This is a genomic window from Chitinophaga sp. CCNWYY40 (genome assembly GCF_037483205.1).
In the GTDB taxonomy this organism is placed as follows: domain Bacteria; phylum Bacteroidota; class Bacteroidia; order Chitinophagales; family Chitinophagaceae; genus Chitinophaga; species Chitinophaga ginsengisegetis.
The window spans coordinates 1-57,671 of the sequence record NZ_JBBHLF010000011.1 but is presented as its reverse complement, the minus strand read 5'-3'; the positions used below and the strand labels follow the sequence as shown (position 1 = coordinate 57,671).

Genomic DNA, 57,671 nt, shown 5'->3' with positions numbered 1-57,671 from the left:
GGGATTGTAGGTGAGCATGGTGTTTTTGGGTACCTCGAAACTCTCTGGTGCATAGGTGCAGCCGTAAATGGACTCGCTGTTGCCTTTCATCCAGTCGCCGATATTGCCGAGGGCACTTTGCGCGCGGTAGTCGAACAGGCCGCGGGCGGTGGGACCTACGTTCAGGATGAGGTTACCGCCTTTGCTTACGGAGCCGATGAGAAGTTCCAGCAGCTGGTGCGTGCTTTTCCAGGAGTTTTCATCGCGGTAGTAGCCCCATGATCCGGAGAAGGTCTGACAGGTTTCCCATGTTTTGCCGCGGTATTGCGCCAGCTCTTCCACTTTCACCTGTTCGGGGGTGAGGAAGTCGGCGCCATCTTCGTATTCCTCGAGGTTGAGGCGGTTGTCCACGATGATGCCGGGCTGCAGTTTGCGGATCATTTTCAGGAGGTTCACGGCATCCCAGTCGTCTTTACCTTTTCCGTTTTTGCCGGGGTAGGAGAAGTCGAGCCAGAGGATGTCAATTTTACCGTATTGGGTAAGCAGCTCCGAGATCTGGTTGCGGAGATACTGCCGGTATTTGTTCATGTCCCTGCCTTTGTTGAGCCGTGCGTAGGTGCTGTCGGCGCCGTTCTCTACCCGTTGCGGGTGCATGCCATCGATGGTGAAATCCGGATGGTGCCAGTCGATCAGCGAGTAGTAGAACCCTACTTTGATGCCTTCTGCGCGGAAGGCGTTTACAAATTCCCGTACCAGGTCGCGGTGGGCTTTGGTGTTGGTGGCTTTGTAATCGGTGTACCTGGAGTCAAACAAGCAAAAGCCTTCATGATGTTTGGTGGTGAGTACGGCGTACTTCATTCCCGCGGCCTTTGCCTGTTTTGCCCAGGACTTCGGATCAAACTGGTTGGGGTTAAATAAGTCGAAATAAGTTTGGTATTGTTCATTGGTGAGCCGTTCGTTATGTTTCACCCATTCGTGGCGTGCGGGCAGTGCATACAGGCCCCAGTGGATGAACATGCCGAAGCGGTCGTGTGTCCACCAGGCCATGCGTTTTTCTTTCTGGGCCGGTGTTTCCTGTCCGATCATTTTTTTCTCCTGCGCCTGCAGCGCGATGAGCGGGCTGCATAACAGCAGGATGATCCCTAATTTCCTAAGTGGTTTGTTCATGATGCAATTGCTATTTATCTCTGATCAGTAATACTTTGCTTATACGGATGGTTTGTTCCGAGGGATTGGTAAAGGTGCCGGTGAATCCCACGGTAACGGTAGCCGGCGCTGCGAGCGTAAATGCGGCAGAGGCGTATTTATTATTATTGTTTACAAACCTTGCGGCGCCCAATGCGGTATTTACCTGGTCTACATCCGGTAATGCGTTGCCTGCGGCCACCAGCAGCCAGGTATTTTCCAGGGTGTTATCAATATTGGAGGCTTCTGCTTCAAAGCGGTATTCACCTGCGGGCAGGGCAACCGTCTGGTAGATCTTTCCGTTGGTGATAGGGCCGTTGCCCCAGATCCACATGGTGAGCCGGCCGGTGCCATCAATATTATCATAGGTGCCGTTTTTGGATGCTTCGGTGTTGTATTGCCAGTCTTTCACCTGTCCGAAGCGGCCACTAAAAGGTTTGGTATCATCGAGTATAAAAGGATTCCCCGGGTTACGTATATATGTTTGCGTGATATCTTCCTTTACGCCTTTTGTTTCGTAAGGGGTGTGAAAGGTATCTACTGCAAGTTTATCCGGTATGTACAGGGTGCGGTAGCGGAAGCTGCTCATAGAAAGATAATTATTAAGCACGGTTACCTGGCCTTCTGCTTCTGCGGCGATAATGGTGTCGTGTGCCACGTTGTCGCTGGTGGTGTATTGCAGCTGCATACCAATGATACCACCGGTGGTATCGATGTTGGTCCAGGTTATTTCCGCATTACCGTCTTTCATTTCTGCGTTGCTGAAAGCCCTGGTCAGCAGGGCTTCTTCATAAAAACTACCATATACAAAACCGGTTGCCTCTGATCTTACGGAAGTGTTACCATCGCGGTCGTAGTTATACACTTCAAAGGTATAGGCCCGCTCTTCGAGGTTGCTGATAAAGTAGCGGATGGTATCCACGCCGCTGGTGCGTTTGATATCGAGCATAGCGGAGTCCTTGTGGTTGTTCCAGTAAATTTTGGCGCGGCTGATCTTTGGATCGGAGATCAGCAGCCAGGACAGCTGTACGCGGTTACGGCCGGCGTGTACCAGGAGTGAATCTGCTTTACCGGTGTACAATATTTCGCCGTTGCCCAGGTATTTTTTATAGTCGCTTTGTTTGGTGCAGGCGCTGATGGTTGTCAGCAGTACACTATATAATATGATAGAATGAAGGATGCGCATAAATTTTGTTTTTGGTAAGATGATCATCATTTGTCGTTACCCCAGAACTTCATTTCCTGGATGTTGGCGGCGTATCCGCCATCGGTCCAGGTGCGGAGTATTTTTACGCGGATATACCTTACACGTGGAGCGTCCAGTGGCACGGTCATTTGTTCGCCGGCGATGCTGGCATCTATGTCGTCCTGTGTTTTTTGTCCTACGGGCAGGCCGGAAGGCTTGATCACGGTATGTTCCACGAGGCGGGTCCAGCTGTCCCAGCTGCCATCGGAGGCGGGATTGGTGGAGCCCCATATTTCAAACTTGCGGACATTGTTCTGCAAATAGATCCATTCATTGGGCCGTTGCCACAGGGTAATGCGGCTCAGTTGCGCCGTTACGCCGAGGTCGAAAGTGATAGACATGGGCATGCCATCGAGTTTATCTGCGGAGTGCCACAAGGTTCCGTTCCACAGGTTGGGGATAGGCAGGCCCCAGCCGTAGTCCACATCTCCCGGTAATTTCACTTCCCTGAAATTCGCTTTGTCCAGCAGTTTTTCAAAGATGGGCGTCAGTTCCTGTATGAGGGTATCTGACTGATTACCCCACCTGTCTCTTACAAAAAATCCAAACTTTCTTTTCTCTGCTGCAAACCCCCTGATGGAATAGTTACCGCCTTCCAGTTTGGTATAATGAACATCAGACGAGGTGAATGCACCTAAGGAATCGGTGGTGAGGGTAACGATGGCAATATCTGCTTTGGTATCGTTTTTAAAGGTGAGGTTGATACCGCCAAAGTCTGCTTTTACTTCCAGCGATTTGCGTACAATCAGCATGGGCGGCGACAACGGCTTGATGGTGGTCTTTACGGCATCGGAGGCTGTTTCATTACGACTTACCACGTACAACGAAATTTCGTGGGTGGCGGAATCGCCAAAGCCATCTACCACGAGGAAATTATTATAGTAAGATGATCTTATTTCCCGTTTCTCTCCCGGTCTGATATCATACACGGCCTTTACGTACAGGATATCCTTGTTATCGGGCAGGCTGTAGGTAATTTTTGCGGCGCCCGGCAAATTTGTAACGCTGAGATTTGTTACTACATCAGGTTTTTCGCCGGAGGTATTTACCGGCTGATGTGTTTCTTTCTTGCAGGCGGCTGCCAGCAGTAAGCAGGCAAGCGGCAGGATATATTTAAAGTGGTTCATGTTGTGTGCGTTTTAAATAAATGAAAGGTTACCATCCAAAGCCCTGCACCAGTTTCGGATTGTTGAGCAGGTCCCAGTTTTCCAGCGGCCAGAGGTAGTTGCGGGTCTGGAACGTTTGCCGGTAGAGGGTTCTGACGCGGTAGTAGAAAATGGGGTCCGACTGGTCCACATCCCAACCGGTAACAGGTTTGTTCAGTTCTTCCATACTTTTTTTCCAGCGGCGGAGATCCCAGAAGCGGGCGCCTTCCATTGCGAGTTCTATTAATCTTTCCTGCTGAATGATCTGGCGGAACCCTTCTTTGGTCTGGTATTTTCCGGGCTGCCGGGAGTAGGCGGTCCATGCGGCTTGTACGCCTTGCAATCCTGCGCGGGCGCGTACTTTATCGATGTAGGTAAACGCGACGGGTTGCGGACCTGCTGTTTCATTCAATGCTTCTGCGTAAAGCAGGTACAGATCGGCGAGCCGCATTTCCGGCCAGGGGTGTGTTTCTACAAAGAGACCTTGTCCTTCGAGGATTTCACTTTTCCAGTTCACCAGTTTCTTTGCGAAGTAGCCGGTAACGTTATTATCGTAGATATTTTTGCGGGTTTGCCATTGGCCTGCTTTGGATTCAATGTGGAACATTTTCTTCTGCATCATCCATATGGCGCCGTCGAATGCGAGGTCGGCGTAGAAGCGTGGCTCGCGGTTGAAGTGCATGGCTGCGGTGGTGTATCCTTCCTGTATGAGTTCTCCTTCTGCTTTCACCGCCGTTCTGAGTTTCATGCGGCCGGCGTAATCGAAGGTTTTGTCTTCGCTCATAGGCACGCCTTTGTCTGTATAAAACTGCTCTGCAATTTTCATGGTGGGCGCCAGGCTGCCCAGTACCGATTCATTGCCTATGCGGGCAGGATCGAGGCGGGGCATGGCCTGCCGTTGTATTTCGTAGGTGCTTACACTGGGGTTGGCCCAGATGATTTCCGGGTTCCATTGTTCGCAGGTGCTGTTGCGGATAGACATCTGCCGGGTGAGTGTATCCGACAACGTTACCCCAAGCTGGCTGAAGGTGTAGAGCAGCATGTCGGTGCTTTCGCATGCGTCTATGGCTGCTTTGCAGGCATCAGCGGCAACTTTCCATTTGTTGGCATCGTAGGCGGTATTGAAGAGGGGAGCGCCGTCCGGATTTTTGAAAGCGGTGTAATCGGTGTTGCCGTTGTACAGCGGACTGGCAGCGGTTACCAATACACGCGCTTTGATGGCGAGTGCAATCGGTTTGGTGATGCGTCCCAGTTCTGTAGAGCGGTCCGCAATGATTTCCGGCAATCCTGCAGCGGCAGTGTCCAGCAGGTGCGAGATGTAGCTGAACACCGTATCCACATGTTCGCGCGGCACTTTGGTTTCTTCCGCGGTGCTGGAAATGGGGAGGTTGTACCGGATCACGGGAACAGGGCCGTACTGGCGGAGCAGCAGCCAGTGATAATATGCCTTGAGAAAAATCACTTCTGCACTCCAGCGGTTTACTTCACTCTGGCGCATGTCTACCACTTTATGGATATTTTCCAGGAAGATGTTACAGTCGCGCAGCGCCCTGTAGTACCTGCCCCAGTTAGACATATACACGTTGTTGGCGCTCTGGAAGCCCTGTGCTACCTGCCAGGGTGTTTCGCTGGTGCTGTATGGGCGTACCATCCAGAACTCATCGCCGGCCACGAGGGCGGGATTGGTGGAGAGGTCCGCGCTGTTGGGAAGATAGGAGTAACAGGTAAACAGGTACTTTTCTGCTTCTGCGCGCATGGTAAAAGCATTGTCGATGGTGGCCACATTATCCGGCACTACATCGAGGAATTTTTTACAGGAAGCGACAGATAGCAGGAGTATGCATAGCCCGCACCATTGCAGGTAGCGGCGTATATTGAGCGTATTGGTATGTTTCATATTTGCACAGTTAAACGGTGAATCAAAGTCCCAGGGTTATTCCCATATTGATAACCCTTTGTACCGGGTAGCCAAGTCCGTTGCCTCCCATTTCAGGATCCCAGGTTTTAAATTTGCTGATCGCAAAAAGATTGGAGGCATTGGCGTAGATGCGTGCGTTGGTCATGCGTACACGATCCAGCAGCTTTTTGGAAAAAGTGTATCCCATTTCGAGAGACTTTAACCGGAGGAAGTCGCCGCTGCGCATCCACCAGGTGGAGGTTTGATTGTTGTTGTTCACAAAATAATCGCTGAGGCGTGGCCACATCGCATAGAGGTTGCGGTTACTTTCGCTCCAGTGATCATCTGCAATGGCTTGTAACAGGCCATGCTGCCCGCCTTCATTGAGTACGAACGGTGAAATTTCGTAGGAGCTGATAAAGAAGGAAGAACGCGCAGAGCCCTGGAAGAAAAAGCTAAGGTCCAGTTGTTTGTAACCAAAAGAAAATCCGAAGCCGTAAGTGATTTCCGGTGTGGTGGGCAACCCGATGGGTACGGCATCGGAGGCGTTGATTTGCCCGTCGCCATTTACATCATGGTATTTGATATCTCCGCCCATTACTACCTGTCCCCAGTTCTGGTAGGCCGAATTGGCTACTTCCTGTTCATCTACAAATAATCTTTCTGCGATATAGCCCCAGGCTTGGGAAAGTGGTTGTCCTACGCGGGAGCGGTATGCTTCGGGGTAAATGGGTTCTTCATTTACCAGCAGTTTACTGGTGGCGTAGGTGAAGTTGCCGCGGAACTGTACGAAGGAATTGTTGTTGAAGCTTTTCGTATAGTCGACGGAGAGATCCACGCCTTTACCGGAGGCTTCGCCTACATTGGCCTGTGTGGCGGCATTCAGCCCCATTGTGCTGGGGATGGTGCTACGTGTCATGAGGATATTTTTCCGGTGTTCCTGGTACACATCCAACGTGATGTTCATGGCGTTGAAGAGGCCGAGTTCCATACCGAGATTTGTTTTGTATGATTTTTCCCAGGTGATGTCGCGGTTTTCATAACGGTTCACGGAAACGCCATCGCGGTAGTAGCTTCTTCTTTCTCCGAAGGAGGCGCCTTTGCTATTGTCGTTCATATTTACTTCCGACAGGTAGAAGAAGCGGTCGTTTTCATTTCCGATCTGATCGTTACCTACCAGTCCGTAGGTAGCGCGGAGTTTCAGTTTATCTATTTTTTTGGAGAACGGTTTAAAGAAGGCTTCGTTCTGGAGGTTCCAGGCGATACCGGCGGAGGGGAAAAATCCGAAGCGGTGGTTGCTGGCAAACCTTTCAGAGCCGTTGTATCCAAAATTAAATTCCGCGAGATAGCGGCTGTCGTAGTCGTAGGTAAACCTGCCGGATACGCCCTGGTTGCGGTGTGGCAGGGATGTTTGCAGCGAGCCGGCGTTTGCGGTAAGGTAGTTGCGTACCAGGCCGATGAGCATACCGGACACGTTGTGTACTTTATTGAACTGCTGGTTGTAGTTCACCGCGGCTTCCATGTATGCGGTGGTGTTGAGTATTTTATTACCGGGTTCATAGCCCAGGTATTCGGTACCGTTGGTATTGAGAGAAGTGAGTACCGGTTGTTTGGTGAACTGGTCATACTTCATGGTATAAAAATAAGGCGTGTACCTGCGTGTAACATCGAAATAGGAGTAGCGTTCTGTGTAACCCATAAGCCGGGCGGTGAGTCCGGGCAGCAGGAATTTGAAGTCCTGTTTCAGTTCCAGCTGCACCAGCAGGGTAGAGGTATTGTATTGCTGATAGCCGGAAACGGAGTTGGCGTAAGGGTTGTTATAGAGATTGCCTCCGTTGCCGGGCAGGCTGTTAAAGCCCGGTTTTACAGCGTTACCAAACAATGGATGTTTCAGTTCCGGTGCATAGCTGGCGGGATAAACAGCGGGGAACATCACGGGATTGGCCCACACAGTTTGTGAAAAGAGGCCGGCGCCGCCGCCTACGGGTCCGTTATAATCATCGAACTGGCCGTAGGTGCGTACAATTGCCTGTGAAGTGGGAGTGAGGTTGATGTTTACATTAGAGCGCAGCGAATAATTTTTTAGTTTGATGTTACTGTTGAAGTTATTCCGCTGATCTACGTTCAGTACGCCATTGTCCACATTATAAGTACCGGCAATATAGAACTGGGCTATTTTTCCACCGCCTTTCAGGTTGAAGTTGGTACGCTGGTTTACGGTGTAGTCTTTGATCAGTTGTTCGATCCAGTTATTATTCGGGTACAGCAGCGGATCATCGCCGGCGGCGGTATGATCTATTTTCGACTGGGAATATTGTACATCCTGCAGCGGGAACCTGGTAAGCACGGCTTCATTGGCCAGCTTCATGTAGGTGATGTTGTCTGCAAATTTGAAGTTGCGGGTATTGCTGGAGATGGAGTTTTCGAAGCGTACATTAAAAGATGTTTTTGCTTCCACGCCGGATTTGGTGGTTACCAATACCACGCCGTTGGCGCCCCTGGCGCCGTAGAGGGATGATGCGGTGGCATCTTTCAGGATAGAAAAACCGGCGATATCATCCGGCTGCAGGCGGGCGAGATCGTTGGTGCTGGATTCCATACCATCGATGAGGATGAGTGGATCTACCTTACCGGTTCCGAAGGTGGTGATACCGCGTATAAAGAAGCTGGCATTATCCCTGCCGGGTTCCCCGCTGCGCTGGTAGGAGATTACACCCGACAGGCGGCCGGCGAGCATGGTAGTAAGGTTGCTGGTGGGGCCTTTCAGCTCTTTTGGATTGATGCTGGTAACCGCACTCACCATGCTGGTTTTTTTCTGGGTGCCATAGGCTACCACTACCACTTCTCCTACATCCGATACTTTTTGCTGCATCGTTATCTTCAGGAGTTTATCGTTTTTCACCTGTACGGCCTGTGGCAGCATACCGATCATGGTGAAGAGGAGGCTGTCGCCTACATTGGCTTCTATGGTGAAGATGCCGAGTTCGTCGGTGAGGGCGTTGGTACGGGATGTTTTATTTACAACGGACACGCCTACCATAGGGGTGCCGTTGCTTTCCGTTACCTGTCCTTTTATTTTTATGCGCACCACGCCGGTAGGAACGGTGGAGGCGATGAGCGTTTTCTTTTTAAGGATAATTGTTTTTTTAACGATGGTCCAGGTAAGTGGCTGGTCCCGGAAAATATCGTCCAGCAAGCGTTCCAGCGGAACGTTTTCCAGTGAACAGTTAACCGGTCTGGCGTTTTCCACCATTTGGAGGTCAAACACAAATACATACCCGGTTTGTTTCCTGATTGATTTAATCACTTCCGTGAGAGGGGCTGCTTTTACGTGGAGCGTAACGGGCTGCGCATAGCCGGTGGCGTGAGCCTGCAGAACGGCGGCGAGCAGCAGTAGAAAGGTTAGTTTCATAAAGCATAATAGTTTTTGGTTCGATGAAACATGCCACCGGTTATGGCGGACTTTCAGAGAAGTTTGCATCATTTTTTACTGCGATTTAGCATGTTATTAAGGTTGATGATGGAACAGGAACATAAGGGCATAGCTACGCCGGTGCGTACTGGCCGCTGCTGCTTATTCACTGTCGGTAAAAGCTTTGAATGTTAAGCTGTCGTTGATTTTGGCTGACTTATTTCTTTTTTCATAACTAAAAAAAATACGCGTGGTTTTTACGGACTTACTGTTATTGTTTTATCGTTGATGTTGAAATGAATACTACCTGTTAATTCCAGTTGTTGCAAAATATCTTTCAGGCTGTCGTGCCGGGAAAAGGTACCGGCGAAAGCTTTGTTTGTCAGCTCGCCTTCATAAACAAACTGTACATCGTACCAGCGGGATAGTTCGCGCATAATACTTTTGATGTTGCCATTAAATTCGAAGCGGCCTTCTTTCCAGGCGATGGCTGCATCTACATCGGCGTTGCTGATGCTGATACCATTATGTTCGCGGTTTACGAGCGCCTGCTGGCCCGGTTTCATTTGCCGTACCGTGTTTCCGCTGATGATGTTTACAGCTCCTTCCAGCAGGGAGGTGCAGATGTTTTGTTCTTCTTCATATGCCATCACATTAAAGTGGGTACCGAGTACCGCTATTTTCATGGTGTTGGCTTTTACAATAAAAGGCTGACTGGCCTGTTGCGCTATTTCAAAATATACTTCTCCCTGGATGGTTACTTCGCGGGTGCTGTCGGTAAATGCGGTGGGGAAACGGATGGAGGAAGCGGCATTGAGCCATGCTTTGGTGCCGTCGGGTAATACCAGCTGGTAGGTGCCACCTTTATTGGTATAGAGCGTATTGATGGTGGGGGTGATGGAATTGTTGCTGTTATACGAAAGCGTGTTGCCTTTACGGGCAACGGATACGCCGGTTTGTACATCTACTTCCGTGTCTTTATGTTGTTCCAGGTCGATCACTGCGCCATCGCCGCGTACCAGGCGGGCGTGTTCTTCTTTACGGGCAGGGGTGTGGTTGCTGGCCACGGGCCTGTTAACGGCGCTGGTTTTTACATATAATTTATAGCCTGCCAGCGCAAGTACGCCGAGCACGCAGGCCGCTATAGCTGCGCGTTTCCATACCGGCATAACGCGGATGGGCGCGGGCTGTGGCTCGCTGTTTTTTGTTTCCATGATCTGCTGCAGCATGTTGGCGGCGGTGTCGTCCGGCATGGCGCCGGCGTCGTCATCTGCATGCAGCAGCAGTTCGTCGAGCAGGTGTTTCAGTTCTTCGTCATGTGTTGACTGTTCCATCAGGAGCATAAACTCCTGTTGTTCTTCCGGGGTGCATTGCCGGGTGTAGTAACGATCAAACAGGTATCTGAATCGGGATACTGTCATGAATAGCGATTTGATTAAGGAGACTATAAAAAGAAGCACATGGGTTAGTGCCCGTGGAAATTTTTTTTAGCTGCACATCCATAACAGGATCAGGAATGTGTTGAGGTCCATGCGGGTGAGGCAAAAGGCGCGGATAGAGCGCATGGCGTTGGCCAGGTGTACTTTAATGGTTTCGGGGCTCAGCTGGAGGCGGTCGGCGATTTCATTTCTTTTCAGTCCTTCTTCCTTGCTGAGTTTATAGATCAGTTCCTGCTGGGGCGGCAGCTGGGCAATAGCATGCTGGAGGATCTGTTCATATTCCTTGTGAATGATGTGGGCATCCCTTACTTCCTGCACCATAGTGGCCGACAGTTCTGATTCCATGAGTTGTTCACGGGCCAGCAGCTTCAGCGAGGTGAAAATATGATTGCGGGTAGTAGTAAAGAGGTATGCTTTGAAGTGACTGATTTCATGGAGTTCATAGCGCTTCAGCCACATCTTCATAAAAACATCCTGTACAATATCCTCGGCCTGTGAGGCAGAGTTGAGCAGGCGGAAAGCAATAGCGTATATGCGGTGACGGTAGTGATGGAATACCCCCGCAAAGGCATGATCGTTGCCTTGAGCGAGGCTCAACAAAAGCTCCCTTTCATTGTAGGTGTTAATTTCCATACGTGGTTACAAGTACAACCAAATTACTTGATTTAGAGATAGCTTGTTAACCGTAAATTCGCCACGATTAATAGTATTTTAGCTTTTAGTAAACGCAGCGGGGAGCATGGTCTACCATATTTACCAAAAATGCGCTTACCTGCTGCATACCTCCCGGCCACCGCCTGCTATTCCTAAATGATTTAAATTAGCGGTTTAATATTATATAAGGACGATTAAATGTGACCAGGATTTATGGAAATAGCAAACGAAGCAACATACCAGGCTGCCGCCAAGGTGGCCGGAACAATAGAAGCACATTTTAAGAAACATCTCTGCGCCGCGAAAGAAAACGGGGAGGATGATCTCGCCACGGTGCCGGCTGCCTGGCAGGTGGAAAAGATTATTGACGTAGCCTTTTGGGCCAGCCTCCGCAAGGAAGAAGGGAATGCCATCCGGATTTCCCTGGCGTTTTTGCCTCCTGTACAGGCGGGCAAGCCCCTGCTTTTTGAGAAACCCCTGCTGCTTACGCCGCAGCTGCTCACCAAACTGGCGCCGGGCGTGGAACGCCCCGGTATTCATATTGGTGTATGGCCTGTGGGCGACGAGCTGTATGTATGGGGCACTACTATAAAACTACCCAACCTCTGCTTTGTACTGGACGTATCGGAGCCGGGACTCCTGGTGGTAAAACACCGCCGTGCGGCCGGATTGGGTAAATTTACCAATGTGGCCATGCTCCGCGGCGACCAGGTGAAGGTGGTGAATGAAGATAGTGGAACATTGCCTGATAGTCCGCCGATCCTGAAATCCCTGCTGGGGTTAACGCCTTCCTGTTTATGGAACAACAGCGTAAATGTATTGATACAAATAGCCGTGTCCATGCGGGCGCATAAGCGGGGTGGTATTTTACTGGTAACACCCTCCAACAGCGACGCCTGGCGCGAATCCATTATTCACCCGCTTCAATACCCCATCCACCCGGCCTTTTCCGGGGTGGCGGACCTGATGCGTTATGATGGCAAAAGCGTAACCGAAATTTTCTGGCAGAACGCGCTCCGCCGTGAAGTGGAGAATATCACCGGGCTTACGGCCGTAGATGGCGCTACTATTGTAAACGATCAGCAGGAGTTGCTGGCTTTTGGCGCCAAGATCACGCGCGCCAAAGATGCGTGGCCGATCGATAAAGTATTGCTGGCCGAGCCGATAGAAGGCGGCGTGCCTACGCTGATCCATCCGTCTGCCATCGGGGGAACGCGGCATTTATCTGCCGCCCAGTTTGTACACGACCAGCATGATTCGCAGGCGCTGGTAGCTTCGCAGGATGGGTACTTTACTATATTTTCCTGGTCCAATCACCAGCAGCTGGTACAGGCGCACCGGATCGATATCCTGCTGATATAATGGCGCTATTCCTTACTTTGCAGCCTCTTTATGCATAGATACTTCATTATTAACAAGCCTTTTGATATGGTGTCGCAGTTTGTCAGCTCTCACGATGTGAGGTTGCTGGGGGAACTGCCGTTTGAGTTCCCGGAAGGGACGCATGCTATTGGCCGGCTGGACAATCATTCCGAAGGGTTGCTGATATTAACCACCAATAAAAAGGTGACGCGGTTGCTGTTCCAGGGGAAGATGCCGCATGAGAGAACGTATCTCGTAAAAGTAAAAGGGGAGATGAGCGAAGCTACCCTGCAGCGTTTGAAAGAGGGCGTGCCTATTTGCGTGGGCGAAGGCGAGGAATATATTACCACGCCGTGCCGGGTGGAAATAGTGGAGCGCCCGGATGGATTGTTTGATCATCCGCGGGAGCTGCCTTTTAAAGTGCCGCATACCTGGCTGCTGATCACTTTAACTGAAGGGAAATTCCACCAGGTGCGTAAAATGGTAGGGGCGGTGAGTCACCGCTGCCAGCGGCTGATCCGCGTGTCTATCGAAAACCTGTTACTGGGGGATCTGCAACCCGGCGAAGTAAGGGAACTGCCCGAAGAAGAGTTTTTTCACCTGTTGAAAATAACAGATTACAACGATTAGCATCTGCGGCGGATTAATATAGCTGCATGATAAGCGAAGATCCCATTAGTTTACTGCAACGTTTCTTATTAGGTTTGCCGTTTGGACATCATGCTTTAACGAGATTTTTTATGAAGAAGATTTTCTTGCTTGCAGGGGCTTTGTGTTTACTGATGCAGGCTACCTTCGCGCAATCTGAGCGCTATCCCTTAATTCCTTATCCGCAGCAACTGGAGGCCAGGACCGGGTCATTTGTAATTACGCCTGCTACCAGACTGGTGTTGCCGGCTAACCGGACCGCCTTTACTACCGAAACGGCGCAACTGCAATCGTTGTTGACCCAGGCATTGGGTAAGCCATTACGCGTGACAAAGAAAGCCGTGAAAGGCGCCATTGTGCTGCAACAGAACTCCGCGCTGGCAGGAGCGGAAGACTATACGATGGATGTAACCGCGCAGCAGTTGCTGATTACCGCCGGCACGCCAACAGGATTTTTCCGCGCTATTCAAACATTGCGGCAGCTGATGCCGGCTGCTGTAGAAACAGCGCCTGCGTTAAAAAGCGTCGCCATTCCGGCCATGCTCCTGAAAGATCATCCGGCCTACGGCTGGCGTGGTATGCACCTGGATGTATCCCGTCATTTCTTCTCGGTTGATTATCTCAAAAAATTCATCGACTTACTGGCACTATATAAAATGAATAAGCTGCACCTGCACCTGACCGATGATCAGGGCTGGCGCATAGAAATAAAGAAGTACCCGTTGCTCACTTCACAGGGCGCCTGGAGAGAGTTTAACAACCAGGATTCTGTTTGTATGAAGATGGCTGTCAATAATCCTGATATGGCTATTGATACGCAGCACATCATTCATAAAGATGGTAGAACGCTGTATGGCGGCTTTTATACGCAGGAGCAGATGCGCGGTATTATCCGCTATGCGGCCGACAGGCAGGTGGAAATTATTCCAGAAATAGACATGCCGGGTCATATGATGGCGGCTATCAGGGCATATCCTTTTCTTGCCTGCAGCGGTGAAATTGGCTGGGGCAAGACTTTCTCCACGCCGATTTGTCCGTGTAACGAATCTACTTTTGCTTTTGCGGAAGATGTGTTTACAGAAATTGCCGCATTGTTTCCTTCCAAATATATTCACCTCGGTGCGGATGAAGTAGAGAAAACCAGCTGGGCTGCTTCTCCGCTGTGTGCCGAAGTGATGAAGGCCAATAACCTGAAAACGGTAGAAGAGCTGCAGAGTTATTTTGTAAAACGGATGGAGAAATTTTTCCACTCGAAAGGCAAGGTGCTGATTGGCTGGGATGAGATATTGGAAGGAGGTATCAGTCCTACGGCAGTGCTGATGTACTGGCGCGCCTGGGTGCCTGATGCTCCTGTAAAAGCAGCGCGGCACGGCAACGCAGTGATCATGACGCCAGGCAACCCGCTGTATTTCGATGCCGTTCCCGATCGCAACTCCATTTATAATGTATATCATTTTCAGCCGGTGCCCAAAGGCTTAACAGCCGACGAAGCGAAGCACATTATGGGTGCGCAGGCGAATATCTGGACAGAGTACATTCCTTCGGAGAAGCGCGCCGACTATATGTTTATGCCGCGCATGACCGCGCTGGCCGAAGTGTTGTGGACCAACCGCAACAACTACGACAGCTACCTGCAACGCCTGAACGAACAATACAAACGCCTGGATTTGCTGGGTGTACACTATCGCTTACCCGACCTGGATGGTTTTACAGAAGATAATGTGTTTGTAGACCAGGTGGCACTGGAAGTAAAGAAGCCACTAACGGACATGACTATCCGCTATACAACGGATGGTACTATTCCGGGTGAGCAGGCAGCCGTGTTACCGGACAACTATGTTATCCGTGAGCCGCAAACGATAAAGCTGGCGGCTTTCAGTCCGGCGGGCAACCGGGGCGATATTTACACCCTTCGTTACCGCAAAGAAGCCTACCGCAAAGCTACCGTGGTAAAAGATGCGCGGCAGGGTTTGAAGCTGGATTATTTTGAAGGCGCCTATAAAAGCGCTACCAAAATCAAGGAGCAGGCCGACAGCTCCATCCGTGTGAACAATGTTATCATTCCGGAAGGCATGGGTAAAGGCGGCGGTCCGTTTGGCGCAAGGGTGTATGGTTATATCAACGTACCGGCTACCGGCATCTACAGCTTTTACCTCACCGCAGATGATGGCGCCATATTATATATCGACGACCAGGAAGTGGTGAATAACGACGGCTGGCATGCGCCGTTGCAGAAAAGCGGGCAGGTAGCGCTGGAGAAAGGCTGGCATCCCATTAAAGCAGCGTTTGTAGAAGGCGGAGGCGGATACACGCTGAAGCTGGAATACAGCGTAAATGGCAGCAAGCTGCAACCCGTGCCGGACAGCTGGCTGGGAGCAGGGTTATAAAAAAGAGGTGTTTAAAAAATAAAGGAAGCGGGTAGCGGTAAGCTATCCGCTTCTTTACTTTTTGGGAAGTGGATTTTTTTGTTATTTTTGATACCATCTATGCGTATTATAAAAATATTCCTGTTCCTGTTAATCCTCAGTCAACCGGCATTTGCAACAGATGCCGCGCTGGCGAAGATCCTGGCCTCCCTTAGTTCTGAGCAAAGAACGTTGTTGTATCAATATGGCACCTTAAACACCTGGGCAAGTGCTGCGGAAGCAGACAGCTTCTGGCGTGTGCACCAACCGGCGTTGAACGCTATTACCCCTGAGCAGGGTAAGCTGCTGGCAACGGAGTTGCTGAATAATACAGAGCTTACCTATACTATTAAGAAGCCTTCGCGGTTGCAGGCGCTCCGGGGCGTGTTTACCGCTTCCCGGCTGTTGCTGGGGCTGGCCGCGCTGGTAGCTGCTTTTGCGGCAGTGCAGTTGATTGGCCGGTATTTACCGGGCGCCTGGCAATGGCTGGTCAGGAATTTTTACCCGTTGTTCCGGCGGTTATTTTCGCCGCAGATGCTTAGCTGGGAGTTGCTGATAGTAGCGCTGGCGGGTATTTACTGGGGGCCTTTGATCCCGGAGCTGATTATCCGTACCGTTGTAATTCACGTGGGATTGGTGCTGTTATGGACGCAACTAACGGCCATCCTTACACGCCGGTATTTTGCGAAGCAGTATACACATATTATTCTGCAGAGTTTTGATCATTACAACACGCCGTTGCAGGCTTTTTTATATGTATCTGTGCCGGCGCTTCTTACATCCGGTGCGGTGTTGTGGGTGATGCAGGTGTGCGCGGATGTATGGTATCCGTATGAAGTGATAGTGCCTGCTATGGTGGGTATATTTACATTGCCGCCTTTACGGAGCATGGAAAAGGCATTGAGCCGTTTACTGTTTCCTTTTTCCTATGAGCGGTTGCGGCCGAAAGATCAGCGTGCCGCCTCTTATGTGCTTATTTCCCTGCTGGTGTGGGTGGTGTTGTTATTGGCGCCGGTATTGCTGAAAGAGGCATTGCTGATGCTGACCGTTTTCCTGACGGGGGCGTTGCTGTTTATCTCCATAGCAGATGTAATTCACAGCGGTGGTAAAAACTATATCTGGCTGCAATTGGTTACACTGGGCTTTCTTTTTGCGGTGGTAGTGATGGGATCGCAGCTGGGGATACTTTTACTTACCTGGACAGGCATGGGCGGACTGCTGGTGTATTTGCTGATCAAGTACTGGGAACTGCCGGTGGTGCTGGGCTGGAGCTGGAAGAATAAGAAGGCGTGGGGTGCGTTGGGTATGGCAGTGCTGATATGGGGGATTGCCACATTAATCCGTTCCCGTCCGGAATGGTTTGCCTTCTTTCACTAATATTTAATGAAGAATTTGATGCAAAAGTGTATTTTTGCGCTCCTTACATGCACGGCATTTAATTAATTTAAGATACGCGCAGATCCGAAACCGTACTGACAAGGCTTCTCAGGGCCTCCAAGGCGGGAGTAGGGTTTGCGCTTTTTTATTTTCTTTCCTCCGGAGATATTTTTTTCGACAGCTGCTACTAATCACGTTTATGGGACCGGGACGTTTTTTTATGAACGGTTATGATTCCCCCGGAAAATGTAATACATTTAATAATTGTATTTAATACGCTTAATCGATTTATCAAATCCCGTTATGGTGAGAACACTTGCATTTTTGGCCCTGCTGGGCATTGGCGGCAGCGCTGTAGCACAACAAAAGGCTCCGTCTTATCCTTTGATCACGCATGATCCTTACTTCAGTATCTGGTCGGCCACCGATGAATTGAATGGCAGTACCACCAAACACTGGACCGGCGCGGCTCAGTCGCTGACCGGGTTTGTAAAAGTGGACGGCATTACCTACCGGGTGCTGGGGCAAAACGAGCAGAGCTACCAGGCCATAGCTGCCACCAGCGATGAAGCGCCTTACCAGGTAAAGTACACCGAAACCGCCCCTGCAGAGGGCTGGATGCAAAACTCCTTTGACGACAAAGCCTGGAAATCAGGGAAAGCGCCATTTGGCGATAACGTAGCTTCCGGCGGCACCCACTGGGAAAGCCGCGAGCTGTGGACCAGGAGAACATTCGATGCCGGCGACCTGTCGGCCGCAGAGTTATTCCTGAAAATCTCTCATGATGATAATATTACTGTATACCTCAACGGAGAAGAAATTTACGGGCATAAAGGCTGGCTGAATCAATACATCTACAAACCGATACCAGAGGCCGTAAAAAGTAAGTTGAAGGCGAAAGGCAACGTACTGGCCGTACATATCCTCAACACCGCCGGCGGCGCCTTCCTGGATGCAGGCATTGCGCGTTTGGTGCCTCCTCCGGGCAACAAAGGCATAGAGAAAGGGATACAGACAGCGGTGAACATCAACGCTACACAAACCAGCTACCAGTTCACCTGCGGCAAAGCAGATGTAACCCTCACCTTTACCTCTCCCTTGCTGATGGACGACCTGATGCTGCTGTCGAGGCCCATCTCTTATATTTCTTATAAAGTAAGCTCCAACGACAACGCCGCTCACAAAGTGCAGGTGTACTTTGGCGCCTCTACCAACATCAGCGTAAACGTGCCCGCACAGGCAGTAACCACCTCTAAATATACCAACGGACAGCTCTCCGTTTTAAAAGCCGGCACCAAAGAACAGCCTATGCTGAAAAAGAAAGGCGACGACCTGCGGATAGACTGGGGTTACATGTACATTGCCACACCAACGGCCACCCGCCCGGTGCAATATGTAAGCAACGCCGGTGATGCGATGGCTGCATTTGCCAACGGTACCTCCGCCAGCACCAAACTGGATAAGCAACTGGTGCTTAGCACCGCTGTGGACCTGGGCGCCGTAAACGCCACGCCTAAAGAACAGCTGTTCCTGCTCGGCTACGATGACCTCTACGCTTTACAGTATTTCAATACCAACCTGAAAGCATGGTGGAAAAATGATGCCACCCAAACCATCGATAAACAACTGAATGCCGCCTATACCGATTACGCTTCCATCCTCGGCAAATGCGCGAAATTCAATGCGCAGCTGCGTAAAGATGCCGTAAGCGCCGGCGGCGAAACGTACGCAAAACTCTGCGAACTGGCCTACAGACAAGCTATTTCCGCACACAAACTGGCTAAGAGTCCGCAGGGAGAAATCCTTTTCCTTTCCAAAGAAAACTTCAGCAATGGTTGTATTAATACGGTAGATGTTACCTACCCATCTGCCCCGCTGTTCCTGCTCTACAACCCCGACCTACTGAAAGGCATGATGAACGGCATCTTCTATTTCTCTGAAAGCGGCAAATTCACCGAGCCTTATGCCGCACACGACCTGGGCACCTATCCACTCGCCAACGGACAAGCCTACGGCGAAGGCATGCCGGTAGAAGAATCCGGTAACATGCTGGTGCTGGCAGGCGCTATTGCCCGCGCAGAAGGCAACGCGGACTACGCCAAAAAACACTGGAAAACGCTCACCACCTGGGCGGAATACCTGCTGAAAGAAGGCTTCGATCCCGCTAATCAACTATGTACAGATGATTTTGCAGGCCACCTTGCGCGTAATACCAATCTTTCTTTGAAAGCGATTGCCGGTATCCGTTCATACGCTATGCTGGCGAAGCTGCAAGGTCTTACCGATGTTGCCACCAAATACGAAAACGCCGCCAAAGAAATGGCCGCCAACTGGGTGAAGCTCGCTGATGATGGTGATCATTTCAGTCTTGCTTTCGAAAGCAAAAATACCTGGAGCCAGAAGTACAACATGGTATGGGACAAAGTGCTCAACTTTAACTTATTTCCCGCGGCAGTGTACAAAAAGGAAACAGACTTTTACCTGACCAAACAACATAAATTCGGACTACCACTGGACAGCCGTAAAACCTACACCAAATCAGACTGGATTATGTGGACGGCTGTACTTACTGATAACTCTTCCGACTTTGACGCGCTGGTAGCACCTTTATATACCTATGTAACGGGCACGACTACACGGGTACCGCTAAGCGACTGGCATGAAACTACCAATGGGAAGATGGTGGGATTTCAGGCGAGGAGTGTAGTAGGAGGGTATTTTATGAAGATGCTGGATGCGAAGTTTAATCCTGCTGCTGTTTCTTTGAAATGATTTGCTATGCGCCCTTTCTGCGTTGTGTGGAAAGGGCTTCATTTCAATTGATGTGGATAAATTATTCAAAATGAGTTTGGAAGTAATTTAGAAATTCCTATCTTTGCACTCCGTTAAACAAAAAAGGAAGATTCCCTAGCTCAGTTGGTAGAGCAATACACTTTTAATGTATGGGTCTTGGGTTCGAGTCCCAAGGGGATCACTGGAGAAACTTGAAACCTGCGCACTGCGCGGGTTTTTTGTTTTTGGTCTATTTGTTAGTCTATCAAAGTGCGATTGCGCGATTCGTGTTTACTTAGTTTTATTTGGGTTGACTTGTCTTATACAAGATAGCATCTTTTTAGTTTTTAATGTATTCTCAAAGCATATATTTATAGTGAGAGTTATAATATCCCTGTAAAATCTTAATTTAGGAGCGATTTCCTAATCCCCAAATTATGCACCTATGGATAAAATGACAAGGCAATTATACTTCGATTTAAGCTTTAGTGCTATTGAAGTAATACTATACTGGTTCATGCTACGGAACTTGTACTTGAATTTTAACAAGAATGATTTTAATAGTCTGGATGATACTTCTCTACTGCTGTTTATTGTTTTATTAGGTGTACTGGTTTTTGGCCTTATCTATCAAAACATGCCAATTCGATTTCTTCGTAACGATGTGTCAAAACCCAGACAAGAACAAAAAGAGGCAGATGAAAAAAGGTATGAACATGATAATCCAAATTACTATCTTAATAAATTATCCTACGATTACCGGAAATTAGCAGCGACAGTAAGAAATACAGCTAAATTGTATCTAGGAGCCGGACTAGTGATTGCTGTATTGGGTGTTTATATATTTATAAGCAGTTTTTTTCAGAATCTAAAAGCTCCAGGTGAATTGAATTATATCGAAAAAGGTTTTTTCGTTTATGCAACTAGGACTAGCTCTTTGATTTTTATTGAATTAATTGCTTTTTTTTTACTTAAGCAATTTAGATTGACAAATGATGAGTCTAGATATTATGATTCCATAAAAAGGCAAATTGAAGGGCATTTACTTCTGAATAAGTTATTGGATCATTATAAGATTGCTCCAAGTGCCGAGATAATTGATAAATTTAAAATCTATGAAAATCTAGACAAGTTAAGCAGTGGGGAAACGACAATTCAACTTGAAAGTGTTAAATCCCCCGATACATTTATTGATTTATTTAAATCTGTTATCGATAAAATACCTAGTTCCCCGCCCTCAAAGCCAAGTTGAGATATGAATAGAATTATAGACAAAAGCATGATATGCAATTATTTTGCATCCAATTTTAAAATTTCTCCTAGTAATAAATAGACATTAAAAAATAAATTCCTTGCTTCTTGAGCATCAACATCAGAATGTACGCCTGCAGAACTTCTCTCATATAAGTTTTTAAGGTTTTGTCGAATTTTATTTCTTCTGGATTCACTTTCGCATCTTTGTGAAACATAAGCGTTAATCCTATTTAGAACCTTATCTGCTTTTAAAGATATTTCATTTCCTCCGAGCATAATTGGAATATCTGAAGGCGGATATATGTGATTTGCAAATGAGTCAATTATTCTTCGGCATGTAGTTAAAGCTTGGCTGATTGATTCTTTATCTGAATCAGAAAGTCGTGCTATCACCGATGGAATTTGATCCAATATATCACCTGAGTTTTTCGCTATCAGCAAATCTATTTCCTTTTTATATTCTTCAAAAATGCTTTCCGCAAGGTTGTCAAATATCCGCTCATAGTATACCGTGGTGGCGAAATCATGGAGTAGAGAAATAACTCTACTTCGGATGCCACTCAATCGCGATATTTCTGTTGATACGGCATGAAGGGCGTTCATAATATTGTTAATAGCTACATTTGCGGCTGCATAATTTGCATCTGGTATTCGTAGTTGTTTTATTTTTTCAGCTTGTGATTTAATAGATGCGTCTATTTGAGCTAATGGAATCCAGGATCCTTTTTTTTCATCGTAATTTATCCATCTGCCAGTTTTGGTCATATACTTCTCTGCCGTTGGATTATTGGATGGAAATCCTTGCATTTCCATTTTCAACCATTCCCTAATTTCTACTGCATCCGCATACCTGGCTAGTCTGGTTGTTTTTAATAGGATAGATTGAGCATCGATTTCTGACAGTTCAATATTATCAATAATTTCTTTTGCTAAATCTATAACGTGCTTAGACTTGGATTCCATTGATTGAAGTTTCGTTATTTTATGGGGTGCGATTGATTATTGTAATTACCTATAATGAGTGCATTTATATATCATATAGTGAAATATTATATTTTATAATATAGGAATATTGTTGTAATTTAAAGAAAAGGATTTGTGTTATGAAAAAGAACTTGCGGCGTTTGGCATCCTTTGCTACTTTTGATCTCCCTCTCAGTGTAGGCTATAGTCAGCTACAATTACGTGCAATTCACAAAGAACAAATAGGAACTATTCCGAGTTGGAATATTGATGGTACACGAAGAACGCTAATTGCTCATTACTGGTATAGGCATGTGCTTTATCACTTTCTATCATTGTTCGGCATTGCCCTACTTATTATTTTGCCTTTTAGCCCTTACTTTAATTTACTTTACTTATCTGTACTATGCATAGTGGGGGCCATAAGTTTTGGGATAGTCTACTTTTTTATCTATTTGCCTTTTTTTTCATCAGCCTTTCTTCCGCAGTTGGAAACCCTGATAGCAAACTACAAAAATGTACAGGTTGAAGTGCCACAAACCAAGAGTGCTAAAACCCAATCTAAAATTCCGGCCTTAACCACTATTCTTTATGCGCTTTTCAAAACAGCGGGAGCCGAAAGGATTGCTAGCGATGCTTTTTCAGCTCAGATGATAAACAGATTAACTGGTGTGGATACTGATAGCATTAAAGAAAATCTTCGAAGGATTATTCATCCTAAAACTCTAACGCCGAAAGAGCGGGCAGAAATAGTAAAGGGTATTGCCGTTGCAAGGGTGTACTTTGATAAACTTGGCCATTCACCAGCTATTAAGCTGCTGGATGAATTGGAAATGAAATTGGAAGGGGCTTGAAGGCCTTTTTTTTGTCATAATACCTAGCCGTAAGTATACTGAGTTTTTTAAGGTTGCCCGTAGGCGTATGTTTGTCACTCAAAACAGTAAATAGGTGAAAGGAAATGTACAAAAAGCTATAACCACAATGTTGTTTCCCTTTGATTCCGACCACTTTTGGTAACTGATTTATTAAATTCCCAGATTAGCCTACAATGCGCTGCTTAAGATTGGAGAGGTCTGCAATTTTTCCAAAGCATTGTTGGAATCTATTGATAATACGATGCTGGACTATTTTCACTTAGTTCATTACGCAATTTCATAGCGTAGTGCGCAATTATTTTTGTTAGACCAATTTCATTTAGGCTGATAAAATTATCAAGCCATATAATTTATTAAGTTGAAATAATGAATAGATATTTTTTATGTTGATTAAAAAATATTTATATTGTAGGGATAAGAAAAAATTACCCCTTTATTGAAACCCTAATTCATTTATTTTTAAAGTATTTTATATATACTTTCGTTCGCCTAAGTGAAATCGGATCAATTTATTAATTACGTTGGGTTTTGCTAAATTCCTCAGGAGGTTATATGTAACAATATATTAATAAATAAAGTCTTAAGACTTTATTTGTGGTATTTGTTAGTTTGTAAAAAATTAATATGGCGCAAAATGAATTTGAAAAAAAATAATACAACTCTAAAATGTCTCTGAATAAAGTAGAATTCAAAATATTGAAGGATACGGAGGATACCAATATCGAATTGGAGAATATGTCCTTAGGTGCCTCTAAAGCATTTTTGATTCTTATTGAATCATTAACTAAGATAATTGAACAAACCGAAGGTCATAATAGTATGAGACTTCAGATTGTAAAGGGATCTGTAGTTGTCTCAGCTAATGGAAGCGAAGAACAAATTTTTCAGATAAAAGAAGAATTTAATAAGGTTGTTGAAAATGAGGCAGATAACGAAGATGTCATTAAGCCTTGGAGGGAATTACAGAAACTAATAAATAAAAATGGTCTTCAGTATGAAGTGAATTTTGTGGAAAACTCTAAGACAACAAATGTAACAGATTTTATTAAGACCAAAAGAGTATTTAGGAGCAAAACTGTCAAAACTAAAGTTGTTCATGAATTAAGATTTTATGAAGCGAAGCTGATTGAGATAGGCGGTAAAAGGCCCAATTTTCATGTGCAGGCCGATTCTTCAAATGAAATGATAATTTCTTGTACAGAAGATCATGCGAAGAAAATTATGATGTTTTTATACTCCAACATAAAATTTTCCGCTTGGTTTAACATTAAATCCTTTTCTTTTGAAAACGACCATCAATCAGCCCAGCAGGGCGTTTTTTGTGACCTGTACACAGACAATGTATTTGCTGAATTTAAAGAATTCTATGAAGCGTTTGAGCAGCTTGAAGATTTGGACAAGCTTTCTCTTATTCATGAAAAAATGTATTCACTAATTGATAATAAAGAGTTTGGAAAGCTTAGAAAATTCTTGCGCTTATTCTATAACGAAAGCACGAATGTCAATATTCTGAAAACTATACTTGTAATAACAAAAGGACTAAAAGATCATCCTGAATTAGCGCAAACAAGAATTGAGTTTAAGGAAATGTTAGAGAAGATTATCGGCGTTCAATTACAATAAATTAAATTTTAGAGAGTGTTTACTATTGTTAAAATTGATGAAGAAATAGTGCAATCTGAAAACTTCAATTCGGAAGGCGATTTTGTTGCAGCAGCAGTCAAGATCACGAAAGAAGGAGAAGCAGAACATGCAGGAATAGTAATTTACTATAATAAGGATTGTTTTTTGCTTCATTATAATTCTGTTGATGTAAAAATATCAGGAATTCCCAATAAATGGTATTTTCATAAGCCTTTGCAGGTGATACCACCTATTTTTGTTGCGTCTTTCTTATCATATTGCAGAAAGGTAGTGCAGAAGGCTAATCCAGAGTATGGATATGTTTATGGAGGATCTATTTATGATCAACATGGGCAGTTCTTTTCTGAGAAGAAAATCCCTGAAGTGATGACTTGCGTTGGATTTTGCATAAATGTAGTATTGGGATTTATTGAAGCGGATGAATACATTAGCTACTCCGATTGGACAATAGCAACATTAGCGGACTCTGATAAGTATATTGCTCATTATAGGAATGAATTTGTGAAAATATTTCCTGATTTAGACATGGAAGAGCTCATAAAGAATATTAGAAGAGTTAAACCATCTGAATTTTTGACTTCGGCATTTCTGAATAGCAATTTACCAATTAGAAAAATTGCAATTGACGAAATACTTGATTTAGTAGAAGCGGTATTGGTTTTAAAAAAAGGAGAGGCCGTGTAAATTTCAAATATTGTAAGACCTACAGTAAAAATATTATACTCGTGCCAGGTTACGAAACCTTATACAATTTGAGAGCAAATATGTTGCCTAAATCATTAATTCTTAGAAGGATATTGTCCTAAATACATTAGAGAAGTTCGACGGTATTGGAGAAAACCTCTGTCGCGTTGTCAGCTTACCACACTTAGACCAAAGGGATTGACAGAAATTAGTAAATGAATTACAGATGAGCGGTCCTATTTTGCAAATCTGAATCATCCGCGGTTTAAGATATTGGATCGGTTGGAAAGGAAATTATAAAGGGCATTGGGATTTTTTCTTTGTATTCTCTATCCCAAGTATACGTAGTTTTTTTTAGCTTGCCTGTGGGTGTATGTTTGTCGCCTAAACAGTAAGTGTATGAAAGAAAATGTGCAAATTGAAAAAGCTGTAACCCCCATGTTGTTTGCCTTTGATCCCGACCAGTATTGGCAACGGATAAGACTTATTATCCGTGAAGAAGTTACAAACACCGAAAAGAGCAAACCCACTCAACCTCTTTATGAAACTCCCGGAATGACCTACAAGCCCCTTTTTAAGCTTGCAGAAGTCTGCAAACTATTCCAGGTTACCAAACCCACCATTTACCAATGGATCAGGCATGGGAAGCTAAAGCGCTACAAAATCGAATCCCGTGTCTTCTTTCTCTGGAATGACATTCAGCAACTATTACAACCCGAACAAGACAGCAAAGGTTAAACGTTCAGCTTTGCTGCCCATTTGCGAAGACCAGACAGACAGCGTTGCTATCTGTCCTGCGAAGATTGAACTGGTGGCGTTGCCACCAGTTCGGGGAGATGATACAGGCAGCTTCGCTACTTGTATGCGGAGATAAACCGGGCGGCTTCGCCATCCGGTTGCGGAGGTCGAACGGATCTTCGCTCCGTTAGCGAGCGGTGTTTTTGCTTCGCAAAAACCGCTCGCCCCTTCGCTCCCGGTGGTCGCAAAGGGGGAAATGCAGCGGAGATTAAATTGGAGATCAGATGGAGAGATCAGAGCAAAGACCTAAGAGCAAAGGCGGTCGACCGGCTAAAGCCGTTCGAAAAGAGAAGCAATTCAGCCTCAGATTCACTGAGGCTGAATATGCTTCAGTGAAGGAAAGAGCCGCTAACGCGGGCTTAACCTTCATTATGTATCTGCGAAAAATGGCCCTGTTGGGCCAAGTTAAGGCACGGCAAAATGAAGACGAAAGACGGAAGGTATACGGACTTCAATTCAGAATTGATGATATAGACCGGCCGGTAGTGGTGAAACTGCTGGCTTACTTCCTGCAGGATGAGTCAATAGCTGCGGCGGAAGGAATAGACTTGCACAAGGGCATACTACTCATGGGACCAATCGGGTGCGGAAAAACCTCGCTCATGACCCTGCTGAGAGTATTGGCACCGGAATCGTATCGGCCGCAGATCGTTTCCTGTAGGGATGTGAGCTTTGAATTTGGCAAAATTGGCTATGATGCTATTGCCCGGTATAGCAGGAATGCGTTTTTCCCTTATTCCAGTATTCCGAGAGTACATTGCTTTGATGATCTGGGAGTGGAGCAGAATATGAGTTTCTGGGGGAATAATTGCAATGTGATGGGGGAGATACTGCTTTCACGGTATGACTTGTTGATATCGCATAAGATGGTGACTCATGTGACGACGAATTTGAATAGCCAGGAATTAGAAGATGGTTATGGGAATAGATTGAGGAGTAGGATGAGGGTGATGTTTAACCTTATCGCTTTTGACTCGGCTACAATGGATAAACGGCACTAAAACTTCAATTATATGATACTGTTGTAATTGTGAAAATATGTTAATTTAAGAGTATGTTTTTTTGAATCAGTAGGTTTACATGTATTGTGAACAGGATAAAATGCGTTGTTTACGTTATCTTTAAATTGAGTATATCCTTTTTTAGCTTGCTTAGAGGACGTTTATAAAAGTTTTCATCCTCATATTCTACGCCGAATATGATACGGTATACTTCTTTTTCTGTTAGTTTGGTACCCAACAGCTTTCCTAAATCATTTAGATATCTTTTGTTGTACTTTCTTTTCAATAGATCTAAATCTGCTAGTTCGGATTGATGATGTTCATAAATTGCGGCTATTTGCATTGCTTTTAAAGTAGACTTAATTTTGTCATTCGTACTGTCAATGGTGATCTTAAAAGTATTTAAAGATTTGTCGTATATCGATTGTAACTGATAACCGCTGGTTATTTTTTTATCAACATAAGGATGGATGTTTTTACTCAAATCAAATGTAGCGATATGTTTTACAGAACTATTACACGGCGAACAAGATGGTATTAAATTGTAAAAAGAAAGGGCCAGAAGTGGATATTGTGCTTGAGGGAACCAATGGTCTAGTGTCGGTCGGATAACCCTTTCCTTTTTTTCAGTAATAACCGTTGATGTATAGAGTCTATTACAATACACACAAGTTTCAATTTTTAAATTGGTACATAAATCATAGGCATTGTATAGATTGTTATCTATAAACCATTCATAGTTGAATATATTTTCAATGCTATATTGATCTTTGTCTGAAATTTTTTTTCTTGCTTTCCGATATAGTGTATAGAATTGACTATTTAGTTTTAATAATTCATGCGGGCTGGATCCTGGGATCTTTTTAAAATCAATTTGTTTTAGTATGGAAAGTAAATAATTGCTGATATTCATCTTTCTCGTTTTACTCTTACATATTTTGCAATTGGCATCACCGCATATAGTAGCCGGACTTTTGCCCAATATTTTTCTATTAATGTAACAAGTTATATAGCTTGTGTGCATTTTTTTTGCTAGCTGTATATGGGGTAATTGATCGTCAATGTATAACATACTTATTGTAAGTCTTTGAGGTTGATGTTATTTTCTCGCATTATGCGTAAAATGTTTTGCTTAGCACTGATGCGACTAGTCGACTCACCTTCAACATTATGCGGGAATGCCATACCATACATGTTGCGGAGCTTTTCTTGTATTAGGGGCTCGCCTATGATTTCAATGAGCTGACGTAAATACTGCTGTTCGCTTTTGAAGTTTAGATTTTCTGCTGTGTTATTATTATTCCAGTAACCCATTTCTTTCAAATTTTCTTTATAAGAAGCTAGTTCATTTTCCAGCTTCTGTTGCAGAAAAGTAGGTTCATTACGCGATATTTTTTTTGTGCTTTGGAGAAGTTCCTTAATCTCATTATCAACCTTAATATAATTAAGTAAGTTAATAGCTATTTCTATTTGTTTTTGTGCGAATGCACCCATATATCCTTCTTCAAGAAAAAATTCATCTGCCAGTAAGTCATGTATATTGGATGCAAACGTATTGTATCCGTTTTCAGTATGCTCAGTTATGCCATTCTTTAGTTTAAGTATTTTTTGTTGATGTATGTCCGATAAGATAAATGGAGAGTGTGTTGCAAATAATATATGGATACCATTTAGGTTATTGTCTAGTTTAGATAATGACTCTAGGAGCTTTCTGATGAAAGAACGTTGCATATTAGGATGAAAATAGAGCTCTATTTCATCGAGCAGTACTGTTACATAGTTATAATTATTTTTTCTATCAACAGAGTCAATATTTCGAATATGATATAGAATACTACTTAATACACTAATGAGTTGATACTCGCCTGAACTAGATTTACTGAAACTACTTTTATCGGGGTCGTCTAAATAGAAATCCAGTTTAAAAATAGCAGGAGGTAAAAGCTCGGCAGCGATTAAATTGTCTCTTTCCTCAGAATTAATTATTGTGTTTATGATCTGTTGATAGTCATCGAGTTCGATTTGCTTCTTTGATTTTATGGCATCACTTAAGAATTTCCGTAATGTGGGATATTTTAGAAAATAAACTGCTTGTTTGAATTTTAAAGTAATATGACTAGAATCATTTTTGATATGCTCTAAAAGTTGTTGTAGCCTATTTTCTAATGCAATTTCCACTTCTGTATCCATACCCTCAATCATAGAAGCAATATTATATTTTATTAGATTATCGAGCCCTTCTTTATATTCTATTCTATAGCTGTCATATCGATTTATGATGGACAACAGTTTATTGACAATATAGTAGTCTAGCTCTTCTTTATAAGATTCAGTATGGAATGATTTTTCCGGTAAAGAAAAAACATTGGCTACCTGATTCATAACAATCCTAATAATTTTAGGATCAGCATAGGTTTGTTGTACGGCGTCTTTCTTTTTTTTAGTATTTTTTCTTTTGTTGTAGATTACTGAGAAATATTTCAAATATTTCCCATTGTCTATATATCTAAAACTTTGTTCTGGTGTATCGGCATCGTGTAGATCTAACAGATTTAGCAAGAGCCGCATATTAAGTAAAGTTTTTTCGATATTTATATCAATATTTCCCGCTGTTCTTTTGGGATTGATGACAAGAGGAATAGTATACCCGTCATTTTTGTGAGATAAAGGAGTTATCCAATCAGTTGGATGCTCACTACTGTTTAGTGCATAGTGAGAATAATTAACTAGTATGGTGTAAAAAAAGTCATTTCTTATTTCCTCTACAGGGATAGGGTTATCATCCAACTCATACACTATGGTTAGATTTTCGGGATTGCCTCGTTTAAAGCGGTAGACACGTATTTCTGTGTCAAAGATTATTTTATATAAAGTGTCAGTATGCCAATAGATTTCGAAATTTAATTTTTTGAGTAATTTATTTTCTTTATTATCCAAATAATCCAGCTGTACTGATAAATTATAAATACCCATCAATATTAATTCCAATAAAGTGCTTTTACCAGAACCATTTTTGCCAACTATGGCCGTTATATTTACCTTTATATTTTCCAGATTATATAAAGCTTCTGCATGAGCCGGATTTTGATGAAATTCTTGTAGGATTGATTGGCTTTTTATGTCGGTTTGCTTTGGACTTATTGTGTGATCTAGTGGATAATATTGATAGAAGGGAAGTATTTTGTGAAGTATTTTATTCCTACCGAGTGTGCGTAGGCCTATAAGTTTAAAAGCAGAGTTTGTAATTTTCTTATTTTGGACAAAGGCGTATGTATGAGGATTTTCTTTAAAAGAAAGAGGATCTCTATTAAAATAAAATGCCTCTGATGACAGTTTAATATAGTCTGTAATTTGCCTATTGCTTAATAAGGTCCGATACATCTCGAATGTAAAACGAGTATGCAGTGGTAGGAATCCAGTATACTCTAAATATTGCTTTGTATTTTTATCTAATGGTATGAAGTCATTGCTGTTTATCCAGAATAGAAAAATAGTGAAGGAGGGTATTTCTATACCACGCCAAGATATTGCATCATCCCATAATGAGGAAGTCAGTCCATTTTTTCCTTTTCTCATTATATCACTAAAGCACTCCCATATCTCCGTTTGCTGAGATTCTGGCCGTACATATTGCAGCTTTAAAGCCATTGGGGCTGGGCATCCTTTAAAATCGATGTCTTTCCAGGGGGGATTTTGAGAAGTTAATAATGTCCATACTTCATTGATTATTTCTAGGCGAATAACCTCTTGTTGGCGACTTCTGCTGAAACTTGTAAATAATTGTATAGGTTCCAAAGATGGCTTTGGAATTCGGTCAACATTTGACAACCATGAATTATAGATTTTATAAATGCGAGAACGATTGAGCAATTTAAAAAGCTCTTGTCCAGATAAGCTTTGATGCTTTCTGTAGAAGCGCTGCAATTGCAACGCCAGTTTTTGATATACCTCATACCACGGAGTGATTGTAGGAGATTGCTTCATATGGCTATTGGGAGTTATGTTTTATTTTGAGGTACATAGCATCTACTTGATAAGACTCTATGTAGAGAAATCTCCAATTCTACTGAAAGTCAATGCTACCGGAACCACTATTTTCTCGCGATTGTAAACGGAAATTTTATTTTTCAATGGGATCGTTAGGGGATTCACATCGATTTATATTGTGTGTTAAATGTGAAATAATTCTCTTGCGTGCAAACATAGGGAAATATAAGCGAAAAATCCGGATTTCAATGTTCGACGCTTTTATGGCAATATGTCGTAATCTTATCTTGAAAGCATAGATATGTCTCTTGTGCGAATCTGTAAAGGTTCCATTTTTTTAGAAAGGTCTCCTCTAATTTCGGCCCATTGTTGACGCATGGTATGCAAGTTTTATTAATAGGCTTTCCATAGGTTTCCTCCAATCTGGCGATGGAGTGTGCTTTGTATCATTCATTAAGTCAGAAAGTATGTAAATAACCTGATTAAGCTCATATTTGAGAGATTGAAAATCCATTTTTGCAAAGATTTTTTCAATCCTTTCGCCAATCATGTTTTCCAATTCTTTATTGGGCAAAAATCCGGAGCTGTAGTTGAAGCTCATGATACTAGTATTTTGACTAGCAAACCAAAGCAACAAGTACGCAATCTGATTGCGCACTTGTTGCTTTGGCTGAATATAAGTATATTTTATATATAATGTTTTGATTAAAATATACTGAGTCTATCTTTCTTTTATTACTATCTCATCGAAACTAGCTGCAAGGCTTTCAAAAATTTTGTTGCAATCATTAGATAATTTTTTTGCGAAAGAAGTAATCTGACTATCAGTTATTATATGGATCTTGGGGATAAAGTTTGAAATTGTATCCTTGTAAAATATTTGACCTTCAGAAATCTCGTTACATTCCAGATTATCATCATCATCAAGAAAAGCTTCAAACAGTTTTCCTTTGATCACAATTATAGGAACAAATAAGTTATATGATTTTTGATAGGAAAGAGTATCATTCTTGTTCTCGGATTTTAGAAAGTTTAATAATGTTTGAATAGATTTATAAGCATTGTTTTTTTGATCATCCGTCTCTCCTATGCTTACGGTTAAACCAAAACCATATTTTTTCGTAACTTCAAATAAATCATCTAATTTTTCGTGGTTGGCTATTTCGGATAAAAAATGGCTGCCTAATTTGTTTGTTAAATAACATTTGCGGGAATCTCCTAGTCCTATGTTGGATGTAAATAAAATCCAGGGCGTTTTTGCGTATTTGCACTCAATTATAAAAATAATATTGAACATTGCATCTTTTATAGTTTTTTGATATAAGCCTAAAATATCAATTTCGCGGCTTTGCCCTGTCAAAGGATCTTGATAGAAATAAGATTGAGTAACACCCAAACCCACCTTTTTCAATTCTTTTGCTATTTTCATTTCGACAGGAAATCCATTTTTGTTTAAGTAGTCTAAAACGACTTTTTGAGGATCTATGCTCATGTTTAAGCTATTTATTAAAAATAGTTTAAATTTAGTACATATTAGGGTATGTATTTTATTAAAAAAGTATGCAGCGTTTGGCATCTTTTTGCAATTTTTGACCTACCATTGAATCCGAGTTATAACAAGTTATTACTTCGTATTATTCAGTGAGATCCTTGGATAGCTTGCCAAATGACTGTATACAATGAATTAAATCGTCTTTATACTACTTATAAATGTGTTCTCGTCACTATATTTGGCGCTTTTCTGCGGTTGCAATAATATTTATTTTGAGGGGATCTAAACTTTTAATATTCTATGTATATTTATTAGATATGAATGTATCTAATGGACTCTACTAAGGTTGAAATTGTAAACAGATCATTTGATCAGCTGGTTAAAAAGTTGATCGAGAATACTGCTGATAGGCCTTCTATTTGGGATACTATTATCCCGCTTTTGATTGGTGCTGGGTTAGCTCTGTTGACACAGTTCTCAATAGAGTGCTGGAAATCAAGAAGAGAAAGAAAAAAAGAGAAGCAGAATCTCATATCAAAGGGATGGGCAAAGACATATTTGATCTCCCAGATTTTGAAGGATATTTCTATGTATAAAGTACATAAACAATATTATTTAAGGGCAAGCATTTTGGCTAATGAGACAACGGAGAAGGAAGATAGTTTTAAAAAGCATTATGAAAAAGGCCAAGAGCAGCGACTGGCTGAATTAAGACTTGATGATAACATTGCCGAATATTTTCAACTTGTTACAGAATATACAATCCTTACTGGAAATACGGACCACTTTAAATCCTATTTTCAAAGCATTTTCAATTACGTGCATCCTAAATCAAGCAAATTTCAGCAATGTAATAGTGAAGATGAATTAGTAAAAGAGTTGAATAATGAAGAAGAGCGGCTAAATAACAAATACGAGGAATTTAGAAGTATATTTGATACGATACAGTCTGAGATGATATAGAAACGAAATATTCGTAGATGAAAAATAAGTTGAGAAAAATAGTGGTGGACAATATTGACTATAGGTATTATGTCTCTTTTAATGAATATGAATATCGAGGCGGCGATATGGTTGTCAAGATATTTTTAAATGGTAATAAAACTACGCCATTAGTTTTACATTTTTTGACTTTCATTGATCCAATCAAAGGTCATCCGTTAAATAATGGAATTGACTTATTTAATCGCTTGACACAAAGCAAAGTAAGAGTGAACATTCATGAGCCTAAATATATCAGAGAATTAATTCTGGAAGGAGTAAAGAGAGGATGGACAGGCAGTAATCATATTGATAAACAAAATGGTATTGATTATTTGACTACTTGGGGGTTTGATACAAGTAGCTTAGTCCCCCATTAATCACGTGCAACTTTACATCCGATTCTCCGATCATATTTTATAAAAATCCTTTATTTAACTGAGTACTGCGTATTTATTTTGAGAGCTCTCAGAGAGAGAGGGAGGGCTTTCAGTAATCAGTACCGATGTTATTTTTATTAGTATGATTGGATGTTTTCTGATTTTTATATCGTATCTAAATTAATCTCAAAAAATAATCTATTATGTACTTGAAAAAAGCTCTCCATTGCAACTAAGGATGTGATTTCTTTATTGTCGGTGGCATTAAAACTTACTTCTTTGAATACAATTATTTTTGCCGGTGAGTATTCCAGTCCTGTAAGATCTTTCCAGTTTAATTTTTGATGCCTTTTATACTGAAATGTTTTATGAGTATTTTTAATAGAAATCAATGTGTAGTTGTGCTTTGCTAAAATCTTTTTAATGCGATTTTCCATAGTGTGGTTTATAATTACTCCGGAGAATAGACCAAGAATAAGGGCAATGCAAAAGAAGATTATAATAAGTATAAGAAACATTTTAGGTATTTTTTCTAAAAAAGTAATGGTGTCTTTTTCTCATCTGTCAATATATATTGTTATTTGAAATCCCTGGGTAATGGCCTCGAAGCTTCTTTTAATAAGAAATAACCTGCTCTCTTCTCAAAAGTATAGGTCATTACACTAGTCTGCATTAACTCTACCTGATTAGCAACTACGTGTAGTTTATAGCAGGGTATATTGATTTCATACAATTCTCCAACCTGTTTTAATGGTGTTATGTCCAAAACATAATTTAATTGTGCTTCAGTTCCTCTCTCTTTGTCCAAATCAATAAACCTTACTTTTGAACAAGCCATCCCATTTTTTTTAATCCGCTGCGGTAAATATTTCTTCTTCAAAACTCCGAACTCATTAACATTTGGGAAGTTTTCAGTGATGTAACACTGTAAATCCATTAACACATATTTGTGTGGATCTTTTATTACATCTTTTTTGTCTTTCGATCTACCTAAAGCGGTAAAAGATTCGCCAAGCATTAAAATAAAAAACAAACAGATTCTTATTGATAAATAGGGTCTCATTCTATGCCAATTTTAAAGAAGACGTTGAGAGGTATGATAAGCTTTGGGCCGTTAGTATCATAAACACGTGTAGTTATGAAGTGATTTTTTGGGGGAGGGCCTACTCTTCCACCTCACTCACCGAATTCAACAACGCCGTAGCCTCCACGTTCAAAAACCTCGCAATCTCATATAGCTTCTCAATTGAAGGCTGCTTAAAATTTCTGCACCAGGTAGACACAGCACCTGGAGTGACCCCAAGGGCTTCTGCTAACTGGTCATTTTTAACCCTCTTTAATGCAAGTACAGCTTTAATCCTGTTATATGTAGGCATCTTCGAAATTATATTGGGCAAATATATCATTTCAAGATAAATAGTATTATGGGAAAAATAATTCTTTTAGAATTTTATTAAAATGTAAAAGATATAAAAAAGAATCTAAAAGGTTTTTATTTAAGATATTAAAGTTATATTTGTAACTATAAGACTCGTTTATAACACTATTAGTGTTAAAACGAATATTATTAGATTCTTTTAGGCAGACAAGAAAAATCATATTTGTAACGCTGGTTGTCGGGGTATATAGGTACCTCTGAAAGGAAGGTGAGTGGCTACAGCGTCTTCTTGATTAATACCAGTTGACCCGGGTGTATAGTACCACCATTTGCTTACACTAGTGCTATTTAATTATCCTAAAATATATCTGTTATGGAAAATCTCTTAACCATCTTAACCCGCATCACTGCCTGTGGCACCTCCGCAGGCTTCATAGAACTAGTCGAAAACGAACTATGCAACGTTATCGGCAGTACCTCCGCTAATAATTGGTCCCCAGGTCAGCGGGCTGAGTTCATGGCGTTCTATACCGTCTTCAGAACCACCGCTACAGCCGCTTTTAACATCAAGGGTGCGCTGGAAAGAGCCAATGCAGAAGACCTGACCAGGGAGCTGGTAGCTGAGCTGGAAAGCGATCTGTATGAGTTGTCGAGTTTCCAGGCGGGTATTGAATTAGATGAGTTGGTAGCTGCGCTTGATCAGTACATTGAAATACTGGTTGACGGGGATAAGGGGATAGACGGAACTATCGCTGCTATTACCGGCAATTACTTCCGGACCTTTTTCCTGACGCTGCATTCTCTGGAGATAGAAGAACGGATTAGTATCGCTAAAATAAACCATCACTTTTCAACTGTACTTTATGAATATTGAAACCCAAAAGAAAAACTTATTACTGGAGTTGCATACGGAGTTCTCTAAGTTACCTGTTCTTTTCAGGGAGCGCGTTTGCGAGGAATGTAACTATGGCGCGCCAACTTTTTACAGGAAGTTGCGGGGCAGCGATAGGCTTGTTGATGGTAGGTTGATACCGGCGTTAAGTAAAGCGGAAAAGAAGATGATCCGCGGCATAGGAGAGGAGCTTGTCAATAGTTTGTTCAGCGCTGTTTTCAGGGACGGTGAAAAGTGAATATGCAAGGGCTACCCAGTGTATCCGTGGCAGCCCTTTATTTTTTTTATTCCTCTGTAACGCTTGCTCCGGGAGCATTACTTTTAACGGATTCAATACCACCATCCCTGCTGGAGGAAGTAGTATACATTTCACTGGTACCGATAACCTGGCTATTTCCGGCTTTGAGTGTGAAATAAAACTGCCCGTTTTTAGCCGTTAGTTTTTCATAACGACTATCATTAGGTGCGTTAGCTTTAACAGACTCAATGCCGTTGTTGCAGGCTGCTTTGGTGGTGTACATCTCACTGGATAAAATTGCTTCGCCATTGCCGGCTTTCAAAACAAAGTAGTTCTGGCCGTCTTTGGCTGTTTTGATGATAAATTTTCCCATAACATGTTGGTGTTTAAATGAATGAAAGAATACCTGAACAATAACCAGCCGGAGGTGGAATTGTTTAACCCAGCAGAATGATTTTTGAGATTTTAATAATTTTTAAAATAGCTTTTTGATTCAGTTTATTGCGTAACCCCTCTGATACTTGTCGCATACTTCTTGGATACTTCTCAGATACTTAGGACTCGTCTATGCGTCGTACTCCCTATACAGTCCCCATACACTCCCTATACTCTCACCATACACTCACAATACACTTCCCATACACTCCCCATACACTTAGGATACCAAACTACCCGTCCATGAACTCCCTCACTTCCTCCTCATCCAGTCCGGAGTATTCACAAAATTCAGCCACTGAAATGTACTGCCATTCCAGCTTTCCAAACATCAGCCGGATTTTCTGCATGAGTTCTCTGGCAGAGCGTTCGCTCTTTCCCATGATGTTTTGAATGTCTTTGGTGTAGATCACCATCCTCTTAGGAACGTTTTTCGGCATAATTATACAAAAAGCGGCAAAAGCGGCGGGTTTGTTTTTCCACACTTCTGCCAGTGAATAATTTCGTCTTGTATTTCGAAGTACAACCCTGTCTGATCAGATGGAAAAGCTTAACAGGCATAGCTATAGAAACTGCCTATTCTTTCAGAAAAAATATTTTAATTATGAGTAAACAAGATGGATTGCTACAGTTTGATGGCGCAATCGAAAACCTATCGTTTTATAAAACAAAGCGTGGATACGCCGTCAGAAAAAGATCTGGCGTATCAGGAGCCCGGATCTCCAACGACCCGGCCTTCAAACGCACCCGCGAAAACGGCCAGGAGTTTGGTCGCGCTGGTAAAGCCAGTAAATTGCTTCGCACATCTTTCCGTGATATGATAAAAAACACAGCGGATAAAGGGGCTACCCCCCGCCTCACGAAAGAGTTTGTAAAAGTGGTAAAGGCAGATGCTACCAGCGATCGCGGCTTGCGGAATGTAATTGATGGAGAAATCGGGTTCATTGAAAACTTTGAGTTTAATATGAATAGTTTGATGGATACGTCACTCTTTGCTCCCTTAACGGCTAACATTGATCGCGTTGCCGGCACCGGAACAATAGAGCTGCCGGCCTTCAAGCCGGTGGAAGGCATTCAATCTCCGGATGGTGCAACGCACTTCATTATCACCTGTGGCGTTAGTGCTATCGACTTTACAGGCGGTAAGTATGAAAGTGCATTGGTTAGCAGCGAAGTATTGGTACTGGATAGCAATAATACCGCTCCGCTGAAACTCACGGCCTCCGTTTCTCCGAACAGCACGTTCCCCATGTTCCTGGCACTCAGTATTGAGTTTATACAGGTGGTAAATGGAAAGCCTTACAAGCTGTCCAACGGTACATACAACTCCATGAAGGTGGTGGCGGTATCCGCCAGCGTTTAAGGATGCGTAATTTTTCACCCTTTAAAACAAATCCTGTATGGAATTAGTAAACCGGTTAATTGCCCCCACACCACCTTTCTTTGTGAAGGTGCGCAACATAGGGCTCATTCTCACTGCGCTGGCAGCAGCAGTGATAGGGTTACCACTACAACTCCCGTCTATAGTAGGGGAAGTAGCCCAGGTATTAGCAGTAGCAGGCAGCATCATGACAGGTGTAAGCCAGGCCGCTGTTAAAAATGAGTAGCAGGAACACCCTCTGCTACCTGTTCTGAGGAAAGTTGCAACAATTCAGAACAGTTTTGAGAGTCCCCCGCAGGCATGCGGGGGGCTTTTTACAGCTGGCTGCCGCTAACGGTAATAATCAGTATGGTGCTTGTTTGGTTTGGGTAATCATGAACAATTTATTTTGAGGTTAAGAAACATAGAATATGCATAAGGAGATGCTGAATGCAGCCGGGCGACTTTTGCTTCCCCAAAATTAGGAGGCTGGTTTAAGAAGATTGTTAAGATATATGACAATTTTCCGGGCTTATAACCGCTGCCCCGGAATCTGGTTATACTTATTTATGCGGTGCTTCCTGATAGTACTTAAATACTGCCGGGTAATACCGAGATAGGACGACAGATCCGTATCCGATATCCGGTTTGCCAGTTTAGGGTAGGCTTTAAAAAGCAGGTGGTAACGTCCTTCCGCGTCATAATTGATCCACATGGCTCTCTCTTCCGCAAGCTCATAGTAGTACTCCGTTAGTTTCCTGCCTATCTTATTGAATTCGGGATATTCCTCATAAATAGTTTCCAGTTTTTTCCATGGTATGGCCAGGCATATAGTAGGCTCCTTGGCAACCAGCTTATCCAAACTGGCTACCTGGTTAAAAAAACTCTTTACCGAAATAATCATATCATGTTCTGCAAAGAACCACTTGGCCTTTTCAGCACCATCTTTTATATATCTTCCCGTAACCAGTCCTTTAATGCAAAAATAGCAGTACCTGCAGGTTTCGCCATAGTCCAGCAGGATATCATTCCTCTTAAAAGAGAATACTTCACAGCTATCGATAATGGCGTTTTTTAATGCGTCTGAGAAAAACGGGTGATGTACTTTTAAGTCGTTGAACATTATCTCAAAATAATGCTGAACCTCTGGCGACATGGAGTTAACCATATGCAGCACCTTTGTGCCACGATGCTTTCTTTTCATAGCAATGCGTATGTTTGGAAATGATCCATTGCCGTGGATATGGGGTGATGATGCTAATGACAACCAGCTATACCAGTAAATTAAACTTTTTCATAAAAACTAACAAGAAGAGATGATGGAAATATATTTAATTGCTCAGAAGATGAAAAGACGATTGCCAGGGTCTTGCCACGTGAAGGTGCAGGATAGTTGTTCGATCATTTCTTTGTAAATTGGAGTAATACACTATTAATTGCTTTGTATGATTATTATCTTACCCGGATAATTTATAGCACATGAACCCAAAAACTATACTAAGCTTTCTTATACAGCTGGCAATTCTTCCTGCCTGCTTTGCTCAACATCCAAATGAGACAGCGGTTGATTACCATTTGCCGGATGTGTTGCGTACGCAATCAGGTAAAGAGATAAATACGGTGGCAGATTGGGAGAAGATCCGCCGGCCGGAAATAACAGCATTATTTGAAAAGAATGTTCAGGGCAAAACTCCTGTAAAGAATATCCCATTGAGGTTTGTACCATTATCGGTTAGTCATAATGCATTAAATGGAACAGCTACCCGGAAACAGGTGCGGGTATATTTTTCGCGGAACGAAAAATATTACATGGATATTTTACTCTACCTGCCAAATAAAAAGAACAAGCCTGTGCCAGTGTTTGTGGGATTGAACTTTGGAGGTAACCAGGTTGTGAATGCCGATACGGGCGTACTTATTTCAAAACGGTGGGTTAAATATGCCACTGAGCCTGCCTATAAAAATCATTTGGGAACAGCAGCTTCACGTGGCGTACAAAGCAACGATTGGTGCGTTGAAAAGATTATTGCGGCAGGGTATGGGGTAGCTACTGTGTATTATGGCGATCTTCAGCCGGATAGTGTGAATAGCGTGAATGCAGGTGTGGCTCCTTTGTTTTATATGAAAGAGCAAAAAGAACCTGCTGCAGATGAATGGGGCGCCATAGGTGTATGGGCCTGGGGTTTAAGCCGGGTGCTCGATTACATGGAAACAGACGGTGATATTGATGCAAAAAAAGTGATAGTGATGGGGCATTCCCGTTTAGGTAAAACGGCGCTTTGGGCCGGCGCGCAGGATCAGCGATTTGCTATGGTGATTTCCAATAATTCGGGAGAGGGAGGGGCAGCCATTACGAGAAGGAAATACGGTGAAACCATTGCCGTAATGAATAAGGCATTCCCGCACTGGTTTTGCGGGAATTTTAAAAAGTATAACGATAAAGAAGATGAATTACCGGTAGATTTCCACGAATTAATTGCATTAATAGCGCCGCGGCCGGTATATATAGCCAGCGCTTCGCAAGACCAGTGGGCAGACCCATTGGGAGAATACTTATCCGGATGGTATGCCACCCCGGTATATGCACTGTATGGTTTGAAAGGATTAAGCACACCTGTTCCGCCGGGTATCAGCCAGCCGGTTGGCGATGGTGTGATCGGGTATCATCTCCGGGAAGGCGAACATGCCATAACGCCCTACGACTGGGATCAATACATACGTTTTGCAAACTGGTTCTTCAATAAGTAACAAATAGTATTGGCAACCGCACTCCTGGCCTCAATTGAACTTTTCCCTGAACGCTAAAGGCGACAAGTTAGTCCTTGCCTTGAACAGCCTGCTGAATGACTGCGGGTGCTCAAAACCCAATCCATATGCAATTTCACTCACAGACTGACTCGTCGTGGATAGTTGCGTCTTCGCATGTTCAATCAGCCTGTCCTGGAGGTAGTGTTGTGTGCTTTTACCGGTCAGGACTTTCAGTAAATTGCTGAGGTATCCTGCAGAGACATTCAATGAGGAGGCCACATATTTAACGGTGGGTATTCCTTCTATGGATAGCCGGTCGCTATTGAAGTATTCATCCAGTAAGGATTCTAAGCGGTCAAGGATCGTATGGCTATATTTTTTGCGGGTAATGAATTGTCGCTGGTAAAACCGTTCCGCATATGTCAAAAGCAGTTCCAGTTGCGCAATGATTACGGTGTCGCTGAATTTGTCAATGTTATTACGGTACTCCTGCACCATGCCTTCCATGATGGCAAGGATCGACTTTTCTTCTTTATCCGACAGGAAAAGCGCCTCATTGACAGAATAGCTGAAAAAGTCATATTGCCTGATTTTCTTTGCCAACGTGGTTTTCCATAGAAAATCGGGATGGATGAGTAATACCCGGCCAGAGCGGTTGGTGTTTTCCGCTTCTGCAAGACCCACTTCAAACACCTGACCTGGCGCCATGAAAAAAAGTACGCCTTCCTCGAAGTCGCCCGACTGCTGCCCGTATTTCATATTGCCTTTAAAATCCCTGTCGATAAGGATGGAATAAAAGTCGAACACGAAACCCATACTGGCCTTGCAGGGGAGTTGTATGGCCCCGTAATCGACAACGCTGATCAGTGGATGTTCCGGCTTGGGAAGTCCCATTACCTTATGGTATTCACTGATCGTTTTTATCCTGTGGATCACCCTGTTTTCCATATCCTAAGTTACTGATAAATGTTTAACGACTGCCGCAGGCTATTACTGTACGATCTCTTCCAGCTTTTTTACCAGGTTTTCCGGTTGCTCACGCATGGAGTAGTGTCCGCCTTCAAGGGTATAGATTTTCCACTTTCTTGCCCTGGCTTTCAATATTCCCATTTTATCGTGTTCCGGACTTCCCTTACCGTCTTTCGTCATCTGGAGAAAGGCTGTTGGAATCTTTTTAACCATTGGATTGCTGATCTGCAGCGGTTCGATAAAGGTATTCAATGGTTGCGGCACATCCATAGGCGGAACAAGCTTTGCCGGGCCGAAAGGATAAAGCACCATGTTGTTTTTGATGTTGCCCCTGACCATTGGCTCCCAGAGGTCACCGCATACGTCTTTTGCACTTTCTCCGTTTTCAGGTACCATCGCATCCAGGTAAATCAGCTGTTTGATACGCTCAGGTACCTGTTCTGCCACGCCTGAAATGACCATGCCGCCATAACTATGACCTACAAGGATGACATTATGCAGATTCTCGAACCTGATCACGTTCAGTATATCATTGATGTAGGTGGTCAGGTTGATATCAGGGTTAGAGAGATGAACCTTTTCTCCAAGGCCTGTAAGTGTTGGCCGGTAAACGATGTCGCCATGTGCGCTTAGAATGGAATCTACTTTTGCATAATCCCAGCCACCGTCCCATGCACCGGGAACGAAGAGGAAAGTACGGGGTTGGTGTTGCTGTCCGTACGCGAACGAAGAGATGGTCATGCTTAAAATGAAAATTAATTTTTTCATACAATGTTTAATTGAAATAAATTGTTTGAGATTACAAAATTCAGGAATAGCCGGATGCCGGACCTAACCGTATCTGCTTTAGTTGTAACAAAATGTGAGATGGGAGAAGGTTATGCCGTTAGCGGATGATATATGGATAGTCAGGCATCCTGCTCTCAAATGAAGTGTGGAGAAAAATATCATCCTCTATCTGTTAAATACGTCTTCTTATTTTGTTAATAATTTAATAACATTGAAAACAGGAAAGTGACCGGGCGCTTAGAAAAAAGATGTAAATGCATTAGTTACAATGAGAAATAAAAATGCAGATGAGTTACCAGTACAGGTCTTATAGAGACTACTATCAGACCTTGTCTGAAAAAAAAGCTAAAAAAATTTCCCTCTATTGTTTTATTTAAAAATAATTCCTAATATTGTCAGGAGCGGTTTAAATAGTTAACCAAAAAATATTGTTTATGCCAGCACTATCCGATAGTAAAAGTTAGTTGTATTACTACATCCCGTTTCAGATCAAAAGATTCCACAAGAATCGCCCTATTAAAAAAAAGTTTCCCGATTGATTAGAGCCTTTACCACTGCTTTGATCTGTTATTTTTCATCAATAGAATACATACAAAAATTGCTTTGTTCTTACTTGAATGTAACCCAAAGTAGCGATAGCTCTATCTGCTCCTTTAGTATTTTCTAAGAACCCTATGCACTTGTTGCTGTCGTGGCCGTAACAGTGATAAACTATTCTCATTATTTTATAACCATTGGTCATTCCTGCAGGGAAAAAATCATGTATAGCAATGATTCACTTTAGCCCAGCCTGGCACCTCATTTACACGAGGCCCCGCCAGGAGAAGAAAGTCAGCATCTTACTGTCTGAGAGAGGTACCCAATTTTATCTTCCTGTTAACAAAGTAAAACGGCAATGGAAGGATCGGCAGAAAATACTCTATGAACCGCTATTCCCTTCTTACATCTTCGTATATGTCACCAATATGGACGAATTCTATAGCAGTATTCAACTGGAAGGAGTATGCGGATATGTGAAGCTGGGAAAGCAAATAGCGAAAGTAAGCCCCGAAATTATCAGCAATATCAAACTTGCCCTGGAAAACGGATCGGGTATTGAAGTATCTTATGATCCATTTAAACCCGGGCAACAGGTTGTTGTTACAGATGGTCCTCTCAGAGGACTTTCATGTGAAGTCGTCCGCGATAACGGAAGACAAAAAATGCTCGTGCGTATTCTATTGTTGCAACGGAATATTGTGATAGACATGCCATTGAATTTCCTCGCTGCTGCTCCTATGCTTTAACCTGATTCCCCTTTATTTTCATTTACCAATAATTATCGAAATATGTTAGTGTTAGGTTTGAGCGGAAGCCTTGCCCGTATTCATGAGCGTCATAGTGAATTACGGGAAGGTAATTTCCATGATGCAGCAGCTGCGCTGGTACACAATGGCCGGTTGATAGCCGCCTTTGAAGAAGAACGCCTGAACAGGATCAAACACACCAACAAGCTGCCGTTGATGGCAGCTAAGGCATGCCTGGATATTTGCGGATGTTCAATTGACCAGGTAGACTACTTTACTTTCAGTGAGTCAGAGGAAAGTATGAATGCTATGCTGGACGGATTTATTGGACGTCCATCCGGTACAAATGCAAAAGCCTTTTTATCGGACTTGCTGCAACAGGAGTTCAGTCATAAGATTGCTCCGCATCAGATTGAGTTGATGGAACATCATTACGCGCATGCGGTAACGGCGTTCTATCCTTCCCCTTTTGAAGAAAGCCTCGTGCTCACTATTGACGGTGCCGGCGGAAGTTATACCGGCTCTGTTTATAAAGGCAGCAAAAATACTCTTTCCCTGTTGCATACCTTTAACCTGGAGCAATCATTAGGGCATCTCTATTCAGATGTTACTTTTATGCTTGGGTTCAGCAACTTTGATGAATACAAAGTAATGGGACTGGCGCCCTACGGCAACCCTGCTACCTACAGGAAATTGTTTGACCAGTGTTATACGTTGTTGCCGGAAGGAAATTATCTCCTGCATCATCACGAAATGGCTAAACTCCGGGCTGTATGCCCCGCCCGTGATAAGATGTCTGGTTTTACAAAGATACACCAGGACATTGCAGCTGGACTACAGGAGATGCTGGAGAAGATAGTTTTTCATATCGTGAAGCATTATACTAATGTTACCGGGCATACGAATTTATGTATGGCAGGTGGCGTAGCGCTTAATTGTACTTTAAACGGGAAGCTGGTGAACTCCGGAATGGTGCAGAATATGTTTGTGTACCCCGCGGCCAGCGACAGCGGATTGCCTATTGGTTCTGCATTGGCAACGTATTTTAAATATGAAATCAATCCCTTAAGATTCCCCCTCGAAAATTTATACCTGGGTTCTAAAACTGGTACCATTGAAACCGTGGAAACATCTCTGAAGCGCTGGGAAAACCTGGTCAGCTTCACTAGAACAGATGATCCTTCTGCTACCGCTGCCGGACTGCTGGCGGATGGTCATGTAATCGGATGGGTACAGGGCCGCGCAGAGTTTGCACCCAGAGCGCTGGGCAACCGCAGTATTCTTGCTGATCCAAGACCCGCAGCCAACAAAGAACGCATCAACCTCATCGTGAAAATGCGGGAAGGATACCGGCCTTTCGCTCCCTCAGTAATGGAAGAAGATGCAGACGAATATTTTGAACTCCCTTCAAATAATAAAGAGCTGCCCTACATGATATTTGTGATCAATGTACGGGAACGTTACCGCGACCTGCTGGGCGCGGTAACGCACGTTGATGGCTCCGCGCGGGTGCAAACGGTATCTAAACAACATAACCGCAGATATTGGGACGTGATCCGTCACTTTAAGGAAAAAACAGGAACCCCGGTGGTACTGAATACGTCGTTTAATAATAATGCGGAACCCATTGTTGATTCTGTAGACGACGCCGTAGTATCCTATCTTACCACAGAACTGGACTACCTCGTAGTCGGTGACTACCTGGTATCAAAAAAGGGTAGGACGGACGATTTGTTGGATACACTATACCTTTCATTGCCGCATTACACGCGATTACTGAAAGCCGAAACCTACAGCTGGTCCGGCGAATGGAAGACACTACCTGCCTTTTCTATGGAGAATTCATTTAACGATAAAAAGGGAAAACTGTCAGCGGCGCTGTTTCAATTGTTATCTGCTGCCGATGGCAGCACTACCGTGAAAGACCTGATAGCCGCTTCCGGTGCGGATCAGCAGCAAGCCGACACGATGAAAAAAGAAATCAGGGACTTGTGGAACAGGCGGATGATCGTATTAAGCCCGGCCTGAATTTTCGTGTAACCTGATACGTTATTATTTATGAAATATACTCCAACGGTTTCCCAACAACTCATCTGGCTGGATCAACTGATTTCCGGGACTTCTTCAAAATATAATATTGGTGGTTATGCCTCCCTGGAAGGTGCATTGTCCTACCCGGTTTTTCACGAAGCGATCCGTAATATGCTCCGCTCACAGGAAGCCTATGCCTCCCTGTTTAATGGATCGGCAGGGGAACTGATCTGTGAAACCGGAGAAGCGGTAGATGGTTATGAGGCGGCACTGATCGACTTTTCCGCGGTAGAAGATCCGGAACAGGCTGCAGCCGGATGGATGAGGGAAGACTTTGCACGTGCATTTGAAACAGAAAATAATTATTTATTTTTCTTTAAGTTATTAAAGATCAGTGAAGAGAAACATTACTGGTATGCCAAAATACATCACCTGATCAGTGACGGATGGTCTTTTAAACTGTTGCTTAATCAAACGGCTGATGTATACGATGCACTGATCAGGGAGCAGGACTTAACGCTTCCTGTATACCGCTACAGCGATTATGCCGGGGAAGATGAAGCCTATTACCAGTCGGCATTAGCTGACCAGGACCGGGCATACTGGTTGTCTGAATATGAACAACTGCCGGGGGAACTACTGTTGCCTGATTACCGCCAGAACCACACCGGTGAGGCGGACAGCCATACTTTATTCCTGTCGGCCGCGGTGAAAAAGGCGCTGGAACAATTTGCAGAAGAACAGAAGTGCTCCGTATTCCATACTATTTTAAGCATCTTACTGATATATTTCAGCAGAACAAGAAGCCAGGACGAAATAGCTATCGGGATGCCTGTGCTGAACCGCACCAAAAAGATTTATCGTCATACTGCAGGTGTATTTATGAACCTGCTTCCCTTAAAATTTTCTATTAAAGAGAATGATACGTTCCGGGAAGTGCTGGGTAAAGTAAAACAAAAGATGTCGGCCTCTCTCCGTCATCAGCGATACCAGTACGGCCGGCTTGCAAAAGACCTGAAACTGCCACTCAACAAGCTCTTATACGATATCAGGATCTCTTATGAAGATTTTGATTTTTCGTCTGATTTCGGCGGACTGGCCACCCACGCGGTGGCACTTTCCAATCATGCTGAGGCAGATAAACTTGCATTATACCTGAGAGACTATCACGCAGAAGGATTTGATGTAAGATTTGTTTATAACACCAGCTACTTTGATAAGGCCGGTATACAGTCGCTGGCCCGTAGCCTGGAACATATCATATCGGACCTGCCATTGAGCCTGGACAAGGAAATAAACCAGATAGCATTACTGAGTGAAACCGACCTGAATAACCTGTTGCCATATACTACCGGTGAGATAAAGGAAAGGAAAGAACAAAGCTTTGCAGCATTGTGGCAGCAGATGGTGACGCTTTACCCGCAACACATCGCCATATCTGCAGAAACCGGTGCCATTACTTACGAAATATTGCATAATAAGGCCGTCAGGATTGCGGCGGCATTACAATATCATATCAAAGAGAATAAGGCAATGGTAGCCTTGCTGCTGCCACGTTCTGCAGATTTTATTGCCGGTATGCTGGGAAGCATAATGGCCGGTGTGGCCTACATTCCGCTTGATCCTGAGCTGCCAGAACAACGCATCGCAGATATACTCGAAGATGCAGGTTGCAGCCTGATGCTGGTAACAGAAGCGACTAAACATAAGCTAACGCACACGTCTCATACCAGGTGTCTGGACCTGCAGGAAATATATACGATCCCGGATCCGGATAAATTCGCGGCGAAGATAACCGGTGATATGCCTTGTTATATCATCTATACCTCCGGTTCCACCGGTATTCCAAAAGGTGTAGTCGTATCGCATGCTTCCGTGATTGATTACGTGCATACTTTTAAAGCATATTTCAGACTTACCAATAACGACGTATTGCTGCAACAGGCTTCGTTGAGTTTTGATACGTCTGTAGAAGAGATCTTTCCCATCCTGGGAACCGGTGGGCGTTTGCATATTATCGGCGACAGGAAAGATCTTTCAGAAGTGAAGAGAACACTGGAAGAAGAACAGATCACGGTGTTCAGCACAAATCCGTGGGTGCTGAAGTTCTTAAACGGATCTGTATTACCGGCTGCATTGAGAATACTGATCAGTGGGGGAGATATACTGAAGCCGGAATACATCGACCGGATAACCGGCGCCAATATCGCGATCTATAACACCTACGGACCTACGGAAAGTACGGTATGCGCTACCTACTATAAGGTGACCGGCCAAGAGAAAGTGATCCCGATCGGTAAGCCCATACATAACCGGGAAGTATATATCCTCGATAATGCCCGGCAGTTGCAACCTGCTGGTGTAGAAGGGGAGATCTACTTAGGCGGCGCAGGGCTGGCCCTGGAATATATTAATAACCCGGCACTCACAGCAGAGCGGTTTGTGGAACATATTGCATATGCCCATAAGAAACTATACAGGACCGGTGATCTTGGAATTTTATCCGAAGATGGAAACATCTTTTTCAGAGGCAGAAAAGATGAGCAGCTGAATTATCGCGGATATCGCATAGAGGCTGCTGAAGTAGAGAAAGCCATCAATGGTTTTGCTGATGTGGAAGATAGTATTGTAGTAGTGCAGGCTTACCAGGAAATACCTGTGCTGGTAGCATATATTAAATACCAGGCAGATAGTGAATATACGATACCGCAACGCAGGCAATCTCTTGCAAGGAAATTACCGGCTTACATGGTGCCGGATATATGGGTGCCGGTAACCGAATTTCCTTTGTTGCATAATGGTAAAATCAATAAGGCTGCCTTACCGGATTTTCGTGAACACCTGCAAACAAACAACGGGGATGAAAGTGTACCAGCCTCTGATATGGAAAGAAAGCTGCTGCAAATATGGCGGACTTTATTGCAGCGGTCCGCGATAGGCATGCATGATTCCTTCTTTGAACTGGGAGGACATAGCCTGAACATAATGCAACTGGTTAACAGTTACCAGCGGGAGTTTGAGGTGAACGTGGCGGTATCAGAACTATTCGAACATACTACCATCGCTTCGCATGTGGTATTAATAGCCGGGAAGTCAGCTACCCCTTATCAGCTAATCAGGAAGGTTACAACAAATATAGATTATGCCGTGTCTGACGGGCAACGTCGGATCTGGACTTTAAGTCAGCTGGAAGAGCACTCCAGGGCCTATCATCTCTCCGGAAAAATGATATTCACCACAGCCGTGAATCCATCACATCTTGAGGAAGCCATCTTACAGGTGATCTCCCGGCATGAGATACTGCGCACAGTATTCCGGGAGAATGAATCCGGTGAACTCCGGCAGCTGGTATTGCCTGTGGAAGACACGGTTTTTATTTTAAACAGCAAGGACGGTACTGAACTGGAGGATGCGGACATTATCGCCTATATGGAAGCGGAAACGCGTAAACCATTTAGTCTCGCTAACGGCCCGCTGTTACGTGCAGGACTGATCCTGCAGGCAAACGGGCACTATCTTTTTTATTATGCCCTTCACCATATCGTCAGTGATGGCTGGTCGATGGAAGTATTGAAAAAAGAGATGATGGACTACTATACTGCATATGCAGCTGGTACCACTCCTGTTGTACCGCCGCTGGACTTCCAGTATAAGGATTATGTGGCCTGGAAAGAAGAGAAACTGGGACAGGAAACATTGACAGGACTTCGCGACTACTGGCTGGAGCAACTACGGGGTGAATTGCCGGTACTGAGCCTTCCCTCCGCCAAAGGAAGGCCATCATTCCTCACCAATAACGGCCGCCTGCTTTCTGTTATGCTTGGCAGGGAACAGACAAAATCGCTGCGTGACCTGTGCAGCCGGCACAACGTGACCTTGTTTATGGCGCTGCTGGCAACGCTGAAGGCGCTGTTTTACCGGTATGCCGCCCAGGAAGATGTTATCATCGGATGCCCCGTAGCCGGGCGCGATCACGCAGCATTGGACAACCAGATCGGGTTTTATATCAATACACTGGTGATGCGTACCCGTTTCAATGGCAACGACAGCTTCACTACCCTTCTGCAAAAAGTGAAGCAGGTAACCCTGCAGGCATTTGAACATCAACTGTACCCGTTCGACCGCCTGGTGGAAGAACTCCACCTGAAGCGGGACATGAGCCGCTCTCCGTTGTTTGATGTTAGCATGATCCTCCAGAACCAGCACGACCGGAACGAAGATCACAATGACAGTACACTTGAGGTAACCGATAAAGGAGCTACCGCATCAAAGTTTGATTTGAGCTTTGAATTCTGGGAAGGAACAGATGATTTGAGGATGAACCTGGAGTTCAATACCGACATATACGAGAAGAGAGAGATGACCCGTTTAATGGAACATTTCAACAACCTGTTAAATGCGCTGATCAACTCACCGGATGCCCCGCTTCATGCCGCCGGTTATTTATCCGCTGCTGAAAAACATGAACTGCTGGTTACTTTCAATGATACCTTTGCGGCTTACCCGGTGGATAAAACAGTGGTGGACCTGTTTACAGAACAGGCACAACGCACACCAGAACTTACCGCTGTTATATTTGAACACCAAAAACTTACTTATAGTGAGCTGCATCACCAAAGCAACCTGCTGGCGCATTACCTCGTAGAACAGGGCTGCGGCAGGGAAAGCAGGGTGCCGGTATTTATTGACCGCTCCCCGGAAATGATCGTCGCCATCCTGGCGGTGCTGAAGTCCGGGGCGGCATATGTTCCCATAGATACCACTTATCCGGAAGCAAGGGTATCCTATATTTTAAGCGATGTGGATGCAGAATGGATGATCACCCAGCAAAAATACCGGGATGTCTTATCTCCGTTTATACATACCCGTAAGATATTCGTTGATGAACCCAATGTGTCATCTGCCATAAATTTATTACCGGCAGGAGTAATGCCTTCAGATCTTGCGTATATCATTTACACTTCCGGTTCTACCGGTCAGCCTAAAGGTGTGATGATTGAGCATGCCGGTTTGGTGAACTTCATACTGGGGCAGATTTCCCTGCTGGAACTCAAATCGGGCATGGGGATGCTGCAGTTTGCTTCATTGAGTTTTGACGCCTCCTGTTATGAAATATTCAGTGCCCTTTTAAGCGGGGGCTTTTTAATGATACCTTCTGTGGAAGAGATGCTGTCTGTTGAAGTACTGGCCGCGCTTATCAATAAGCATCACCTGAGCACCACACTGCTGCCTCCTGCTTTTCAGCCATTGTTGCTAAAAGAAGACATCAGCAGTTTTGCTACTATTATTTCAGGAGGAGATGCCATAGATGTGCAGGCCGGTCTGGAGATCCAATCCAGGAATATCCGCCTGGTAAATGCTTACGGGCCAACAGAAATAACGGTATGCGGCTGCTTTTCGAAACAGCCGATACTGGAGAATGGAAAAACAACAATTGGCAAACCGGTACCTAACATGCACATCTACATCCTGGATGGCAACATGCATCTTTTACCGGTAGGCGTGCCAGGTGAACTGTATATAGGCGGTCCGGGCGTGGCACGGGGCTACCTGAATAAACCGGCACTTACAACAGAACGTTTCGTGAACAATCCATATAACAGCAACGGTGCTACCAGATTATACCGCACCGGGGATCTGGGCAGGTGGTTACCGGATGGTAATATCGAATACCTCGGTCGTGCAGATGACCAGGTGAAGATACGTGGCTACCGGATAGAACCAGGTGAAATTGAACAGGCTCTCCGGCAATTGCCGGGTATTGAACTGGCTGTTGTAGTGGTAAAGGAAAAGACGGATAAGGAAAAGCAGTTGCAGGCTTATTTAAAGTGTCTGCCCGACATCGATTTTCTTTCTGTCAGGCAACAACTCCTGAAACAATTGCCTGAGTACATGATACCAGGTGCATTCATCCGTTTGGAGGAGATGCCCTTAACCGCCAGCGGTAAAATAGATAAGCAAAAAATGCTGACCCTGGCCGGTATTGAAATGAATAAAGGAACGGCCTTTATAGCACCGCGTACGGAAACAGAAATAACCCTGGTAAAGATATTCGGAGAGTTGTTGGGCGTAGCGAACATTTCTGTTGGCGACAGTTTCTTTGACCTGGGAGGAAACAGCATGTTACTCATAAAATCAAATCACCGCATCATGCAGGAGTTTGGCATAAAACTAAGTATCCGAGACATGTATAAACGCATGACCATTGCGGAACTGGCAGACATAATAGATGCCATCCGGTGGATGCGCCACGGTGAAACAAGTGACCAGCAACAAAACAAAGAGGAGTTTTCAGTTTAAGCGATATTACATGAAAAGGATCATAGGAACCATAATTGTCACGATTGTTACCATTGCCTGGGTAATCTTCATCTCACTGCATTTTCACGGACTAAACGCCATGCAGCAGGCGCTTAACTACAACGGCGGAATTGCAAGCCTGGAGGGCAACCGGTATGATAGTACGGCTACTTTAAATATACCATTTGCAGGTGCCACCGTAAGTATTGATTCGTTAGGAATTCCTCACATTTTCGGAAAAGATAATAATTCGCTGGCCTATGCTACCGGTTATATGCATGCGCGTGACCGTTATTTCCAGATGGAGATACTGGCCCACAGCGTAATGGGAAAATTGTCTGAGATTATTGGCCCCGATGGTATTCCATCTGACCGGTTATGGAAATCGTTTGAGATAGAAAATAAAGCGTTGGCGGTAATGGATAGCCTGTCTGTAACAGATCCCGGGCTTGTCAGTTACCTGAACGCCTATACGCAGGGCATCAACGATTATATACATGCAGAAAGGAAAGACCGGCGGGATCCCGCCTACCTGTGCTGGGGTTATTCGCCTCAGCCCTGGAAAGCATATTATACGCTGCTGATTCAATGGTACCTGAGCTTTGATTTGTCTTACTACGATGATTATGTCAGCCGGCAGGAAATCCTTGACAAATTGCCGCGGCACATACAGGAGATCCTTTATCCGCAATCGCCGGACAACGAGCCGGTAATTATTCCATCTGTGCATCCTGCACCTTTGTCGATGAAACAAAATGGCCCCGCCATGCCTAAGGTTTTTGACCAGGCAAGCAAAAATACCTATGCTGCCAGGCCGGTGTACAGCAGCCTGGGGAGCAATAACTGGGTAGTAGGACCAACCGCAACAGCCAACCAGGAATCATTCCTGTGCAATGATCTCCATCTTTTCCTTACTAACCCGAATATTTTTTATGAGGTGCAGTTGCACAGCGATAGCATGAATATATATGGGTTCACTATTCCCGGTGTTCCTGTTGTGCTTACCGGGCATAATGAAAAGGTGGCCTGGGGAATTACAAACGGGGGATGGGATGTTACTGAACAATACCTGCTGCGTACAGATCCCCGGGATGCAAGCCGCTATTGGCTCAACGGGCAATGGGAGAAGATGACCACGCGGAAATTCACCATTGCTGTTAAAGGACAACAACCGGTAATACACACGGTAAATTATACTGTTTTCGGACCGGTGTCAAAAAAAGGTGCGTTTACCTGTGCTACCCGCTGGCACCCGGCATTATCCAATTATTCTATCAGGGCCTTCTGGAAGATGAATAGCGCCACCGACTGGAACAGCTTCAGGGCATCCCTGCGGGAATATGATTATCCTTCCCAGAATTTTGCTTTCATGGATGTGAATGGAAATGTAGGTATGCAATGCGCTGGCAGGATGCCTGTTAAACCAGCGGCTTATGAAGGTGGAATGCTGGACGGAACAGTGTCTCCCGAATATGGATACCTGCCCTTTGATTCACTTCCGGCATCGTTGAACCCTCAGCAGGGCTATCTTTTTTCCGCTAATCAGCAACCCGCAAAAGACAATCATTATTATGCCAACAGGTGGTTCGACGACCTGTACCGGCCTAAGCGGATCAATGAACTGCTGTTGGCAGGTAAAGGAAAGATAACCCGGGAAGATATGCGGAAGATGCAGACAGATGTGACAGACCTGGCAGTAAATGACCTCCGGCACCTGCTGGTGAAATATACAGATACGGCCAGGCTTGGATCTGACTGGAAAGCACTTCTCCGCTGGAACGGGGAATTGCTGCCCGATAAGAGGGAAGCCGTGTTTTTCCGGATTTTCCGGAGGGCAGTACGGATGAATTGCTGGGATATAGCCGGTAAACTGGGCGTATGGGCCAGTCCCTCGATGGATCAGTTTATGCACTTTTTATTGCTCGACAGCACCGTTACCCACAATGGGAAAAATTTCAGCAGCAGGATATACTTCCATAAACTGATGAATGATGCCGATTCACTGTATAAAATTGCACCGCACGACCCCTATACTTTTTCCATTCCGCAAATGACCATGTTGCCAGGCTTTGATATCCCTGTAAAAGATGTGGGTGGCAGTGAGAATACCATTAATGTAAATTATAGCGCACATCCGGTGATCAGAACATTGATACAGGTGAAAGATGGCAGCATACAATCGTGGATGGTAAACGCCCTGGGGCAAACGGGACGGTTGAATGACAAGGACTATGCCCTTCAGCTGGATGACTGGAAAACCAATAAAATGCATCAAACGCAGTTTCCGCATACCGCTGATCAGCTATATGGGATAACAGCAGTGATTACTTTTAAACAGCAACCATGAAAATCCTATCCTACCTTTTTGTACTTGCCCTGATCGTTGTAAATCACTTCCTGCTGCCCGGGTGGTGGCAGATACCGGTATGGTGTGTGTTAGGCCTGTGGCTTTCGCTGCCGCGTTGGGGGCTCAGGCGTTCCTTTTTCGGGCATATTGTTGTTCCTGAAATATTGATTGCGACAGGATTTGCGCTTTTTTACCGGAGCCGTATAGGCGCCGGATATGCGCATTTCAGCGAATTTGTTATGCCGTGGTGGGGATGGATAGGATTGGTGATTACTGTAAATGTTATAACAGCGCTGTTGTGTATGTATACTTTTTTCTGTATCGGAAGGCTGTTGAATTATAAACGAAAAAATAATCCGGAAGAAACGGTCATAATCTGATTTCATGGGAAAGATAGTTTTTATCATGGATGTAGAAGAAGGACATATTCTTCCCACATTCACACTGGCGCAGTCGTTAAAAGACAGGGGACACGAAGTGCTGTACCTGAGCATAGCCGATAATGAAGTATTTGTGAGAAAGCAGGGATTTGATTTTTATCCTATTTTCCTGGATAAATATCCAAAGGGATACAGGGAAGCTTATAAGCGCAGAAATGCCAATATTCCGGGAACAGCCACCAGTAATGATACACACATATGGGAGATAGCCGAAGGTGCGTATGATGAACTGATAGCTTCTCTCAAAGCCGACCTGTTTATTGTAAGTACTTTTCTGCGGATAGATATGCTGGCGTTATACTACAGGTATGGAATATCGCCGGTTGTATTTACGCCTTATTTAAGGGATGCGGGCGTAACAACGGCCATAGATTGTATGGACGAGTTCATGAAAGCCCCTGGCGAAGAAAGCATGAAGTTTATAGAATTCCTGCTCAGCTCCGGGGCAGTATTTAGTACATTAAAAGACCTGGTACAGCCTTTTGATACTTTCTGTGAACTGGTCGCTTGTCCGCGTGAGCTGGAAACCGCTACTGACCACATTCCTCCGAATATTCATCATATAGGACCTTCTGTAAGAACAGAAAGCGGACAAGGTGATCATCTTCCTTTAGATAAAATTAAAGGGAACAGGAAACTGATTTATGCATCTATGGGATCACAGGCAATCAGCTATAAGTACGTATGCCGCTCTTTTTTTCAGAAGATGATAGATGTGATGAAAGATGTAGAGCTGAGTGATTACCATCTGGTTCTTTCTGTGGGGCCGGAATTCGATGAAATGACTTTTTCGCTGGTGCCGGAAAATGTAACTGTTGTAAGGTGGATTTCACAGATAGAAGTGCTGAAATATGCAGTGTTGGCCATTACACATGGTGGCATGGGTACTATTAAAGAATGTATTTATTATGGTGTGCCTATGATTGTATTGCCGCTGTCACGCGACCAGCCATCCAACGCGGTCCGTGTACAGCATCATCGTCTCGGATTGTCTGCACCTATTCATGGCCTTACCGGATCCCTCCTGTATTCACTGATCATGGATGTATTGAACAGTGTGGAAATAGGAGAGAATATCCATAAGATGAAAACGATCTTTCAGTATAAACAGGCATCATGCCCCGGTGCGGATATTGTAGAACATCTTTTAATGAAAGCGTAGATAATTATTTGTTTTTCCCTTAAGTATTCAAGAGAATTTTATGTTTGATCTCCTAAACAGGCTTAAAAAGCTGAATGTTCAACTATATACCGAAGGAAATGATCTGAAAATAAAGGCTGATCCCGGGGTGATGAGCATCGCCTTGCTGGATGAAATAAAATTGCATAAACCAGGTTTACTGGAGTTGCTAAAACGCACTGTGGAAGATGATTTCAACTTCCGGGCCGGGAAGCGTGACGACTATCCTCTTTCAGCACAACAACAGGCTGTCTGGCTGCTCTGCCAGAATGAACAGGCCTCCATGTCTTACAATATCCCTTTGATCATGGAGATCAGCGCGCAGGTAAAAACAGATCTGTTGGAACAGGTGTTACAGGATGTATTGGGAAGACATGAAGCATTCAGTACCTCCTTTTTCCTGGATAACAAGGGTGAAGTGCGGCAACGTATCAGCAGCGGAGCGGTGCAGGTTGCCTTCGGAGATTTGTCCGGCGCTACAGATGCCGCTGTGAAAGAGGCATTGGCACAGGAATGCATGTACGTGTTTGACCTGACTAAAGCGCCACTGGTAAAAGCGAAAATATGGAGAAGAGATACGGAACATTATTTGTCATTACTGATCCATCATATCATTTTTGATGGCGCTTCCCTGGAAGTGTTGAAGAAAGATTTTTTTATCACTTATGAAGCGAGGCTAAAGGGCGACAGTCCTTCCTTTGAACCGCCTGCATTCAACTACATGGATTTTGCGGTATGGCAGCAGGAAAAACTGGAGCAGGGGCACTGGGACCATACAAAAGCGTTCTGGGAAGAAACACTGGCCGGAGAACTACCCGTGTTACAGTTATTTCCTTCTACCCGCCCGGCAACAAAAACCAGTGCAGGCATGCACTTGTATTTCAAAATATCTGAAAGTCTCAGTATCGCGGCAGCACGTTTTTTTAGCCATCATAATGTTTCTCATTTTACAGGTTTACTGGCCGCGTTAAATACCTTATTGTACAGGTACACGGGTAATGAAGACCTGGTATTGGGAACGGTGGTAGCAGAAAGAAACTTTTCCAGCCTGCAGGAAGTCATCGGGCTATTTATCAATACAGTCCCTATCCGTACAAAACTTAACCCGGCACATAATTTTGAGCAACTGCTGGAGTTACAGCAACAGGTGCTGAAAGATGCGATGCATCATAGCCAGCTTCCTTTTGCTACGCTCGTGGAAATGCTTAATAAGAAAAGAGATGCCAGTCGTTCGCCGGTTTTTGATGTAATGGTGATTTATAACGACCATAAGCATAGTGAAAGTGGTGCCAATACTGACTTTGCGGTAATGAAGGAGGACCTGCGCGCTACCAGTCAGTTTGACATCGTATTTACCTTCGATAATACAAAAGAAGGTTTGTTCCTGAATATTGAATTCAATACAGATCTTTATGAAGAAGCAGCGATTTACCGGTTGTTTCATCATTTCCGGGCACTGCTTCAGCGATTGATAGCAGCACCGGATGCTGCCATCTATACATTGGATTATTTGTCTGAAGAAGAGCATCAGCAGTTATTACATACTTTCAACGATACGGATGTTGATTATGAACGAGGAGTAACACTGCCCGGACTGTTCCGGCGCCAGGTGGCCTTACAACCGGAGGCAACAGCGCTGGTGTTTAAAGACAGCCACTTTACTTACCGGGAGCTGGATGAAATATCCGGTCGCCTGGC

General features: G+C 44.1%; 46 protein-coding genes and 1 tRNA gene (1 of these 47 running past the window's edge). 27 read left to right on the top strand and 20 right to left on the bottom strand.

The annotated features are described in order from the left end of the window. The 7 genes from V7S65_RS31555 to V7S65_RS31525 form a co-directional block, all read right to left on the bottom strand. Nucleotides 1–1,146: the 5' portion of an alpha-L-fucosidase gene (locus tag V7S65_RS31555; RefSeq protein ID WP_336389532.1), read on the bottom strand. Its footprint begins 204 nt before the window's first position; only the first 1,146 of its 1,350 coding nucleotides appear in the window; the start codon lies at nucleotides 1,144–1,146; its stop codon lies beyond the left edge, outside the window. A gap of 10 nt (nucleotides 1,147–1,156) precedes the next feature. Then, nucleotides 1,157–2,350 (bottom strand): DUF4998 domain-containing protein, encoded by a 1,194-nt coding sequence (locus V7S65_RS31550; protein ID WP_336389531.1) that lies wholly within the window; start codon nucleotides 2,348–2,350, stop codon nucleotides 1,157–1,159. Nucleotides 2,351–2,376: 26 nt separating this feature from the next. Then, nucleotides 2,377–3,537, bottom strand: a complete 1,161-nt coding sequence (locus V7S65_RS31545; protein ID WP_079472321.1) for a DUF5000 domain-containing lipoprotein — start codon at nucleotides 3,535–3,537, stop codon at nucleotides 2,377–2,379. Between the two features lie 28 nt (nucleotides 3,538–3,565). Continuing rightward, on the bottom strand, nucleotides 3,566–5,452 hold the full coding sequence (locus tag V7S65_RS31540) for a RagB/SusD family nutrient uptake outer membrane protein (protein ID WP_336389530.1): 1,887 nt from the start codon (nucleotides 5,450–5,452) through the stop codon (nucleotides 3,566–3,568). A gap of 22 nt (nucleotides 5,453–5,474) precedes the next feature. Beyond that, a complete protein-coding gene (locus V7S65_RS31535; protein ID WP_336389529.1) occupies nucleotides 5,475–8,864 on the bottom strand; it encodes a SusC/RagA family TonB-linked outer membrane protein in 3,390 nt (1,129 codons plus the stop codon). A 257-nt stretch (nucleotides 8,865–9,121) separates the two neighbouring features. Then, the gene (locus V7S65_RS31530) at nucleotides 9,122–10,285 is read right to left on the bottom strand and encodes a FecR family protein (protein ID WP_336389528.1); all 1,164 of its coding nucleotides are present in this window, start codon (nucleotides 10,283–10,285) and stop codon (nucleotides 9,122–9,124) included. 66 nt (nucleotides 10,286–10,351) lie between these two features. After that, nucleotides 10,352–10,936, bottom strand: a complete 585-nt coding sequence (locus V7S65_RS31525) for an RNA polymerase sigma factor (protein ID WP_079472317.1) — start codon at nucleotides 10,934–10,936, stop codon at nucleotides 10,352–10,354. A gap of 234 nt (nucleotides 10,937–11,170) precedes the next feature. On the opposite strand from V7S65_RS31525, the gene V7S65_RS31520 reads away from it, so the two are divergent. The 7 genes from V7S65_RS31520 (at nucleotide 11,171) to V7S65_RS31490 (ending at nucleotide 20,773) form a co-directional block, all read left to right on the top strand. Continuing rightward, nucleotides 11,171–12,319 (top strand): putative sensor domain DACNV-containing protein, encoded by a 1,149-nt coding sequence (locus V7S65_RS31520; RefSeq protein ID WP_336389527.1) that lies wholly within the window; start codon nucleotides 11,171–11,173, stop codon nucleotides 12,317–12,319. Between the two features lie 30 nt (nucleotides 12,320–12,349). Further along, nucleotides 12,350–12,949, top strand: a complete 600-nt coding sequence (locus tag V7S65_RS31515; RefSeq protein WP_111580356.1) for a pseudouridine synthase — start codon at nucleotides 12,350–12,352, stop codon at nucleotides 12,947–12,949. 110 nt (nucleotides 12,950–13,059) lie between these two features. Then, complete coding sequence (locus tag V7S65_RS31510; RefSeq protein WP_336389526.1) at nucleotides 13,060–15,354, top strand: family 20 glycosylhydrolase; 2,295 nt, start codon at nucleotides 13,060–13,062, stop codon at nucleotides 15,352–15,354. 99 nt (nucleotides 15,355–15,453) lie between these two features. Then, the gene (locus V7S65_RS31505) at nucleotides 15,454–16,749 is read left to right on the top strand and encodes a hypothetical protein (RefSeq protein WP_336389525.1); all 1,296 of its coding nucleotides are present in this window, start codon (nucleotides 15,454–15,456) and stop codon (nucleotides 16,747–16,749) included. 303 nt (nucleotides 16,750–17,052) lie between these two features. Further along, nucleotides 17,053–19,521, top strand: coding sequence for a glutaminase family protein (locus tag V7S65_RS31500; protein WP_336389524.1), 2,469 nt, complete (start codon nucleotides 17,053–17,055; stop codon nucleotides 19,519–19,521). A 129-nt stretch (nucleotides 19,522–19,650) separates the two neighbouring features. Further along, nucleotides 19,651–19,723, top strand: a tRNA-Lys gene (locus V7S65_RS31495). A 243-nt stretch (nucleotides 19,724–19,966) separates the two neighbouring features. Continuing rightward, nucleotides 19,967–20,773, top strand: a complete 807-nt coding sequence (locus tag V7S65_RS31490; RefSeq protein ID WP_336389523.1) for a hypothetical protein — start codon at nucleotides 19,967–19,969, stop codon at nucleotides 20,771–20,773. A 38-nt stretch (nucleotides 20,774–20,811) separates the two neighbouring features. Here the strand turns inward: V7S65_RS31490 and V7S65_RS31485 are convergent, their stop codons facing one another. Next, nucleotides 20,812–21,738, bottom strand: a complete 927-nt coding sequence (locus V7S65_RS31485; RefSeq protein WP_336389522.1) for an AbiTii domain-containing protein — start codon at nucleotides 21,736–21,738, stop codon at nucleotides 20,812–20,814. 140 nt (nucleotides 21,739–21,878) lie between these two features. Here V7S65_RS31485 and V7S65_RS31480 point away from each other — a divergent pair, with 140 nt between their 5' ends. From V7S65_RS31480 to V7S65_RS31455, 6 genes are all read left to right on the top strand, one after another. Continuing rightward, a complete protein-coding gene (locus V7S65_RS31480) occupies nucleotides 21,879–22,592 on the top strand; it encodes a hypothetical protein (RefSeq protein WP_336389521.1) in 714 nt (237 codons plus the stop codon). Nucleotides 22,593–23,279: 687 nt separating this feature from the next. Next, nucleotides 23,280–24,236, top strand: coding sequence for a hypothetical protein (locus V7S65_RS31475; RefSeq protein ID WP_336389520.1), 957 nt, complete (start codon nucleotides 23,280–23,282; stop codon nucleotides 24,234–24,236). A gap of 15 nt (nucleotides 24,237–24,251) precedes the next feature. Then, nucleotides 24,252–24,941: a hypothetical protein gene (locus V7S65_RS31470; RefSeq protein WP_336389519.1), complete on the top strand. Its 690-nt coding sequence runs from the start codon at nucleotides 24,252–24,254 to the stop codon at nucleotides 24,939–24,941. A 399-nt stretch (nucleotides 24,942–25,340) separates the two neighbouring features. Next, entirely contained in the window at nucleotides 25,341–25,679 is a 339-nt protein-coding gene (locus V7S65_RS31465; RefSeq protein WP_336389518.1) for a helix-turn-helix domain-containing protein, read from the top strand. Between the two features lie 10 nt (nucleotides 25,680–25,689). Next, nucleotides 25,690–25,815 carry a hypothetical protein gene (locus V7S65_RS31460; RefSeq protein ID WP_336389517.1) on the top strand — a complete coding sequence of 42 codons (126 nt, stop codon included), beginning with the start codon at nucleotides 25,690–25,692 and terminating at the stop codon, nucleotides 25,813–25,815. A gap of 148 nt (nucleotides 25,816–25,963) precedes the next feature. Further along, nucleotides 25,964–26,740: a plasmid mobilization protein gene (locus V7S65_RS31455; RefSeq protein ID WP_407934872.1), complete on the top strand. Its 777-nt coding sequence runs from the start codon at nucleotides 25,964–25,966 to the stop codon at nucleotides 26,738–26,740. Nucleotides 26,741–26,849: 109 nt separating this feature from the next. On the opposite strand, the gene V7S65_RS31450 is transcribed toward V7S65_RS31455, so the two are convergent. From V7S65_RS31450 to V7S65_RS31435, 4 genes are all read right to left on the bottom strand, one after another. Continuing rightward, entirely contained in the window at nucleotides 26,850–27,653 is an 804-nt protein-coding gene (locus V7S65_RS31450; RefSeq protein WP_336389515.1) for a hypothetical protein, read from the bottom strand. Between the two features lie 161 nt (nucleotides 27,654–27,814). Then, entirely contained in the window at nucleotides 27,815–30,724 is a 2,910-nt protein-coding gene (locus V7S65_RS31445) for an AAA family ATPase (RefSeq protein ID WP_336389514.1), read from the bottom strand. 355 nt (nucleotides 30,725–31,079) lie between these two features. Beyond that, entirely contained in the window at nucleotides 31,080–31,328 is a 249-nt protein-coding gene (locus tag V7S65_RS31440; RefSeq protein WP_336389513.1) for a hypothetical protein, read from the bottom strand. A 120-nt stretch (nucleotides 31,329–31,448) separates the two neighbouring features. After that, nucleotides 31,449–32,219, bottom strand: a complete 771-nt coding sequence (locus V7S65_RS31435) for a hypothetical protein (protein ID WP_336389512.1) — start codon at nucleotides 32,217–32,219, stop codon at nucleotides 31,449–31,451. Nucleotides 32,220–32,549: 330 nt separating this feature from the next. On the opposite strand from V7S65_RS31435, the gene V7S65_RS31430 reads away from it, so the two are divergent. Next, nucleotides 32,550–33,182 carry a hypothetical protein gene (locus V7S65_RS31430; RefSeq protein WP_336389511.1) on the top strand — a complete coding sequence of 211 codons (633 nt, stop codon included), beginning with the start codon at nucleotides 32,550–32,552 and terminating at the stop codon, nucleotides 33,180–33,182. A gap of 17 nt (nucleotides 33,183–33,199) precedes the next feature. After that, nucleotides 33,200–33,580: a hypothetical protein gene (locus V7S65_RS31425; protein WP_336389510.1), complete on the top strand. Its 381-nt coding sequence runs from the start codon at nucleotides 33,200–33,202 to the stop codon at nucleotides 33,578–33,580. A gap of 164 nt (nucleotides 33,581–33,744) precedes the next feature. Here V7S65_RS31425 and V7S65_RS31420 read toward each other — a convergent pair whose 3' ends face one another. From V7S65_RS31420 to V7S65_RS31410, 3 genes are all read right to left on the bottom strand, one after another. Beyond that, a complete protein-coding gene (locus V7S65_RS31420; RefSeq protein WP_336389509.1) occupies nucleotides 33,745–34,017 on the bottom strand; it encodes a hypothetical protein in 273 nt (90 codons plus the stop codon). A 140-nt stretch (nucleotides 34,018–34,157) separates the two neighbouring features. Next, a complete protein-coding gene (locus tag V7S65_RS31415; protein WP_336389508.1) occupies nucleotides 34,158–34,643 on the bottom strand; it encodes a hypothetical protein in 486 nt (161 codons plus the stop codon). Between the two features lie 100 nt (nucleotides 34,644–34,743). Continuing rightward, a complete protein-coding gene (locus V7S65_RS31410; protein ID WP_336389507.1) occupies nucleotides 34,744–34,956 on the bottom strand; it encodes a helix-turn-helix transcriptional regulator in 213 nt (70 codons plus the stop codon). A 375-nt stretch (nucleotides 34,957–35,331) separates the two neighbouring features. On the opposite strand from V7S65_RS31410, the gene V7S65_RS31405 reads away from it, so the two are divergent. After that, the gene (locus V7S65_RS31405) at nucleotides 35,332–35,832 is read left to right on the top strand and encodes a hypothetical protein (protein WP_336389506.1); all 501 of its coding nucleotides are present in this window, start codon (nucleotides 35,332–35,334) and stop codon (nucleotides 35,830–35,832) included. Further along, nucleotides 35,822–36,088 carry a hypothetical protein gene (locus V7S65_RS31400; RefSeq protein ID WP_079472298.1) on the top strand — a complete coding sequence of 89 codons (267 nt, stop codon included), beginning with the start codon at nucleotides 35,822–35,824 and terminating at the stop codon, nucleotides 36,086–36,088. Before V7S65_RS31405 ends, V7S65_RS31400 begins: the two co-directional genes overlap by 11 nt. 46 nt (nucleotides 36,089–36,134) lie before the next feature. On the opposite strand, the gene V7S65_RS31395 is transcribed toward V7S65_RS31400, so the two are convergent. Both V7S65_RS31395 and V7S65_RS31390 read right to left on the bottom strand, forming a co-directional pair. Beyond that, nucleotides 36,135–36,461, bottom strand: coding sequence for a YegP family protein (locus V7S65_RS31395; protein ID WP_336389505.1), 327 nt, complete (start codon nucleotides 36,459–36,461; stop codon nucleotides 36,135–36,137). Nucleotides 36,462–36,756: 295 nt separating this feature from the next. After that, complete coding sequence (locus V7S65_RS31390) at nucleotides 36,757–36,963, bottom strand: hypothetical protein (protein ID WP_079472296.1); 207 nt, start codon at nucleotides 36,961–36,963, stop codon at nucleotides 36,757–36,759. 164 nt (nucleotides 36,964–37,127) lie between these two features. On the opposite strand from V7S65_RS31390, the gene V7S65_RS31385 reads away from it, so the two are divergent. Next, the gene (locus V7S65_RS31385; RefSeq protein ID WP_336389504.1) at nucleotides 37,128–37,886 is read left to right on the top strand and encodes a hypothetical protein; all 759 of its coding nucleotides are present in this window, start codon (nucleotides 37,128–37,130) and stop codon (nucleotides 37,884–37,886) included. 37 nt (nucleotides 37,887–37,923) lie between these two features. Next, nucleotides 37,924–38,130 carry a hypothetical protein gene (locus V7S65_RS31380; protein ID WP_079472294.1) on the top strand — a complete coding sequence of 69 codons (207 nt, stop codon included), beginning with the start codon at nucleotides 37,924–37,926 and terminating at the stop codon, nucleotides 38,128–38,130. Nucleotides 38,131–38,415: 285 nt separating this feature from the next. Here the strand turns inward: V7S65_RS31380 and V7S65_RS31375 are convergent, their stop codons facing one another. Next, entirely contained in the window at nucleotides 38,416–39,087 is a 672-nt protein-coding gene (locus V7S65_RS31375) for a Crp/Fnr family transcriptional regulator (RefSeq protein WP_336389503.1), read from the bottom strand. 275 nt (nucleotides 39,088–39,362) lie between these two features. Here V7S65_RS31375 and V7S65_RS31370 point away from each other — a divergent pair, with 275 nt between their 5' ends. Then, a complete protein-coding gene (locus tag V7S65_RS31370; RefSeq protein ID WP_336389502.1) occupies nucleotides 39,363–40,631 on the top strand; it encodes a glucuronyl esterase domain-containing protein in 1,269 nt (422 codons plus the stop codon). A 30-nt stretch (nucleotides 40,632–40,661) separates the two neighbouring features. Here V7S65_RS31370 and V7S65_RS31365 read toward each other — a convergent pair whose 3' ends face one another. Then, entirely contained in the window at nucleotides 40,662–41,579 is a 918-nt protein-coding gene (locus V7S65_RS31365) for a helix-turn-helix domain-containing protein (RefSeq protein WP_336389501.1), read from the bottom strand. A gap of 42 nt (nucleotides 41,580–41,621) precedes the next feature. Next, nucleotides 41,622–42,368 (bottom strand): alpha/beta fold hydrolase, encoded by a 747-nt coding sequence (locus tag V7S65_RS31360; RefSeq protein WP_336389500.1) that lies wholly within the window; start codon nucleotides 42,366–42,368, stop codon nucleotides 41,622–41,624. Between the two features lie 791 nt (nucleotides 42,369–43,159). Between V7S65_RS31360 and nusG the strand changes: the two genes are divergently transcribed. The 7 genes from nusG to V7S65_RS31325 form a co-directional block, all read left to right on the top strand. After that, the gene (gene nusG / locus V7S65_RS31355; protein ID WP_111580718.1) at nucleotides 43,160–43,675 is read left to right on the top strand and encodes a transcription termination/antitermination protein NusG; all 516 of its coding nucleotides are present in this window, start codon (nucleotides 43,160–43,162) and stop codon (nucleotides 43,673–43,675) included. A gap of 42 nt (nucleotides 43,676–43,717) precedes the next feature. Then, nucleotides 43,718–45,703 (top strand): carbamoyltransferase family protein, encoded by a 1,986-nt coding sequence (locus tag V7S65_RS31350; RefSeq protein WP_336389499.1) that lies wholly within the window; start codon nucleotides 43,718–43,720, stop codon nucleotides 45,701–45,703. Between the two features lie 30 nt (nucleotides 45,704–45,733). After that, on the top strand, nucleotides 45,734–52,006 hold the full coding sequence (locus tag V7S65_RS31345) for an amino acid adenylation domain-containing protein (protein ID WP_336389498.1): 6,273 nt from the start codon (nucleotides 45,734–45,736) through the stop codon (nucleotides 52,004–52,006). A gap of 10 nt (nucleotides 52,007–52,016) precedes the next feature. After that, on the top strand, nucleotides 52,017–54,353 hold the full coding sequence (locus V7S65_RS31340) for a penicillin acylase family protein (RefSeq protein WP_336389497.1): 2,337 nt from the start codon (nucleotides 52,017–52,019) through the stop codon (nucleotides 54,351–54,353). Beyond that, on the top strand, nucleotides 54,350–54,733 hold the full coding sequence (locus tag V7S65_RS31335) for a hypothetical protein (protein WP_111580714.1): 384 nt from the start codon (nucleotides 54,350–54,352) through the stop codon (nucleotides 54,731–54,733). The genes V7S65_RS31340 and V7S65_RS31335 overlap by 4 nt, the downstream gene beginning before the upstream one ends. A 4-nt stretch (nucleotides 54,734–54,737) precedes the next feature. Continuing rightward, entirely contained in the window at nucleotides 54,738–55,955 is a 1,218-nt protein-coding gene (locus V7S65_RS31330) for a glycosyltransferase (protein WP_336389496.1), read from the top strand. A 40-nt stretch (nucleotides 55,956–55,995) separates the two neighbouring features. Next, nucleotides 55,996–57,671: condensation domain-containing protein (locus tag V7S65_RS31325; protein ID WP_336389495.1), on the top strand; the 1,676-nt coding region annotated here is incomplete at its 3' end.

Coding starts and splice junctions, on each gene's coding strand:
- V7S65_RS31445 (WP_336389514.1), bottom strand. CDS start 30,724: ATGAAGCAATCTCCTACAATCACTCCGTGGTATGAGGTATATCAAAAA.
- V7S65_RS31430 (WP_336389511.1), top strand. CDS start 32,550: ATGGACTCTACTAAGGTTGAAATTGTAAACAGATCATTTGATCAGCTG.
- V7S65_RS31405 (WP_336389506.1), top strand. CDS start 35,332: ATGGAAAATCTCTTAACCATCTTAACCCGCATCACTGCCTGTGGCACC.
- V7S65_RS31410 (WP_336389507.1), bottom strand. CDS start 34,956: ATGCCTACATATAACAGGATTAAAGCTGTACTTGCATTAAAGAGGGTT.
- V7S65_RS31365 (WP_336389501.1), bottom strand. CDS start 41,579: ATGGAAAACAGGGTGATCCACAGGATAAAAACGATCAGTGAATACCAT.
- V7S65_RS31545 (WP_079472321.1), bottom strand. CDS start 3,537: ATGAACCACTTTAAATATATCCTGCCGCTTGCCTGCTTACTGCTGGCA.
- V7S65_RS31550 (WP_336389531.1), bottom strand. CDS start 2,350: ATGCGCATCCTTCATTCTATCATATTATATAGTGTACTGCTGACAACC.
- V7S65_RS31385 (WP_336389504.1), top strand. CDS start 37,128: ATGAGTAAACAAGATGGATTGCTACAGTTTGATGGCGCAATCGAAAAC.
- V7S65_RS31535 (WP_336389529.1), bottom strand. CDS start 8,864: ATGAAACTAACCTTTCTACTGCTGCTCGCCGCCGTTCTGCAGGCTCAC.
- V7S65_RS31485 (WP_336389522.1), bottom strand. CDS start 21,738: ATGGAATCCAAGTCTAAGCACGTTATAGATTTAGCAAAAGAAATTATT.
- V7S65_RS31370 (WP_336389502.1), top strand. CDS start 39,363: ATGAACCCAAAAACTATACTAAGCTTTCTTATACAGCTGGCAATTCTT.
- V7S65_RS31425 (WP_336389510.1), top strand. CDS start 33,200: ATGAAAAATAAGTTGAGAAAAATAGTGGTGGACAATATTGACTATAGG.
- V7S65_RS31520 (WP_336389527.1), top strand. CDS start 11,171: ATGGAAATAGCAAACGAAGCAACATACCAGGCTGCCGCCAAGGTGGCC.
- V7S65_RS31360 (WP_336389500.1), bottom strand. CDS start 42,368: ATGAAAAAATTAATTTTCATTTTAAGCATGACCATCTCTTCGTTCGCG.
- V7S65_RS31465 (WP_336389518.1), top strand. CDS start 25,341: ATGAAAGAAAATGTGCAAATTGAAAAAGCTGTAACCCCCATGTTGTTT.
- V7S65_RS31540 (WP_336389530.1), bottom strand. CDS start 5,452: ATGAAACATACCAATACGCTCAATATACGCCGCTACCTGCAATGGTGC.
- V7S65_RS31415 (WP_336389508.1), bottom strand. CDS start 34,643: ATGAGACCCTATTTATCAATAAGAATCTGTTTGTTTTTTATTTTAATG.
- V7S65_RS31395 (WP_336389505.1), bottom strand. CDS start 36,461: ATGGGAAAATTTATCATCAAAACAGCCAAAGACGGCCAGAACTACTTT.
- V7S65_RS31490 (WP_336389523.1), top strand. CDS start 19,967: ATGGATAAAATGACAAGGCAATTATACTTCGATTTAAGCTTTAGTGCT.
- V7S65_RS31350 (WP_336389499.1), top strand. CDS start 43,718: ATGTTAGTGTTAGGTTTGAGCGGAAGCCTTGCCCGTATTCATGAGCGT.
- V7S65_RS31510 (WP_336389526.1), top strand. CDS start 13,060: ATGAAGAAGATTTTCTTGCTTGCAGGGGCTTTGTGTTTACTGATGCAG.
- V7S65_RS31390 (WP_079472296.1), bottom strand. CDS start 36,963: ATGCCGAAAAACGTTCCTAAGAGGATGGTGATCTACACCAAAGACATT.
- V7S65_RS31500 (WP_336389524.1), top strand. CDS start 17,053: ATGGTGAGAACACTTGCATTTTTGGCCCTGCTGGGCATTGGCGGCAGC.
- V7S65_RS31440 (WP_336389513.1), bottom strand. CDS start 31,328: ATGAGCTTCAACTACAGCTCCGGATTTTTGCCCAATAAAGAATTGGAA.
- V7S65_RS31455 (WP_407934872.1), top strand. CDS start 25,964: ATGGAGAGATCAGAGCAAAGACCTAAGAGCAAAGGCGGTCGACCGGCT.
- V7S65_RS31380 (WP_079472294.1), top strand. CDS start 37,924: ATGGAATTAGTAAACCGGTTAATTGCCCCCACACCACCTTTCTTTGTG.
- V7S65_RS31335 (WP_111580714.1), top strand. CDS start 54,350: ATGAAAATCCTATCCTACCTTTTTGTACTTGCCCTGATCGTTGTAAAT.
- V7S65_RS31435 (WP_336389512.1), bottom strand. CDS start 32,219: ATGAGCATAGATCCTCAAAAAGTCGTTTTAGACTACTTAAACAAAAAT.
- V7S65_RS31345 (WP_336389498.1), top strand. CDS start 45,734: ATGAAATATACTCCAACGGTTTCCCAACAACTCATCTGGCTGGATCAA.
- V7S65_RS31515 (WP_111580356.1), top strand. CDS start 12,350: ATGCATAGATACTTCATTATTAACAAGCCTTTTGATATGGTGTCGCAG.
- V7S65_RS31505 (WP_336389525.1), top strand. CDS start 15,454: ATGCGTATTATAAAAATATTCCTGTTCCTGTTAATCCTCAGTCAACCG.
- V7S65_RS31530 (WP_336389528.1), bottom strand. CDS start 10,285: ATGACAGTATCCCGATTCAGATACCTGTTTGATCGTTACTACACCCGG.
- V7S65_RS31475 (WP_336389520.1), top strand. CDS start 23,280: ATGTCTCTGAATAAAGTAGAATTCAAAATATTGAAGGATACGGAGGAT.
- nusG (WP_111580718.1), top strand. CDS start 43,160: ATGATTCACTTTAGCCCAGCCTGGCACCTCATTTACACGAGGCCCCGC.
- V7S65_RS31525 (WP_079472317.1), bottom strand. CDS start 10,936: ATGGAAATTAACACCTACAATGAAAGGGAGCTTTTGTTGAGCCTCGCT.
- V7S65_RS31420 (WP_336389509.1), bottom strand. CDS start 34,017: ATGGAAAATCGCATTAAAAAGATTTTAGCAAAGCACAACTACACATTG.
- V7S65_RS31480 (WP_336389521.1), top strand. CDS start 21,879: ATGAAAAAGAACTTGCGGCGTTTGGCATCCTTTGCTACTTTTGATCTC.
- V7S65_RS31340 (WP_336389497.1), top strand. CDS start 52,017: ATGAAAAGGATCATAGGAACCATAATTGTCACGATTGTTACCATTGCC.
- V7S65_RS31400 (WP_079472298.1), top strand. CDS start 35,822: ATGAATATTGAAACCCAAAAGAAAAACTTATTACTGGAGTTGCATACG.
- V7S65_RS31450 (WP_336389515.1), bottom strand. CDS start 27,653: ATGAATATCAGCAATTATTTACTTTCCATACTAAAACAAATTGATTTT.
- V7S65_RS31375 (WP_336389503.1), bottom strand. CDS start 39,087: ATGAAAAGAAAGCATCGTGGCACAAAGGTGCTGCATATGGTTAACTCC.
- V7S65_RS31330 (WP_336389496.1), top strand. CDS start 54,738: ATGGGAAAGATAGTTTTTATCATGGATGTAGAAGAAGGACATATTCTT.